This is a genomic window from Actinomycetota bacterium, assembly GCA_035765775.1.
Taxonomy (GTDB): Bacteria; Actinomycetota; CADDZG01; order JAHWKV01; family JAOPZY01; genus DASTWV01.
In genome coordinates this window covers 1-57,671 of sequence record DASTWV010000042.1, presented here as the reverse complement: position 1 = coordinate 57,671, position 57,671 = coordinate 1, and the positions used below count along the sequence as shown (strand labels likewise).

Below are 57,671 nucleotides of genomic sequence, written 5' to 3'. Positions count from 1 at the left end.
CGTTCACCCTGGGCACGATCATCGCCGGTGTGGCGGCGATCGCCAACCAGACCTCGACGGTGCCACCGACGGTGAGCAACGTCAACACCAACCTTGCTCCGGTCCGGGCCAAGGCCGACGCCCTCGCCGGGCGTTCCGGCGGCGGCGGCCGGCCGCGCATGTAGGTGGTGCAGTTCGGGAGTTCCTTGCAGCAGCGCCCAAAAGGTTCCCGCTCCGCGGGACCGTGTAATCAAGGAGGCGTCGGTATGGATGGAGGGAGGTTGAGCGCATGAGTGCGGCGGCAAGTGTGCTAGCAAGCCCGACGCATGCCAATCTCTTCGGGTGGTATGTGGGTTTCGTTGTGACGACGATTGCGATTGTCATCGTCGTGATCGAAGTGCAGGCAATCCTGGTTCTCGCCCGCAACATCGGGGTGCAGGCGCAGGAGGCAATCCGGGGTCTGGAAGCATGTTGGACCAACACCGCCCCGCTGTGGGATCTGCAGACAACCATTGACCATGCATCGACCATCGTCAATGACCTGCTCACCGTTCGTAAGTCATTAGGGGGGTGATCGGGACATGCCAGGAGTTCTCCATGTAGTAGCAAGCGTGGCGGGGTATGCCCCCGAAGAGGTGACCTGGTGGTGGATGGCTGTCGGGCTGGGTCTCGTCGTCGTCCTGGTGGTCATCGGGGTGCTGACCCTGCTCATTCGCCTGGTTCAGGACATTGACCGGGGTGTGGAGGGCGTTGTCGAGACGCTCGGTCAGACCGCACGCAACACCGGGACTTCCTTCCTGATCGCCGACACCGCCACGCAGGTGGACGCGGTGCTCGCCGAGGGTCTGAACCACCACCTGTTCCTCACCAGGGTTCTGTCGGGATCCGGCAAGAAGGCGGTGCCACGCTAATGACCAAGACACTTCTCGTTGCGCTGTCGCTGATCGACGTCATCCTGTTGATCGGCGTCCTGTTGATCTACCTGAACTGGGTCGCCGGCCTGCTGACCAAGATCGACAACGGTCTGGCCACCACGGTCGACCTCGTCGTTCAGATCATCGGCCACGCCGAGCCGATCATCCCCGGGCTGCAACAGATCAACCGGACCCTCGGGATCATCTCCGGGGCACTTCCGCTGCTCTACCGCCTGGCCGAGCGGATCGAAGGCGTCGTCAGTGGCCGCGTCGCAGTTGGTTCCAACACCGCCGGCACCTCCAGCGGCACGGGGCTGTACACCGGCATCTCGGGCATCAAGTAATTCGCTGAGGAGTTCGTTTCTGGCTCTATGGGGGTCGGCGAGAGCTCAACCGGCCTGGTAGGGGGGAGCACCAGCATCAATCGGGGCAGCACCTTGGGGTTGTACCGCAGTGGAGGTACGCAGAACCTGCGGACGGGTCCGTACACGGGAAGGTGAAGGGGGTCATGTTGGAGCGTATGCGAAGGCTTCTCAAGACCGAGGGAGGGCAAGGGGCGATCGGCCTCGTCGTTGTGGTCGTCGCAGTCGTGGTGTCGTTCTACCTGCTGCTGCGTACCGTCGACGTTGCCAACTCGATCAACAACAAGGCCTCGACGATCCAGTCGGGTGCCAACAGCATCAAGGGTGACACCTCAGTTATCTCGCAGCTGACGCACACCAACGCCATCGCCACGTCGATTCTCCACACGGCGGCGGGCACGGCGTCGGACGGCAGCCAGTCCCTGGTCGCCAAGCTGAACACGATCATCGCCACCGCCAAGTCGATCGACGGCTTTGCCGTCTCCGTCAACGGCACGGCGAACGCCATCAACGGCACCGCTCACGCCATCAACGGCACGGCCGGTGCGATTCTCAACACTGCTCAGACCATTCAGGGCGACGCAGCCACCATCAAGGGCGGCCTTGACACGGCTGTTTCGCTGGCAGGCGGCATCCTCGGAGACGCCGGTGACATCCGGGTCGAGGCGTTCAACATCCGCATCTCGACCTGCACCATCGACAGGGCTGTCGGCCTGGGTTGCTCCGGCTAAAAGAGTCGGAACAGGGCCTAAGACGAGTTGAGACTGAAGAAGGAGAACTGACCGATGGCGCAGCGACCAGCAGCATACGCCCCGGATATCGCCGCTCCTATGATGAGCGCGAGCCGGTGGCTGAAGGTGTGGGTCACGATCGGGGTCCTGGTGGTCCTCGTGGTGATCGGCTTCCTGCTCGGCATCATTTCCGCCCTGGACTCCATCAACAAGTCCCTGGCGGTCACCACCGGCAACGTGACCGGCATCAACGGGGATGTCAACCCCCTGCCGCAGCACGTCGCCAACATCAACGGCACGCTGACCTCGATCGACACCGCCCTGAAGCCGATCCCGGCCCAGGCGGACGCGATCATCGGGTCCCTGACGGACATCAACAACCAGCTGACCGTCATTGACCCGTCCCTGAAGGACACCGAGGCCACCCTGGTGGTCACGGAGGGCGGTCTGAACACCATCGAGAGCGTGCTGGCAACAGCCGACTCGACCAGCATCAAGGGCATCATCAGCGACGTGAACCAGATCGACGGCAACTCCACGGTGGGCTTGACCGCCATCAAGGCAGACCTCGACCAGGCCAACACCCTGCTGAACGACTCCACCGGTATTCAGATCCGAGCCCACGACATCTGCAGCGGCATCGTGAAGACCCTCGCCGGCGGCAGCTGCGGCGCATAACGAACCAGGATTTCGACGGAGGTGTTCATGAGAGGCATTCGCAGTGATCGAGGGCAGGCGGGTATCGCCCTGATCATCGTCATTGCCTGGGCACTCTCGGCGGTGCTGGTTCTGACCCGCACGCTAGTTGCTGCTCAGGAGATCAACTCCAAAGTGACGGTCATCACCGGTGACCTGTCGAGTTCCAAGCACGACACGGGCTATGTTGCGCAACTCAACATGACCGAGCAGACGGCCTCGTCCATCCTGGCTGCTGCGCAGCCGCTGACCGGACAGATCGCCGTCATCCAGTCCACGGCCGCACACATCGACCAAGAGGTGGACGGCATCACGCCGCCCGTGCAGAGCATCAACGGGCTGGTGCACACCATCCGGGGCCAGGTCGCCTCGATCCTGGGCGTCGTCAACTCCGGCCCGGGTTCGATTGCCTCGCTCCTCGCCACCATCCGGGGCACGCAGTCCAGCGTGATCCTCACCGACGTGCAGAAGATCAAGAGCGACACGACCTCGATCGTCAACAACGTGGTCGGCATCGAAGGCGACTTCTGTGGTCTGACCGGTGGTTTCAGCACCGCAGCTGGCCTCTCGCTCGGCAGCGTCCTCCTGGCAACGGGTCCGCCCTGCGCCTACCAGCAGACGCCGATCAAGCCGTAGCTTTCGGCCCCGCAGTTCCCAGCACCCCCCGGGTTTCCGGGGGGTGTTTGGTTTTTGGGGATGTCCGGGGCCAGCAGCGGATTGGGCCGCCCGGATGTGTGGGAGGCTGGGGCTGTGATCTCGGGGATCGTGCTGGCCGGCGGGACGTCATCCCGCCTCGGCCGGCCCAAGCAGTTGCTGGTGCTGGGCGGCAAGCCGCTCCTCCAACACACGCTGGATGCCGCGGCGGAGGCCGGGCTGGACGAGATCGTGGTGGTGTTGGGCCACATGGCCCCGGAGGTCGGCTCGGTGCTGGCACTGCCGGCGGGCGCCCGCACGGTGGTGAACCCGGACTACGCCACCGGGCAGGCGAGTTCGCTGCGCACCGGGCTGGCGGCGGCGTCGGCGGAGTCGGACGCCGCGGTGGTGCTCCTCGGCGACCAGCCCGGGATGCCGGCATCGACCATCGCCGCGGTGGCGGGCGGCTTCCGGGCGGGGCACGGCCCCATCGTGCAGGCCAGCTACCGGGGAACGCCCAGCCACCCGGTCCTGTTTGCCCGCTCGGTGTGGCCCGACCTGATGGCAGTGACCGGCGACCAGGGGGCCCGGGAGGTCATCAAGGCGCACCGGGACTGGGTGTACCGGGTCCCGGTGGATGCCGAGATCCCGCCCGACCTCGACACCCTGGAGGACTACCGGCGCCTGGCCGGGGGGTGAGGCCTTAGGTGGCGGCGTACGGCTTCAGCGCTGCCCGGACTTCCTGGTAGGTGGGGTGGCGCTTGGTGGCTTTCTTGGAGTACACGAGGTCGCCGTTGGCCGACACCTCGAACACGCCCCCTCCGGACGGGATCAGTGTGAGGCTCTGGATGTCGCGGGGTATGTCGTTGAGGAGCTGGGTCGCCAGACCGACGGCCTTGTCTGTGTAGTCTCAGACGACACAGAACTCGATGGTGATTTGCATGGCTCCATACTACCCAGGGGTGTACCTTTCGCTACAGCGGGTCCACCTCGTAGCCGGCTTCGTGGAGGCGGGCGGTCAGCTGCTCCACGTGCTCGGGCCCGCGCAGCTCGACCTGGATGGTCACCTCGACATCGCCCAGGACCGAGTGCAGGATGCCCTCCCGCCGGTGCTCGATGCCCACCACGTTGACCCCCACCCCGGCGACGGCGGCAGCCAGGCGCTCCAACTCGCCCGGCCGGTCGTGCAGCTTGGTGCGGAAGGCGAAGTAGCGCCCGGCGGCGGTCATGCCGAAGCGGATCACCCGCAACAGCAGCATCGGGTCGATGTTGCCCCCCGAGGCGACCACCACCGCCGGGAAGGTGAGCGTCGAGCGCTGGGTCATCGCCGCCGCCACGCCGACCGCCGCGGCCGGCTCCAACAACAGCCGCGCCCGCTCGGTCATGAGCAGGAGGGCCTGGGCGATCTCCTCTTCGGTGACCAGCACAACGTCGTCCACCAGGCGGCGCACGTACTCGAAGGTGAGGTCCCCCCCCCGCTTGGCGGCCAGCCCGTCGGCGATCGTGGAGACCTCGGGCAGGGTGACCACCCGGCCCTCGTCCAGGCAGCGGCGCAGGGTGGCGGCGCCCGCCGGCTCGGCGCCCACGATCCGGATGTCCGGGCGCAGGGCCTTGGCCGCGGCGGCGATGCCGGAGATCAGCCCGCCGCCGCCGATCGGTACCACGATCGTGCGGACATCCGGCGTCTGCTCCAGGATCTCGAGGGCGACGGTGGCCTGCCCGGCGATCACGTCGGGGTGGTCGAAGGGATGCACCAGGACCGCGCCGTGCTCCTCGGCGAAGGCGAGGGCTTGCTCATGGGATTCGTCGTAGACCGCCCCGTGCAGCACCACGTCCGCCCCGTACTTCTTCGTGGCCTCCACCTTGGGCAGCGGCGCCCCGGCCGGCATGAACACCGTGGAGCGCACGCCCAGGAGCGCGGCCGCCAGGGCGACGCCCTGGGCGTGGTTCCCGGCGCTGGCGGCCACCACACCCCGGGCGCGCTGCTCGCCGGAAAGCCGGGCGATCCGGTTGTAGGCTCCTCGTATCTTGAAGGACCCGGTTCGCTGGAGATTCTCGCATTTGAGCAGGGTCGAGCCTCCAGCCATCCTCGAGAGGATCCGTGACGGCCAGACCGGCGTCGGTAGGCAGATGTCGGCCAGCCGGGCGGCCGCCTCGTGCACGGCGTCTAGGGAGATGAGTCCGGTCCACTCGTCGGTGCGGGCGTGCGATGGCATCCCGGGATTCTCCCATCCCGGCGCCAAGCCCGGAGGGATACCCGGGCCCGTCACCGGGGCGAAGCCCGCATGAAGCCCCGCCTCCGGTGGGGGCTGGCCCTCCTGGTGTTCGCCGCCACCGCCGCCCCGATCGGGTTCCGCACGCCGGCGGCCGCCCGGAGCGGCGCCAGCGCCGCCGCCCCCCGGGCCGGGGACCAGGCCCCGGTGGGGCCGATCACCTTCACCCCGGCCAGCCCGGGGGCTTCCGATACGGTCGATGCCATCTTCCCCTCGGTGCCCGGCCTCTGCCCCCCCAACCAACCCCAGCCGGTGGTGGCGGCGTTCCCGGGGACCCTCGAGGTGGGCCGGGAGCCCAATGGCAGGCTCTACCTCATCACGCAGCTCAGCTTCGCCGACTACCTCAAGGGCATCGCCGAGGTGCCCACCAGCTGGCCCCTGGCCGCGCTCGAGGCGCAGGTGGTGGCCGCCCGCACCTACGCCATCTCGCACCTCAACGGGTCCACGGTGGATGGCCTGCACTACGACCTGTGCTCCACCGACGCCTGCCAGGTGTACCGGGGCGAGTCGGTCCAGAACGGGCCGTACGGGGACCGCTGGGTGCAGGCGGTCAACGACACCGCCGGCCAGATCCTGGAGTACCAGGGCAAGCCCATCGACGCCCTGTACTTCTCCACCTCCAATGGCCACACCTACTCCAACGCCACTGTGTTCAACGGGCCTCCCCTGCCCTACCTGCAGCCGGTGGTGGAGAACGACGACGGCGCTTCGCCGACCTCGAACTGGACCGTCCGCATGCCGCTGACCGACCTCGCCCAGGCCCTGAATCTGGCCGGGCAGTGGGGCACCGGGGCGATCACCACCGTCAGCCAGCAGGGCACCAACATCGCGATCTCGGGGCCGGGACAGTCCAAGACCCTGCCGGTCTCGACGTTCCGCAACTCGCTGAACAATCAGGCCGACTGCCTCACGCCCAAGCGCTACCCCAGTGCCGCCACCGGGGGCGGGCATCTCCCCCAGACCGTTCCTTCCATCTGGATGACGCTGACCCAGCAGGCCGACGCCGTGGTCATGACCGGGCGGGGCTGGGGCCACGGCGTGGGCATGGTGCAGTGGGGGGCTGAGGGCAAGGCGGCCAAGGGGCAGAGTTACCAGCAGATCCTCGCCTACTACTACGGCGGCCTGCAGCCGGTGACCGTGCCGGAACCGGGCAGCATCCGCATCCTGCTGGCCACCGGGGTGCAGCAGGTGACCGTGGCGCCCGGGGGGTCGGTGCAGGTGAGCGGGGGCCCCTCGGGGGTCTCGGGCGCGGTCACCATCACGGGCGGGTCTTCGCTCACCATCGCCCCGGCGCCCGGGCCGGGCGGCGCCATCCCCCCGACGGTGACCATCTCGGGGGTCTCGGCCAGCGCCACGGCGGCCACGGGAACCCCGGCGACGTTCTCCTTCAACCTCAACCATGCCGCCAACGTCAGCATCGAATACACCGGCCCAGGCGTGACCGGGACCGGCTCCACCACTCCGGCGCCCGTGACGGGAGGAGCGGCGTCGGTGACGTGGGACCCGGCGGGTGCCGGGTTGGCACCGGGGGCCTACCAGGCCGCGGTGGTGGCCGACGACGGTGTGTCCCGGGTGGTGTCGGAGGGCGTCACCGTCACGCTGAAGGCGCCCCCGCCGCCATCGCCCAGCCCGAGCCCGTCGACACCCGGCAGGCGCCCCCCGGCATCGCCGAAGGCGGCCGGGCCGGCGAAGAAGTCGTCCTCCACCAGCACGCCCTGGTTCCTGGCCGGGGCGCTGGTGCTCGCCCTGGCGGTGGGTGCCGGGGCCGCGGTCCTGCTCACCCGGGGCGGCCCCCAGCGGTCCTGAACCGCCCCCGGGCGCGCCACCGCCGGGACCTGGGCCCCGGCGGTGGGAGGTGTACGGGTGTCCGGTGGTCCCCAAGACCTGGGGACCGGCACACCTGAAGGTCTTAGTACTTGATCTTGGTCTCCAGGTAGTTGAGTACGGTCTTCGTCGGGGGACGAACGTTGTGGACGTTGATCAGGTGGTCCACAACACGCCGCATCAACTCTTCCTTGGTCGGAGCCGAAATCGGGACCTTACAGGTCGCCCCAGCATCCGCTCAACAGAGCGACGGCATGTCGATCACCTCCTTTCTTCGATGGTCTCGGTGCAGCTTGTGCCCCACCAGTTTCCCATCGCCCGGCGAGGCACCGCAAGGCGTCGGGCCTGCCCCGATGCCGGTTCCGGATTGGCGGGCATGGCTTTGCCGCGGCTATGCCAACATCGCATGAGCACCCCATGACCATCGCTTCAGTTGCGGTCGAGCCCGGTTCGGCGCCGCTCAGGGGGCGGCGCCGACGGGGGCCTCCTGCCTGCGGAAGGTCAGGGTCCCGTCGGGGCCGAGATCGACCTCCACGGTGTCCCCCTCGGTGTAGCCGCCCTGCAGCAGCGACATCGAGATCTGGTCGGCCAGCTCCTTGGCGATCAGGCGGCGCAGCGGCCGGGCGCCGAAGGCCGGGTCGTACCCCCGGTGCGCCAGGTACGCCCGGGCCGGGGGCGTCACCTCGAGACCGATCCGGCGCTGGGCCATGCGCCGGGCCAGCCAGCCGAGCTGGATGTCGACGATGGCCCCGAGCTGGTCCTCGGAGAGGCGCCGGAACACGACGATCTCGTCCACCCGGTTCAGGAACTCGGGCTTGAAGGTCTCCCGCACGGCTTCCATCACCTTCTCGGACATGTGCTCGTCGTCCCTGCCCTCGTTGGTCAGGCTCAGGATCCAACCCGACCCCACGTTCGAGGTCATGATCAGGATGGTGTTGCGGAAATCCACCGTGCGCCCCTGGCCGTCGGTCATGCGGCCGTCGTCCATGACCTGGAGGAGCACGTTGAAGACGTCGGGGTGGGCCTTCTCGATCTCGTCCAGCAGGACCACGGCGTAGGGCCGGCGGCGCACCGCCTCGGTGAGCTGGCCGCCCTCGTCGTAGCCGACGTAGCCCGGCGGGGCGCCGTAGAGCCGGGACACCGTGTGCTTCTCCATGTACTCGCTCATGTCCAGGCGGATCACCGCCCGCTCGTCATCAAAGAGGAACTCCGCCAGCGCCCGGGCGAGCTCGGTCTTGCCGACGCCCGTCGGGCCGAGGAACAGGAAGGAGCCGATGGGCCGGTTGGGGTCCGCCAGGCCCGCCCGGGACCGCCGGATGGCGTTCGCCACCGCGGACACCGCCTGGTCCTGGCCGATGACCCGGGTGTGCAGGGCGTCCTCCATGCGGACCAGCTTCTGCAGCTCGCCCTCCAGCAGCCGGGACACCGGGATGCCGGTCCAGCGGGCGACCACCTCAGCGATGTCCTCCTCGTCCACCTCCTCCTTCAGCATCTTGTTGCCTGCCTGGAGCTGGTTCAGGGCGGCGTTGGCCTCCTGGAGGTCCTTCTCCAGCTCCACCAGGCGCCCGTAGCGCAACTCGGCGGCCTTGCCGAGGTCGCCCTCCCGCTCGGCCTGCTCGGCGGCCGCCTTGGCGCTGTCCATGTCCGCCTTGATGGTCCGGATGCGGCCGATGGCATCCTTCTCCAGCTGCCAGTGCGCCTTGAGCCCGGAGGACTCCTCGGTCAGGCGGGCCAGCTCCTCCTCCAGCCGGGCGAGCCGCTCCTTCGACGGGGCGTCGGTCTCCTTGCGCAGCGCGGCGCGTTCGATCTCGAGCTGCTTGCGCCGACGCTCCACCACGTCGATCTCCATCGGCATCGAGTCGATCTCGATGCGCAGGCGGCTGGCGGCCTCGTCGATGAGGTCGATGGCCTTGTCGGGCAGGAAGCGCCCGGTGACGTAGCGGTCGGAGAGTATGGCGGCCGCCACCAGGGCGGCGTCCTGGATGCGCACGCCGTGGTGGACCTCGTAGCGTTCCTTCAGGCCGCGCAGGATGGCGATGGTGTCCTCCACCGACGGCGGGTTCACCATCACGGGCTGGAAGCGGCGCTCCAGGGCGGGGTCCTTCTCGATGTGCTTGCGGTACTCATCGAGCGTGGTAGCGCCGATCATGCGCAGCTCGCCCCGGGCCAGCATGGGCTTGATCATGTTGCCGGCGTCCACCGCGCCCTCGGCGCCGCCGGCACCCACGATGGTGTGCAACTCGTCCACGAACGTGATGACCTCGCCGTGGGAGTCGACGATCTCCTTCAGTACCGCCTTCATCCGCTCCTCGAACTCGCCCCGGTACTTGGAGCCGGCCACCATCGAGCCGATGTCCAGGGCCATGATCCGCTTGTCCCGCAACGACTCGGGGATGTCCCCGTCCACGATCCGCCGGGCGATGCCCTCGACGATGGCGGTCTTGCCCACCCCCGGCTCGCCGATGAGCACCGGGTTGTTCTTGGTGCGCCGGGACAGCACCTGCATGACCCGGCGGATCTCGTCGTCCCGGCCGATGACCGGGTCCAGCTTGCCCTTGCGGGCCAGGTCGGTCAGGTCCCGGCCGAAGCGCTCGAGGGCCTGGTAGGTGCTCTCGGGGTCCTGCGAGGTCACGCGCTGGGTGCCCCGGATCTCCACCAGGGCGGCCAGCAGGCGGTCGCGGGTGATGTCGAACTCGGCGAACACCGGGCCGAGCCGGGTGGACCCGGCGGTCTCGACCAGGCCCAGGAGCAGGTGCTCGGTGGAGACGTACTCGTCGGTCAGCTTCTCGGCCTCGGTGAAGGCGCGGTCCAGCACCTTGGACAGCGCCGGGCCGATGCGGGCCTCGCCGCCGCCGCCGTACACCTTGGGGATGCGGGCGAGCAGGGCATCCACCCGCTCCCGGAGCGTGGTGGGCACCGCCCCGAGGCGCTGCACGACGCCGAAGACGACGCCCTCGGGCGAGGAGAGCAGGGCGTGGAGCAGGTGCTCGGGCTCGATGATCTGGTGGTTGCGTTGGGTGGCCAGCGCCTGGGCGGCGGCGAGCGCCTCCTGCGAGCGTCGGGTCAGTTTGTTGAGGTCCATCTCGGCATCAGCCTCCTTGAATACTCCTTGAATACCTTGCGCTTCCGTGGCTTCTCAGCCCCGGGCTCCGGGGCCCGCGCGGGGCGCGGACCGAGGTCCGGCGCGCAGTTCATAGATGTTGCGGACATCGTCGAGCCGGGCGAGGACGCCCCAGTGCGGCCGGGTGGGCCGGCCCGCCGGTGGGCGCTCCTCGGCGGCCTCCGCCACTGCCTGGCGGCGGGCGTCGAGGTTGCGCTGCATCTCATCGAGGCGGCGCTGCATCTCCATGATGATGCGCACCCCGGCGAGGTTGACCCCCTCCTGGGTGAGGCGCTGGATCTGGCGCAGCCGCTCGACGTCCCGCTCGGAGTACCGCCGGCTGTTGCCTGGGGTGCGCTTCGGGGACAGGAGGCCCTTGCGTTCGTAGATGCGCAGGGTCTGGGGGTGCACCCCGGCCAGGTCGGCCGCCACGCTGATCACGTACACCGCCCGCTCGGAGTAGGGCTCGGAGTAGGGCTCGGCGAAGTCGCTGGACAGCCTGCCGTCCGGGTCGTAGCCGCCGGCACCCATTGCCCTCACCTCCCCTCGGGGGTGGGTTGGGCGAGGTGGTCGCGGGGGTTCTCGGGCACCGCCGTGGCGAAGGCCTCGAGGGCCTCCCGGGCTTCCCGGCTGAGCTTCTGCGGCACGACCAGTGTGGCGGTGACCAGCAGGTCGCCCTTCTGGCCCTCGCCCCCGCCCCCCTTGCCCCGGATGCGGAAGGTCCGGCCGTGCTGGGTGCCCGCCGGCACCTTGAGGGTGACCGGGGGGCCGTCGAGCGTCGGCACCGCGACCTCGGCCCCCAGGGCCGCCTCCGGGAAGGTGATCGGCAGGTTCAGCGTCAGGTCCTTGCCTTTGCGGCCGAAGATCGGGTGGGTCACGACGCCGACGGTCACGTACAGGTCGCCGGGCTTGCCGCCGTTGCTGGACGGGCTGCCCTTGCCGGTCACCTTGATCCGGGCGCCATCTTGGACACCGGCGGGGATCCGCACCTTGAGGGTGCGCTGCTTGCCCGTCCCCGGTTCGGTGAGCTTCAGGTTGGCCAGCGTGCCATCGAGGGCTTCCCGGAAGGTGAGGACGATGTCGGTCTCCAGGTCGCGGCCCTTGGTGGCGCCGCCCACCCGGCTGAAGATCGACGAGAAGATGTCGTCGGTGGCCTGCCCGCCCCCACCGCGGCCCCCACCCCCGAAGGTGGTCCCGAAGATGTCGCCCAGGTCACCCAGGTCCTCGACCCGGATGCGCCGGCCTCCGCCGGCCCCGCCCGGACTGCCCCAGCCGCCGCCCGGGAACCCGCCGAAGCCCGAGCTGACCATCTCCCGGAAGTCGTCGTACTCCTTGCGGCTCTTGGTGTCGGTCAGGACGTCGGCGGCGTGGGAGACCTCCTTGAACTTCTCCTCGGCGCCCTTGTCGCCCGGGTTGGCGTCCGGGTGGTACTTCTGGGCCAGCTTGCGGTAGGCCTTCTTGATCTCGGTTTCGCTCGCGGTCTTCGGCACGCCGAGGGTGGCGTAGTAATCCTTCTCTGCCCACTCGCGCTCTGGCATGTCCGTCTCCCCCGGCTCCGTGCGCCGGCCTAGCGTGCCACCTTGACCATCGCCGGGCGCAGCACCCGGCCCTTGAACGTGTAACCCGTGCGCAGCTCCTCGGCGACATACGGTTCGCCCCGGCCGTCGCCGTCCACCTCGAGGGCGGCCTCGTGCAGGTTGGGGTCGAAGGACTTGCCCCGGGCATCGATGCGCTCGAGGCCCTCGGAACCCAGCACCTCCTTCAGCTCGCCGAAGACCATCTCGATGCCCTTCAGCATGCGCTCGAAGTCCCGGGTTCCCTCGGCCGAGGCGACCGCCAGCTCGAAGCTGTCCAGCACCGGCAGGAGCCGGAACGCCAGCCCCGCCGCCGCCCGCTCGACCAGCCCGGTCTGCTCCTTCACGATGCGCTTGCGGTAGTTGTCGAACTCCGCCTTGAGGCGCTGCAGATCCTCCAGGTGGCCCGCCGCCTCCGCCTGGGCGGCGGCCAGCTGCGCGCCGGTGTCCGGCACCGCCGGCTCGGGGGTCGCGCTCTCCGGCTCCGGCGCCCCGCCGCCTGCGCTGGGCGCGGGCGCGGTGCGCACCGCCTCGACCGGGCGGCTGCCTTCGGGGTTGACCCGGCGGCGGTCACGGATGGTGACCTGCCGGGGTGGCCCTTCGGGTGGGGTCCTCTGCTCATCCATGTCGTATCAGTCCTCCTCTTTGGCTCGGGTCGGGGGCGCTGGGGGCGGCTCGGGGGCCTAAGCCCCGGAGCCACCCTCCTCCACGATCTCGGCGTCGACGACGTCGTCGTCCGACCCGCTGGCCGACTGGGCGCCGCCCGCCCCGCCGGAGGCGGTGCCCCCGGCGGCGGACTGGCTGGTCTGGTAGATCTGCTCGGCGAGCTTGTGGCTGGCCGACACCAGGGCATCGGATGCCGAGCGGATACGGGCGACGTCGTCGGTCTTCAGGGCGTCCTTGACCTCGCCGAGGGCCTGCTCGACCGCCCGCCGGTCAGCGTCGGACAGCTTGGAGCCGTGCTCCTTCAGGGTCTTCTCGGTCTGGTAGGCGAGGTTGTCGGCCATGTTGCGGGCCTCCGCCGTTTCGCGGCGCCGCTTGTCCTCCTCGGCGAAGCGCTCGGCCTCCCGCATCATCTTCTCCATCTCGTCCTTGGGGAGCGCCGTGCCACCGGTGATGGTCATGGCCTGCTCCTTGCCGGTGCCGAGGTCCTTGGCCGCCACGTGCACGATGCCGTTGGCGTCGATGTCGAAGGTGACCTCAATCTGCGGCATGCCCCGTGGGGCTGCCGGGATGCCGACCAGCTGGAACCGCCCCAGCGTCCGGGCGCCGGGCGAGTACACCGTCTCGGCCTCGCCCTGCAGCACGTGGACCTCCACCGAAGGCTGGTTGTCCTCGGCGGTCGAGAAGACCTCGGACTTCTTCGTCGGGATGGTGGTGTTGCGCTCGATGAGCTTGGTGAAGATGCCGCCCTTGGTCTCGATGCCGAGCGACAGGGGCGTGACGTCGAGGAGCAGGACGTCTTTGACCTCGCCCTTCAGCACGCCGGCCTGGAGGGCGGCACCGATGGCCACGACCTCGTCCGGGTTGACGCCCTTGTGGGGCTCCTTGCCCCCGGTCAGCGACTTGACCAGCTCGACCACCATCGGCATCCGGGTGGAGCCGCCCACGAGGATGACGTGGTCGATCCCCGACACCGGCTTGTCCCAGTCCTTGACCGCCTGCAGGAACGGGTCCTTGCAGCGGGCAACGAGGTCCTCGGTCAGCTGCTCGAAGGCCGAGCGGGTCAGCTTCATCTCGAAGTGCAGCGGTCCGGCCGCGGTGGCGGTCAGGAAGGGCAGGTTGATGGTGCTCTCCTGGGCCTGGCTGAGCTCGATCTTGGCCTTCTCGGCGGCCTCCTTCAGGCGCTGCAGGGCCATCCGGTCACCGGAGAGGTCCACGCCGTGCTGGTTCTTCACTTCCTTGAGGAGGTGGTCGATGATGCGCTGGTCCCAGTCGTCACCGCCCAGGTGGGTGTCACCGGAGGTGGCCTTGACCTCGAAGACGCCATCACCGATCTCCAGCAGCGAGACGTCGAACGTGCCGCCGCCGAGGTCGAAGACCAGGATGGTCTGGTCCGTGGACTTGTCGAGACCGTAGGCGAGGGATGCCGCCGTGGGCTCGTTGATGATGCGCAGCACCTCGAGCCCGGCGATCTGGCCGGCTTCCTTGGTGGCCTGGCGCTGGGCGTCGTTGAAGTAGGCCGGGACGGTGATGACCGCCTGGACAATCTTGTCGCCCAGGTAGGCCTCGGCGTCCCGCTTCAGCTTCATGAGGATCTGGGCGGAGATCTCCTGGGGGGTCCACCGCTTGCCGTCCACCGAGGTGGACCAGTCGGTGCCCATCTCGCGCTTGATGGAGCGGAAGGTGCGGTCCGGGTTCGTGATCGCCTGGCGCTTGGCCACCTCGCCGACCAGGATCTCGCCCGACTTGGAGAACGCCACCACCGACGGCGTGGTCCGGTGCCCCTCGGCGTTGGGGATGACGACCGGCTCACCGCCCTCGAGGACAGAGACGACGGAGTTGGTCGTCCCGAGATCGATACCGACAGCCTTTGGCATGGGGATAGTCCTTTCGATTGCTGGTCCGTGTCTGGGTTTGGCGCTGCTCGAGCTGCTGGCACTGCTGGAACTGGTCTCCAGAGTAGGACTTGAGTGCCAGGCTGTCAACTTTTCTGATGGTGATCGGTACCAGCGGTGCCGGTCGGGGCGGGAGGGCTGGCGGCCGGGCCGGCTGGGCGGGCTGGCGTGGTATCCCATCGCCCTGACTTAGTAGGCTACGCGAGCAGATATCGGGTAGCCGGAGCCGGGAGGGGGTGGGCATCAACCTTCGCGACGTCGAGACCGAACTTGCTCGGGTCGAGCAGCGCCTGCACACGCTCCAGCAGGCGTCGCGCACCTCGCTCGGGCAGTCGAACATGGGCGCCCAGCAGGTCCGGGACATGAATGCCCGGCTGAAGCAGCTCCAGGATGCCCCGAAGAATGCCTTTGGCCGGACCACCCGGGCGGCGGCCGCCGAGATCGAGTCGCTGAAGCAGGAGATGAAGACCCGCTCTGCAGCGGTGGACGCCACCCTGAAGGAACTGCAGAGCCAGTCGGCCGAGGCCCGGGACCTGGCCAAGCGCCAGCAGGAGCTCTCGACCCTGCGGGCGCAGATCATCAGCCGCGGAGGCTGAGCCTCCGGCGTCTTCCGCAGGCGGCTTCGGGGAAAATCTCCTCCCGCGACGCGGCTGTGAGTGTTTGGGGGTGCTGGAGGGACCTCACCACTCACAGACTTCAAATTTCGACAAATTGACGGCCCGCTGACCGGCAGCTAACCGGCGGCGGCCGCTGAACCGTAGGATCTCGGGGTGGTCACCAAAGTCCTCATGACGCTGGCCATCGCCGCCGGGCTGGGCCTCGCCGGGCGCCGGGCGTGGCAACTCGTCTCCTACCTGCGCCTCGGGCGTCCGGAGCCCCGCCTCGACCACCTGGGGGCCCGCGTCCGCCGGGAGCTGGCGGTGGTCCTCGGACAGGAGAAACTGCTGCAGTGGCCTGCCCCCGGCCTCATGCACGCCTTCATCTTCTGGGGCTTCCTCGTGCTGTTCACCACCATCGTCGAGGCCTTCGGCTCCGCCTATTCGGCCCACTTCGCCTTGCCGGTGATCGGGCACTGGGGGGCGCTGGCCGCTGTGCAGGACACCTTCGTCGCTCTCGTGCTGCTGGGCGTGGTGACCGCCGTGGTCATCCGCAAAGTCGTGCGGCCGGGCCGGTTCCGGGGCTCCCACCTGGGCGAGGCCGACCGGATCCTGCTGGCGATCACCGGGATCATGGTCTCGATCCTCGGCCTGCGGGCCACTGGCATCGCCCGCCACCAGTTCCCGTACCCGGCCCGGGCCGCCTACCTCGGCAATCTCGTCGCCCGGCATGTCTTCAGCGGGCTGACGCCGGCGGCGCTGCACAATTGGAACACCGCCCTGCTGTGGGTCCACTCCCTGCTGGTGCTCGGCTTCCTGGTGTACCTCGGCTACTCGAAGCACCTCCACATCGTCACGGCCCCCTTCAACGTGTTCTTCTCCTCCCGGGCCAGCCGGCCCCGGGGCGCCCTCAAGGTCCCGGACATCGACTTCGAGAACATGGCCGACGACGACGTCATCGGGGCGGCGACGGTCACCGACTTGTCGTGGAAGCAGCTGCTCGACACCGTCACCTGCACGGAATGCGGCCGCTGCCAGGCGGAGTGCCCGGCGTGGAACACCGGCAAGCCGCTGTCGCCCAAGCTCCTGGTGATGGAGCTCCGCGACCACCTGCTGGAGACCGGGCCGGCCCTCGTGGCCGCAGCGCACGGCGGGCCGGCGGTCGAGAAGACGCCGCTCAACCCAGGGGTGATCGACGACGAGGTGGTGTGGGACTGCACGACCTGCGGGGCGTGCGTGTACAACTGCCCGGTCGATATCGAGCACATCGACCACATCATCGATCTGCGGCGCAACCTGGTGATGATGGAGGCCCGGTTCCCCAAGGAGATGGGGGGGGCGCTCCGGAACCTCGAGAACTCGGGCAACCCCTGGGGGCTCCCGGCCCGGGCGCGCCTGGATTGGACGGCCGGCCTCGACGTAGCGGTGGTGGGCAAGGACGTCCAGCCTGGCGAGTTCGATGTCCTGTACTGGGTGGGCTGCGCCGGGGCCTTCGACGACCGCAACAAGCGGGTGGTCCGGGCCTTCGCCCGGCTGATGCAGCGGGCCGGCGTGCGCTTCGCCATCCTCGGCCCGGGGGAAGGGTGCAACGGGGACCCGGCCCGCCGCTTGGGCCACGAGTACCTCTACCAGTCCATGGCCAAGGCCAACATCGAAACGCTGGAGGCCAACCAGGTGACCAGGATCGTCACCGCCTGCCCGCACTGCTTCAACACCTTGAGCCGCGAGTACCCGCAGTTCGGCGGGAACTACCAGGTGCGCCATCACAGCGAGTTCCTCGCCGAGCTGGTGGCGGAGGGGAAGCTGCCCATCGAGCGGGACTACCTGCGCAGCGTGGCCTACCACGACCCGTGCTACGCCGCCCGCCACAACGACATCCTGGCGGCCCCCCGCAGCATCCTCGGCAGCGCCGGCGCGCCCTGCAAGGAGCTCCACCGCCACGGCCGGCACACCTTCTGCTGCGGGGCGGGCGGGGGCCGGATGTGGATGGAGGAGCGGGTGGGCAAGAAGGTCAACCTGGACCGGGTGGACGAGGCGCTGGCCGTGGGCACCGACGTCATCGGGGTCGGCTGCCCGTTCTGCCACATCATGCTGGGCGACGGAGTCACCGAGCGGGGCGCCGACGGCCAGGTGGAGGTCAGGGATCTGGCCGAGATCCTCGAGGAGGTTGTGTCGGCGGCCGAAGGCTAGAATGAGTCCGAACGTGCGGATGTAGTTCAATGGTAGAACGGAAGCTTCCCAAGCTTCAGGCGGGGGTTCGATTCCCCTCATCCGCTCTCATCTGGTCCAAACCCGGTCAAATCGTGGAGTTGACTGCCGCGGTAACTAGCCGGCATCCCCCAAGTTGACTATGAAGAAATGGTCATGACGCGCCATGTTCAAGGGGAGGTTCTGGGCCGAAACTATGTATAGCTCGACGGTCGGTTGGAAGACACGGGCCGGGTCAAGGTCAGGAACTCTGCCCGAACCCCCCCGGGATCCGCTTCCCGGCTCGCCTCACCGGCCGTCTCGCCGCAGTGCCGTCTCCCCCCGGCGGCCATGCGGCCCTGAACGAGCGCTCGCCACCCACCCCCCCGGGGTGGCAGCGCGCCCGGGTGCAAGACGGAACCCGCAACCTAGTTCTAGTCCGGCCCGACCAGGCCCGGCAGGCTACGAGTCGGGCCAGCCCTCGATGGCCGCCCGGACCCCCCGGGCGATCGCCCCCGGGCGCTCGCCGATCCCCCGCACGAAGGCCGGATCCCCCCGCGGGTCGACCTCGATGCACTTGGTGCCGGCGGCAATGGTCACCCCGTCGTGCACCAGCCCCCGCAGGATCCCGGGCAGTGGGGCGACGAGCTCGGCGCCGTCCAGCGTGGCGATGACCTCCCCGGCCTCCACGACCTCGGCGATGTTGTGCCCGGTGCGGAAAACGCCGCCCGCCGGGGCGTAGACGAAGCGGTCCCGGGCGTGCCCGCCGTAGGTGCGCGGCTCCCCGGCCAGGTCCAGCGAGCGCCCGGCGGTGATGACGGTGCCGAGTTGGTCGCCCCAGCTGGTCTCGATGACCAGGTCGGTGGTCTGCCCGGCGACAAAGTTGGGCCCCACACCGATGGTGAGCGGGGCGAGGCCGATCTGGGCCTGCGGGGTTGCCCGCTTGCGCATGCGGGCGTCCACCAGCACTGCAGCCGGGACGGCGGCCAGGACCGCCTCCAGGTCCGCAACGCAGACGGGCACCCAGGCGCGGCCGGCCAGGGCGGCCACCAGACCGGCCGGATCGTCGACCCGGCGGGCCTCGACGCCCTCCAGGGTGGCCGATCCGTCGAAGACGGCGTCGGTGAACGCCATGCCCCGCCGGGGCGCCGAGGGGGATGGGCCGTCGTGGATGACCACGCGGTACCCCGAGCTGAAGAGACGGTGGGCGATGGCGGAGCCCACGTCGCCACTGCCCCGCACGATGACTGCGCCCGGTCCGTCCAGCCTCACCTTCATGGGGCGAGGCTACCGAACCCGCCCGCCAAGCCTGCGCCCGCCCGGCCCGCCGCGGCACCCCCCAGGCGGGCACGCTTGGCCGCCCGGGCCTCGGCGACCCGGTCGATGAGTCCGTAGCCGACCGCCTGCTCCGGGGTCATGATGAAGTCGCGGTCGGTGTCGGCCGAGATCTGCTCCACCGCCTTGCCGGTGTGCTGGGCCAGGATCTCGTCCACCAGGCGGCGCTGGCGCAGGATCTCCCGGGCGTGGATCTCGATGTCCACCGCCTGCCCGCCCACCTGGCCGTGCGGCTGGTGGATCAGGATGCTGGCGTGCGGCAGGGCGAAGCGCTTCCCGGCTGCCCCGCCGGCGAGCACCACTGCCGCCGCCGAGGCGGCGAAGCCGACGCACCACGTCGAGACGTCGCATGCCACCATCTGCATGGTGTCGTAGATCGCCAGCATCGCCGAGACCGACCCCCCGGGCGAGTTGACGTACAGGTTGATGTCCCGGTCGGCGTCCTCCGACTCGAGGTGCAGGAGCTGGGCCGTGACGATGTTGGCCACCCCGTCGTCGATCTGGGTGCCCAGGAACACGATGCGCTCGGAGAGCAGGCGGGAGTAGATGTCGTAGGCCCGCTCCCCCCGCAGCGTAGTTTCGACGACCATCGGGACCAGGTATTCACTCATGCGTGCGGGCCTCCTCGTGCATATACTGCAACTGGTTGGTTGCGAGTGTAGCCCGCCCGTGGCCGAAGACGCAACTGAATGATTGCACAGGGAGGGTCGGAGATGGATGCCAGAGCTAAGGTCGAGCGCCGGGTGGTCTTTACTGCGGGGACCTGGGAGGTGTGGGCCGCACTGACCCGTCCCGAAAAGCTCTCCGAGTGGTTCGGCGAGGAGGTCGTCACCCTCGATCTGCGCCCGGGCGGGCGGCTGGTCTTCCGGGACGCCGCCGGGCACCTCCGGCGGGCGATCATCGAGGTGGTGGACGCCCCCGAGCGCTTCGCCTTCCGCTGGCTCCCCGCGCCGGTGGCGCCCGGGGGCCAGGCACCCGAGCGCATCCCCGGGTCACGGGTGGAGTTCCTGGTCCGGCCCGAGGAGGGCGGGACGTCCCTCACCGTGGTCGAGACCCCGGCGGTGGCCCTGCCCGCCCCGGGGGAGATGCTGCCCGTCCCGGGACCGATCGTCCTGGCCCCGCCGCCGGCCATGGTGGATCCCTACGGGCTGCCCCGCCGGCACTGGGAGCCACCGACGATCACGATGCTGGGCTAGTCCGTGACCGACCCCGATGCCGTCTTCAGCGCGCTCGCCGATCCCACCCGGCGGGAGGTGCTGCGCTGCCTGTCGCAACGCCCGTCGATGACCGCCACCGAGCTCGCCGGCGTGCTGCCGATCTCCCGGCAGGCCATCGCCAAGCATTTGGCCGAGCTGGCCGGGGCGCACCTGGTGGCGGGCGAGCGGGTCGGGCGGGAAAACCGCTTCCGCCTCACCCCGGCCCCCATGGCCGAGGCGGTCACCTGGATGGCCTCGGTGGGGGCGGAGTGGGACGGACGCCTGGCGCGCCTCGGCACCCAGCTCGGCGCCGGGTTAGCTGAGGCGGGGGGGCAACCACCCGCCTAGACCCCCGGCTGGCACCCTTGGCGTCGCAGCCTCTCCTGTGCCTCAATACGGGGCGTGAGCGCAGTGTGGATGGTGACCCAGGCGGAGCTCCGCCGGCGGTGGCGCTCCTGGCTGGCGCTCGCCGTACTGGTGGCCGGTATCGGGGGCCTGGTCCTGGCCACCGCCGCCGCCGGCTGGCGCACCGCCTCGGCATTCCCGCGGTACCTGAGCACCTACGGCTTCGACTCCTTCGTCTACGCCGGCCAGCCTCTGGATCTTGCCTCACTCCCGGAGGTCCGTGCCGTCGTCACCCTGGACGGGCCGGCGAGCGGCGACCCCCGCTGTGCCTGCACTGGCCACTTGACCGGCTCCACGCTCGGGTTGCTGGAGGTGTCCACGGCCGCCCTGCCGCACTTCGCCAAGCTGGTGTCCGGGCGCTTCGCCAACCCGGTGGCGGCGGACGAGGTGGTCGCTTCGTATACGCTGCAGCACGACTTCGGGCTGCACCTGGGCAGCGTCGTCTCCGTGCCTCTCTTCTCGGCCGCTCAGGGTCAGGCGGCCTTCGGCAGCACCGACCAGCCCCCGGCCGGGCCCACGGTGTCGCTGCGGATCGTGGGCTTCGAGGCCTCGGAGCCGGATTTCCCTTCGGTGGGGACACCGAACTACACCCTCCTGCTCACCCCGGCCTTCGGCCGGGCGTTCAATGCCCAGACCTTCCTGTTCCGGGGCTACGCCGTGCACCTGCGCCGGGGCGCCGCCGACCTTCCCCGGCTGGACAGCGACATCCGGGCGGTGGCCGCGGGCACCGGGAGCCAGGAGAGCGCGACATCGGTGACGTCGGCCATCCACCCCCAGGCGGTCGGCTGGTGGGTGCTCGCCGTGTTCATCGGGCTGGCGGGCACAGCGGCCGCCGGCCAGGCCCTCCGGCGCCAGGCGATCAGCGAATCGGTGACCAACCGGACCCTCTGGGCAGTGGGCCTGGGGCCCGGCGAGCTGCGGGGCATCGCCCTGGCCCGCACGCTGGCGATCGGGGTCGCGGGCGCGGTGGGAGCGGTCATCCTCGCCGCGGTCCTATCGCCCCTGGCCCCGCTGGGGGAGGCCCGGGTGGCCGATCCCTCGCCCGGGTTCGCCGTCAACCTGTCCGTGCTCGGCCTCGGGGCGGCCGCGATCGTGGTGTTGGTGGCGCTGGTGGCGCTCCTGGCGTCGGCCTTCACCCGGCAGCCGTGGCGGGCGGTGGCAGCCGAGCAGCCCCGGCCCTCCCGGATCGTCGGGGTCCTGGCCGCCTGGCGGCTGCCTGCCAGCGCGCTGATCGGCATCCGCCGGGCGGTCGAGCGGGGGCACGGGGAACAGGCGGTCCCGGTGGGCAACGCCCTGGTGGGCACCGCGGTGGCGGTGGCGGCGCTGTGCGGTACAGCGGTGTTCGGCGCCAGCCTCGGCCACCTGGTGGCGACGCCGCCCTTGTACGGCCAGGCGTTCTCGATGTGGTTCAACAGCACCGGGACCGGACCGGACGCGGCCGCCCCGATCCTGGCCGGCCTCCACCAGGACCCCACGGTGCGCCGGGTCACGCTCGGTGTGTCGGGGGCGGTGGAGATCAACGGAGTCGCCACCGACGCCATCGCCGGGCAGCCCATCCAGGGCCCGCTGCTGATCTCGTCGGTCCAGGGCCGCGTTCCCGGCCAGGCCGGGGAGGTGGCGCTGGGGAGCAAGACGCTGCACCAGGCGCACGCCCAGCTGGGATCCTCGGTCAAGGTCACCGTCTCGCTCCCGGGCGGCGGGTCCCGGACCTCGATGTTCCGGGTGGTGGGTATCGCCGCCTTCCCACCCGACTTCGGTGTGGTGGGGCTGAACCGGGGTGCCATCTTCGACATCGATGGCCTCGTTGCCGCCGAGTGCGGGTCCGGGCCCGCCGCCCAGGGCTGCGCCGACCAGGTCCGCCAGCAGCTGGACTACGTGGTCCTGGCCGGGTTCGCCCCCACCGCCGCGGGCCGGGCGGCGGTGGCCCGCTACGTGCAGCAGTACCCCCAGATCGCGAGCCTGCCGCAGCCGCCCACCAACCTGGTCAACTTCGGCCAGGCGGTGAACTTCCCGCTCATCGTCGGCCTGGTGGTGGCTCTCTTCAGCGCCACCACCGTCATCCACGTCCTGGTCGTGAGCGTCGCCCGGCGCCGGCGGGAGCTGGGGCTGCTCAAGACCCTGGGCCTCCTGCGCCACCAGGTGGTGGCCGCGGTGTGCTGGCAGGCGTGCACGGTGGCTGCGGTGGGCATCGTGGTGGGGGTCCCGCTGGGGATCGCCGCCGGGCGGGAGGTGTGGCGGGCATTCGCCACCAACCTCGGCGTGGTCGCGGTGCCGGTCGTGCCCGTGGTGACGGTGGTGGGTCTGTGCGCCGCAGTGGTGGTCGGGGCCAACCTTCTGGCGGCCGGCCCGGCGGCGGTGTCGGCCCGGGCCCGGCCCGCCTCGATCCTGCGCAGCGAGTAGCTGCTTCCTACTGGCCCCCGAAGTTCGGCGGCCGGTCCTGCAGGAAGGCCCGGATGGCCTCGTCGACGTCGGGGGAGGAGAACATCTCGGTCTGGTCCTTGCCCTCCCGGCGCAGCACCCCCTCGAAGGGGGTCGAGAACGAGTCATTCAACGCCCGTTTCATGCGGGCCATCGCCTCCTGGGGTCCGGCGGCGAGCTTGGCCGCCAGCTCCCGGGCGGCCTTCGGGAGGTCCCCGGCGGGCACCACCCGGTTGGCGATCCCGATCTCGTAGGCCCGGGCGGCCCCGATGGCCTCGCCCAGCAGGGCCAGCTCCTTCGCCCGGTGCAGGCCGACGGAGCGGGGCAGCGTGAAGGTGCCGCTCATATCCATCACCAGGCCCCGGCGGACGAAGAGCTCGGAGAAGTGGGCGTCGTCGGCCATGACCACCAGATCGCACGCCATGGCCAGGCTCGCCCCGCCCCCTGCGGCGTGGCCCGCCACCGCGGCCACCCCCGGTTTCGGGCAGTAGACCACCGCGGTCACCATGCGTTCGATGCGGGTCATGCGCGCCGCCATTGCCTCCGGGGAGGTGGGCAGCTCGTCGAAGGCGGTGAGATCGAGGCCGGAGCAGAAATGGCCCCCGGCACCGGTCAGGATGAAGGCGCGCACCCGGGGGCTGCCGGCGATGTACTCGAAGGCCGCTTCGAGCTCGTCGAACATCCGGGCGTTGAGGGCGTTGCGCTTGGCCGGCCGGTTGAGGGTGATGGTGGCGACACCGCCGTCCTCGGCCAGAAGCAGGGTCTCGCTGGGCATGGCTCACCAATCCTACGGACCCGGCGGGCGCGGCGCCCCGGGAGCCGGGCGCCGGCTCAGACCAGGCGCACGACGGCGATGATGCCGACCGCCACCACCAGGATGCGCAGGGCCAGGGCGGGGAGGCGTCGCCCGGCTTTGGCGCCGATCTGGCCACCGATGGTCGAGCCGACCGCCAGCAGCAGGGCGGGGCGCCAGGCGATGTGCGCGGCGAAGAGGAACAGGATCGCCGCCACCCCGTTGATGATCGCCGCCAGGATGTTCTTGAGGCCGTTGATCCGCTGCAGGCTGTCGGGCAGGGAGAGGCCCATGATGCCGATCAGCATCACCCCCTGGGCGGCACCGAAGTACCCCCCGTAGACGCCGGTGGCGTAGACGCCGGCAATGAGCGCCAGGCTGCCGTCGGGGTGGGGCGCCCGCCGGGCCGGCCGCCGGGCCATGCGCCGGGCGATGGCCGGCTGGGCTATCACCAGCACGCAGGCGAGGGCGATGAGGGCCGGGACGATGTCCTTGAAGGCCGCCGCCGGGAGCACCAGGAGCAGCAGCCCGCCGGTCAGCCCGCCCAACCCGGCGGCGATGCCCAGCCGCCGCGCCCGCCTGCCCTGCCCCACCAGCTCCGTGCGGTACCCGACCGCCCCGGAGACCGACCCGGGCACCAGGCCGATGGTGTTGGACACGTTGGCCACCACCGGCGGGAAGTGGAAGGCGAGCAGGGTGGGGAAGGTGATCAGGGTGCCCGAGCCCACGATGGTGTTGATGGTCCCGGCGGCGATGCCGGTGCCGAAGACGGCCAGCTCCTCCAGCCCCGTCATCGACCGGTCATCAAAAGGGGGGTGGGGCTAGCGCTTCGGGGCTGGCCGCTTGACCGCGACGACCACTTCGCCGCCCTGCTTCTTGGACTCTTCGTTGGCCCGCCCGAGGAACTGTTTGGTCTTGGGGTCGGGCTCCCCCGTCGTCTCGACGACGATCCGCCAGGGGAGGTGGGCGTAGTCGGGGTAGTTCCGGGCGAGGGTGCCGTAGATGGCGAAGCCCACGTAGGTCTGCCACTTCTCCTGGAGGGCAAGGATCTGCCGGGTGGAGCCCTCCCAGGCCTTGTCGTGCACGATGATCAGCTCGATGGCGTCCTCGTTCGGGGTGAGGCGCACCATGTCGATCATCGTCGGGTCGTCGAGGCCCTTGGGTTGGGGCTGGGGCTGGGTCATGGAGCCACTGTAGCGGGCGTGGTTGCCGGCGCCGCTGCCGGGGAAGAACTAGTCCTTTCGGGCTATATCCCTGGACGACCAAGTGCCCGATGACAAGAGCGTGGCGAGAACTGGCACGGCGGTAGGCGAGAGCTTCCCGACGGTCCTGGCTGCGGCGCGCACCGGCGCCGGATGGGCCTGGACCGCGCTGTACCGCGATCTCTCACCCCTGGTGCTGGGCTACCTGCGCAGCCGGGGGGCCCGGGAACCGGAGGACCTCACCGGCGAGGTCTTCCTGCAGGTCGCCCGGGATCTGCCGAGCTTCTCGGGCGGGGAGGATGAGTTCCGCTCCTGGGTTGTTGTGATCGCCCACCACCGCCTCCTGGACGAGCGCCGCTACTACGCCCGCCGACCCGCCGACCCGCAGCCCGGGGAGGTCCTGGCCGGGTACGGCGATACCGGCGATGTCGAGGATGAGGCGTTGCGCAACCTCGACGTCCTGCGGGTCCGGCGCCTGCTGGCGCAGGTGACCGACGACCAGCGGGAGGTGCTGATGCTGCGCATCGTGGGCGGCTTGACCGTCGAGGAGGTCGCCCGGGCGGTGGGCAAGCGCCCGAACACGGTCAAGGCGCTGCAGCGCCGGGGCCTGGCGGCAGTGAAGCGGGCGATCTCGCTGGAGATGGCAACCCTATGAGCGAGGACGGCGCTGACTTCCCCGAGATGAGAGACCGCCCCAACCTCAGCGACAACCTCAGCGACAAGGATCTCGACCGACTCCTCGCCGGCAAGACGCCGGAGGGAGCGGACCCGCTGGACCGAGAGCTGGGGAACTTCGCCCGCGACGTGCGGGCGGCGTTCTGCGAAGCGCCCGACCCTGAGGTCGAGCGCCAGCACATCGCCGCGGCTGTGGCGGCTTCTCGCCTCACGACCGATCCAGCTCGGGAGCCGGCAGTGGTGCCGGCTGCGGGTCCCTGGTGGCGGAGAGCGCCGGGGGCCTCCGGGCAACCGAAGTGGAGGAGGAGAACCGTGTTCAGTTCCCTGTTTGCATCCCTGACCGCAAAGATCCTGACCGTGGCCCTGGCTGCGGCGGCGGCCACCGGCGGCCTGGCAGCCGCGGGAAGCCTGCCCGGCCCGGCCCAGCAGGCGGTGGCCGACGCAGCATCGACCATCGGCATCACGCTGCCGACCCCGCATCACGACGCCGTGACCGTGACGGCGGAGGGCGACCAGGACGGCCAGGGCGTCTCCGGGACCGTCGGCGTCAGCGGCACCATGAAGGGCGACGACGACCATGAGGTCTCCGGCACCGTCAACGGTGACGATGTCTCGGGTACCGCCACGGCGGCCGTCAACCACGGCAACTGCGTGTCGTTCGCTGCCCACGCCGCTTCTACCCTCGGCCTGAAGGGCAGCCAGAAGGGGCAGTTCGTGTCCTTCGTGGCCCAGGACGCCAGCGCGGTCTCGGCGAAGGTGGCTGAGGGCGGGACGCCGGATGCGGCCTGCCAGGTGGCTCTGGTGGCGGCGAAGGCGGCGGTGGGCGCCACGGCCAACGGCAAGCACCACGATGACGGCGTGACCGGGACTGTGACGCCTGCCAAGGGCGATGACCAGGGTGAGAACGCTGGGGACCAGGGCGAGAACCAGAAGGGCGACAAGGACGACCACGGCGTGACCCCCACGGTGACGTCGACGCCGACGGCCGAGCACGGCTCGGGGCACGAGGGGTCGTAGCGGTTCGGCAGGGCCGCAGGCCCTGGCTCGGGCGCAGCGGAAACTTGTGGAAACGGCCGTCAATATGGCGGCTCAATCCACAAGTTTCCGCCGCCCGGCCTGCCGTTCGCCCGGCGAGGCAGGGCGGTACTTCAGGCGGTGCTCGGGCTAAAGACTTAAATGCCGCTACATCCCCCGGGCCAGGTTGGCGAACTTGGTGTAGTGCTCCAGGAAGGTGAGCTCGACCTTGCCGATCGGGCCGCTGCGGTGCTTGGAGATGTGGAGCTCCGCGATGCCCCGCTGCGGCGAGTCGGGATGGTAGACTTCGTCCCGGTAGATGAACATAACCAAATCGGCATCCTGTTCTATCGAGCCCGACTCCCGTAGATCGGCAAGTAGGGGCCGCTTGTCCGCTCTGTACTCCACGTTCCGGGAGAGCTGCGACAGGGCTACCACCGGGACGTTCAGCTCCCGGGCCAGGATCTTGAGGGACCGGGAGATCTCGGAGACCTCCTGCACCCGGTTGTCGGTCCGTTTCAGGGGTGCCATCAGCTGGAGGTAGTCGATGATCACCAGGCCCAGCCCGGTCTTCGACGCCACCCGCCGGCACTTGGCCCGCATCTCCATGATGGTGACGTTGGGCGTGTCGTCGATGAAGATCGGGGCCTCGGCCAGGCGGCCGAGGGCGAGCGACAACTTCGGCCAGTCCGAGTCCTGCAGCGCCCCCTTGCGCAGCCGGTTGGAGTCCACCCGGGCCTCGGAGCACATGAGGCGCTGGACCAGCTCCATTTTCGACATCTCGAGCGAGAAGATGACCACTGGGACCTGGTCGTTGGTGGCCACGTGCTGGGCGATCGACAGGGCCAGCGCGCTGTTGTGCGTAGGGATCATCGAACGCCCCGCCAGGTAGAGGTGGTTCGGCGAGTCCACCTGGATGCAGCGCACAGGGACGGCTGGCACGGGCTGGATGGCGACGATGCAGCGGTGACCCGGGCGGCCGCCAGCGTGGGCGGCCGGGAAGGCGGCCAGGGCGTCGGCCTTGCGGGGCAGGCGGAACACCGGGTCGAGCGGCTCCCAGCGCATGCCGCCTGCCTGGACCGGCCCCGGCCGGTGCCCCAGCGAGCAGGCGAGCTCCCGGGCATCGCTGAGCAGCCCGCCAGCCCTGAGGCGCAATTCGACGCCCTCGACCCCGTCGGGCCCGGCGGTGTCCCCGGCGGTGTCCCCGGCGGTGTCCATGAGGCCCTGCAGCAGCGCCAGGCGCTGCTTGAAGGAGCTGCGGAGGTAGGCCGCCGGGATCCGGTGCGGGCCCGGCCCGCTCAGGCCCAGTGACGCCAGCTCGGCCGCCAGGAGCCGGCACTCGCCCCCCTGGGCCACCAGGATCCCCGAGGCGCGCATCGGGCTGGTCCCGAGCACGAAGCAGCCATGCAGCGGCGAGTCCAGGCAGTAGCCGGCGGCCTCGAACTCGCCGACGAAGTGCGCCCGGTCGGCGGGCGAACCGGCGTCGCCGGCGGCGTGCCGGTCCCCCAGCCAGCACCCGAGGACGTAGGGGTCCACCGCGAGGGTGGCCTCGGGGAGATCGAGGGGCTCGGCGAGGGGGACGATCCAACGGCTGGCCGGCTGTCCTGCGGCGTCCACCCGGACTCCCTCGGCTGCCAGGTGCTCCGTGCTGGCCACCCGCGGCCCCCTGCCGCCCTCCCAGGCTGCACGGTCCCAGACGAGCCACTGGTGGCCGGCGTCGGCGACGAGGGTGTCCCCGTCGTCGAAAGACACCTCGTAGCACGCGTGGTCGGTGTAGACCTCGGAGACGTGGTCGACGCGGCAGGGACGCCCGGCCTCGTCGAAGACCGTGTCCCCGGCCGCCAGCGTCCCCATCGGCGTCCATCCGCTGGGGGTGGGGATGGGGGTGGTGAGGGCGAGAGCTTTGCCCATGGAGGGGCGGGCGGCGACGATGATGAGGTTGGAGGGCTGGAAGCCGGCCGTAAGTTCGTCCAGGTCGTTGAAGCCGGTGGCCACCCCGGTGATGGCCGAGCCCCGCTCGTACAGCTTCTCGACCAGCTCCATGTTCTCCGTCAGCAGGTCCTTCAGGGCGGCGAGGTCCTCGGAGACCCGCCGGTTGGAGACCTGGTAGACGAGATCCTCGGCCTGGTCCACCGCCTCCTCGACGTCCTCGGGCAGGGCAAAGGCGAGGTCGTTGATCTGCTGCGAGGCGTCGATCAGCCGCCGGAGGGTGGCGTTCTCCTGCACGATGCGGGCGTAGTGGGCCACGGATCCCGGCGTGGGCACCGACGAGACGAGGGTGAAGAGGTAGGGCCTGCCGCCGAACTCGTCGAGATTGCCCTGGCGCTTCAGCTCCTCGCCCAGGGTCACGGCGTCCAGGGGTTCGCCCCGGGCGTAAAGGTCCATCATGAGGCGGAACATCTCGACGTGCGCCGGCTTGTAGAAGTCCTCGGGGCTCAGGGTCTCGATGGCGGTGGCAATGGCCTGCCGGGACAGCAGGCAGGCCCCGAGAACCGATTCCTCGGCCTCGAGGTTGTGCGGCGGGACCCGGTTGGGCGGACCCGACTCCGTCACCCTCAGGCGGGTGGCCATGCCGAGCCTCCCCGTTGGACGTGGCTGGAACATGTGTTCGCAACTGTACCAGCTCGGTGTGACAAAAGGTGTCTGGATCCCGCTGTGCATCCACAGGTTCCAGAGGTCTGTACACAGGCCGCCAACATGTTTCCCCCCATTTTGTCCACAATATGTTGTGGAGTTTTTGCCGAAAGCCACAACATATGGCCCCGACTATAGGGCAGGGGATGCGTGGCCAGTCAAGCCGGGAAGTGTTGGCGCATGCCGAGCGGCTCTGGGACCGGGGGGCGGCAGACGGTTCCCGCGCGGTCGATAAACGGAACCGCCGCCCGAGGAGGGCGGCGGCGACGGCGAAACCCGGACGGCCGTCAGCTGATCGCCACGACCTCCACCGAGCCGGCCACCGTCAGGTCCGGCCGCAGGTGCACGGCGTACTCGTGCACCCCCAGGCTCCGGATGGGGGTGGGCACGGTGATCTTCCGGCGGTCGATGGGCTCGCTGAGCGCGGCGCCGAGGGCCTCGGAGATGTCCGACGTGGTGACCGAGCCGAACAGCTGCCCGTCCTCGCCGGCCCTCGCCGGGATCTTGAGCACCAAGCCGCCGATGGATGCGGCCAGGGCTTCGGCAGTGGCCCGCTCCCGACGCTCCCGCTCCACCCGCGCCCGGCGCATGTCCTGGGCCTGGCGCACGACGCCCTTGCTGGCGGTGAGGGCGAGGTTCTGGGGCAGCAGGTAGTTGCGCGCGTAGCCGGGGGCCACCTCGACGATGTCGCCCTTGTGGCCCAGGCGGCCGATGTCGGCGTTGAGGACGACCTTCATCGGATCATGTACGGCAGCAGCGACACCTCGCGGGCGCTCTTGACCGCCCGGGCGACTTCCCGCTGGTGTTGCGAGCACGTGCCGGTGACCCTCCGGGCGCGGATCTTGCCGCGGTCGGAGACGAACCGGCGCAGCATGACCACGTCCTTGAAGTCAACGTAGGTCACCTTGTCTCGGCAGAAATGACAAACCTTCTTGCGCTGCGGGCGGGCCGACTTCTGCGACTTTGCAGAGCCGGCCCCCCGCGAATCCTTGCGCGTGTCTTTACGGGGCAGCGTGCACCTCCTGGGGATAGGACCCGGACATCGATCCGGCTGACGAATCCGACGCCTGGGGCTCGGTGTGCCACTCGCCGGGACCCCCGCGGTCGGGCTTGACGATGGTGGCGGAGGCCCAGCGCAGTGAGGGGCCGATCTCGTCCGCCTCGATCTCGACGGTGCTGCGCTTGTCGCCGCCCTCGGTCTCCCAGGTGCGGGCCTGCAGGCGCCCGCTGACGATGACCCGGGAGCCGACCTTGAGCGACTCGGCGACGTTCTCGGCGAGCTGGCGCCAGGCATTGACGGTGAAGAAGTCCGTCTGCTCGACCTTTTCGCCGTTACGGTTGGTGTAGGAACGGTTGACCGCGACCCCGAACTTCACGACTGCCGCGCCGTTGGGCGTGTAGCGCAACTCCGGGTCCCGTGTGAGGTTGCCCACGATGGTGACTTGATTCGACATCTCCGACCCCTCCTTCGCCGAGGTTGCCCCCGGCTCCTAGGATATCCGGACGATTTTCGCCCGGACATACTCCTCTCCGATCTTGAAGAGGCGGTCGAGCTCTTCGACCAAGGTCGGGTCGGCCTTGAACTTCGCCACGTGGTACATACCTTCGTTGAGATGCCGGATCTCGTATGCGAGGCGGCGCCTGCCCCACGAGTCGATCTTGGTCATCTCGCCCTTGGTAGCCACGAGCTTGCTGAAGCGCTCGAGAGCCTCTTTGGAGGCCGACTCCTCCAAGCGCGGGTCGAGAACGATGACGGCTTCGTAGTCACGCATGTGCGTTTGCCTCCCTGGAACCTGCCGAGAGCTTCCGGGTCGCCGGAAGGTCCGGGCACGGAGGACCACTCGTGAATGAGCAAGTGGAGCAGCCGTGCATCTTACCCTCGCTTGTGCTTGTGCGTCCATCCACGAGTCACTATAGGGAGGGGGTATGACAGTGGCGGCCCGGTTTCTCGAAGTTCGGGAAGAAATTTTGAAGAGTTTAGGGGAGCGCAGGCTCGCCCTCTTGCACCGGCGGCACGACCGGCTCGCCCCGATCCGGGAGGTCCGCCGCCAGCTCCCCGACCGGACCGGCCACATCCACCGCAGGATCACCGACCGGCTCCTCCGGCGGCGCGGGGGCCGGCAGGCCGGGCCGGAGCCGGGTCGCCCGCCCGGCGGCCCTGAGGACGAAGAACAGCAGGGCCAGCGCCCGGGCAAATACCGCCAGGGTGAACAGGTGCTGCCACCCCGAAGGGCCGGGGAAGTCCGGGACCGTGAACCAGTAAAAGCCCGAGACGAACAGCAGCAGGTCGGTGGCCAGGTAGAAGCCGATCTGCCACCACGGGACGTCGAGCAGCACCAGCAGGGGCGCGATCCACAGGGCGTACTGGGGCGAGTTCACCTTGGACAGCACCAGGAACAGGGCCAGGATGCCGAGTGTCACCGCGGCCACCGGGTAGCCGCCGGGCTCCTGGCGCCGCCGCCACCCGATCCACAGCAGCATGAGGCTCCCGAGCCCGAAGCCGACCATTCCCGCCTCCCCGATGAAGCCCCCCCAGCCCCCGGGGGACTCCCAGAACGGGGAGCTGGAGTATTGCGCGGCCACCCGGGCCACCCAGTACCAGATGGTGCCGAAGTCCGGGTAGCGGCCGGCCTGGAACTTCCAGATGCCCATCCAGCCGGAGAAGGTGGCTACCATCCACGGGAGGTTGGCCGCCGCCACGGTGCCCACGAACCCGGCCACGAGCCTGCGTGCCCCCCGGCGGTCGCCGACGGCGATCACCGCCAGGAAGACCGCTGGGAGAGCAAAGCCGGGGAAGAGCTTGGCGCTGGCTCCCAGGCCGAGCGCGATGCCGGCCCATCCCCACCGTTTGCGCTCCACCTCCACCAGGCCCCAGATCAGGCACACCACCGCCAGGAGGTCCCAGTTCAGGAAGGAGTACAGGATGGTCGGCGTGCCGATGGCCCACAACAGCAGGCGGGCCCGGGTGACCCGGGGGCGGAGCAGCATCGTGATGGCCACCGAGCAGGGCGCCAGGAGGACGGCGGTCAGCTGGAAGTACTGCGGGTCGCTGTAGGTGCCGGCGACGTTGAGCTTCACCAGCAGGGCGAGCAGCCGCCCGACCCCGTACATGAAGGACCCGATCAGCACCGGGTACTCGACGGTCACGTCTTTGTAGGGGACCGCCCCCGTGCTGACCTTGCGACCGTAGAACAGCGGCTGGATGTCGTTGTAGCAGAGGTGGCGGTACTGGAAGAAGTTCGCCCAGCCATGGCTCAGGCAGGGCTGCTTCATGGCATAGGCGATGAAGAGCCCGACCGCCGCCGCCAGGAGCGCGAACCCCACCGAAGCGGCCGGCGCCACCCGGCCCCTCGCCCCGCCCCCCACCCTGCCCCCAACGCGGCGCCCACCCGGCCCTCCCCGCACCGGCACCTCAGCGGACATCGGCAGGGCTCCCCCGGGCCGTGCCCGCCGGGGCCAGCGCCTTGGGCGCGGGCGTCACGGTGGTGGTGGGCGACGGGATGATGATGTTCGGCGGCAGGACCTCGGAGGGCGTGGGGCAGGGGGTGGCGGTCCCCGAGGGCGCCGCCGGTGCGGCGGTGCTGGTGGGCGAGGCCACCGGGCACGGGGCGCCAGGCGCCAGGCACTGCCAGTCCGCCGTGGGGCCCTGGCCGGCCGGGCACGGGGCGCCAGTGGGGCCGATGATCTTGCCCGTGATGGTGGGGGCCACGAAGTTGGCCGAGGGCGTGCCGGCCAGGGCAGCCTTCATGAACCGCTGCCAGATCGTTGCCGGCAGCGTCCCGCCGGTCACCTGGATGCCGTGCACGTTGGTCATGGCCGGAGTCTGATGCGTGGTGGGGTTGGTGGGATAGCCCATCCACACGGCGGTGGAGAGGCTGGGGGTGTAGCCCACGAACCAGGCGTCCACCAGGTTCTCGGTGGTCCCGGTCTTGCCCGCCGCCGGCCGGCCGATGCCCTTCCCGGAGGCGGTCCCGTTGATGAGGGTTTGGGTGAGCACCTGGGTGACGGTGTTGGCCACGTTGGGATCCAGCACCTGGGTCGAGTGGGCGGCGTTGTTCACCAGCACCTGGCCCGTGGGGGTCACCACCTTGAGGACGGCGAGGGGGTCCGGGCGCTGCCCCTGGGTGGCGAAGGGGACGTAGGCGTCCGCCATCTGCAAGGGGGTTGCCGGCGAGGTCCCCAGGGTGATCGAGCACACCGGGGCGAGGTCGGTGAACCCACCGATCTGCCGCGCCATCGCCGTGACCGTCTTCGGCCCCAGCAGGTTGACCATCTGGGCGTAGACCGTGTTCACCGAGTTCGACGTCGCCTGGGTGACGTTCACGTCGGGAAAGTTCTCGTTGTTGTAGTTGGTGACGCTCCAGTTCGACCCGTCCAGGTTCTGGCACTGCTTCGAGGTCACCTCGATGCTGGTCGGGGCCTGGAAGACCGACTGGATGGAGTACCCCGCCCCGATGAACGTGGCCAGCGTGAACGGTTTGAAGGAGGAACCCGCCTGACGGCCGGCCCCGCTGGCCTGCTGGACGGCGTAGTTGAAGCCCTGGGCGGCCTGGACGTTGGTGACATCCCGGCTACCGACCAGCGCCCGGATGCTCCCGTCGGTGCTCATCGCCACCATGGCGGCCTGCGGGTCGTCCGCCGCCGTCAGGGTCGAAGAGACGGAGTTCTCCGCCGCCGCCTGCATCTTCGGGTCCAGCGTGGTGTAGATCTTGAGGCCACCGGTGAGCACCTGGCTGTCGCTCAACTTGTACTGGCTCTCCAGCAGCCGGCGCACGTACTCGACGAAGTAGGCCCCCCGGGCTGCGTTGCTGGCCCCGGCGCCCACGAAGGGGAGCCCCTGTGCCTTGGCCGCGGTGGCCTGGGCCTGGGTGAGGTACTTGATGTCCACCATGTTGGCCAGCACGGTGTCCCGGATGCGGGTGGCCCCGGACGGGTTCGAGTCCGGCTGGTAGTACTCGGGGCTGCGCAGGATGCCGGCGAGGTAGGCGGCCTCCGAGACCGTGAGGTTGGCTGCCGAGGTGTTGAAGTAGGCCTCGGCCGCCGCCTGCGCCCCGTAGGCGCCCCGGCCGAAGTACACGGTGTTCAGGTAGTCGCTCAGGATCTCCTGCTTGGTGTACTTGCGGGCGAACTTGATGGCCAGGATGGCTTCTTTGATCTTGCGGGCGACGGTCCGCTTGTTGCCGATCTGGGCGTAGACCCCCCGGACGTACTCCTGGGTGATGGTCGAGCCGCCCTGGGTGATCGACCCTCCCCGGATGTCCACCCAGAGAGCCCGCAGGGTGCCCCGCAGGCTGAACCCGGAGTCAGTGAAGAAGGTGCGGTCCTCGGCGGCCACCACGGACTGCTGGAGGTTGGTCGAGATCTGGTTCAGGGGCACGATGATGCGGTCCTCGGTGCCGTGGAAGAGCGCGAGGGTGCTCCCGTCGTCGGCGTAGACCGTGGAGGACTGGGCCGCGGTGGGGATGGCGGCGGGGAGCGGGACGTTGCCGATGAACTGGGCCGCCACCCAGACCACCAGCCCGGCCAGGAGTGCCGCGGCGATCAGCCACCAGCGGCGCAGGATCGTCCGGCCCACGAGGAGTGCCGCCGGTGGCCCCGTACGGCCCCGGCTCGGTGGGCGCCGGGCCCCGCCACCCCCGGGCGGGCGGGCGCCACCAGGCCGGGCGGGCGGGTTCGACCGGCCGGGCGCGCCCCCGCGGGCGTCAGGGCGCGGTGCCGGCATCGCGGGTACGTGCTCCCCGGGTCGGGTGCCGGACCTGGGGCACGGCGCCGGGCCAGTTCCGGTTCAGCGACTTATCCGGCGAAGCTCCGCCCCAGCAGGTAGCACGCGGCGAGGTGGTTCCAGGAGCATTCGATGCACACCTCCACCACGTAGCAGCGGAACTCGTCGTAGGCGTCGACCAACTCCTTGACCCAGTTGTCCGGGTACACCACCCTGCCCGACAGGTCCTTCAACTGGTCGCCGAAGACGTAGCGTACTTCCCGCAGCGTCGTCCCAGCACAGACGGGGCACGTCCCTTTGAGGGGGCGCCCGATGTTCTTGGCGGCGCGCAGCAACTCGGGGTGGGCGTCGCAGATGTCGAGGCGGGTGAGACCCCCCCGGCGGAACTCGGCGATGACCGCCCGCTTGGCGAGCGTGTAGTCAGTGATCCCTCGCACAGCCCGGTCATTGTAGTGCCGCCCGGCCAGCGCCTCCCAGCCCGGCTCCCGGCCATCTCCCGGCCCTTCTCCCGGGTCATCTCTCGGGTCACCTGGCGGACATTGGGGCGAGCTGGGGAAAAGCTTGACGAGGCGGCCATACTCGCGGTTAGATATATCGGGTCGATATATCGAGGAGATAGATCAGGTGTTGGAAATGGCTGTGCTGGGCCTGCTCAAGGACCGGAGCATGCACGGCTACGAACTGAAGAAGGAGCTCACCGCCACATTGGGCCAGTTCTGGCATGTCTCCTACGGGAGCCTCTACCCCACCATCAGCCGCCTGGAGGCCGAGGGTGCCGTGGAGCGGATCTTCCCGAAGGGCGACATCCAGCGCCGCAAGAACATCTACCGGATCACCGCCTTGGGCGAGGAGACCTTCTCCGAGGCGCTCCGGGAGCAGACCGCAGTGTCGGACGATGCCCGGTTCGGGTTCAAGCTGGCCTTCTTCCGCTACCTGGGCCCGGATGCCCGGGTGGAGGTCCTGGAGCGCCGGCGGGCCTACCTCACCGAGAAGCTGGCCGAGCTCCGGAGCCAGCTCCGGGCCTACCGGGAGCGCATCGATGCCTACACCTACCGGTTGATGGAGCACGGCTACGACAACACCTCTCGGGACATCGAGTGGGTCGACCGGCTCATCGCAGAAGAAAAGGCGGCCGGTGCCGGACCGGCCCCTACCACGCCGTAGCGCACCAGCGCACCAACGCAGAGAAGGAGAGCAGGTCATGACGGAAAGGATCCGCGTAGGCATCGTCGGCGCGGGGAACTGTGCCTCAGCACTGGTCCAGGGCGTCGAGTACTACCGGGACGCCACCGACGGCTCCGACGTGCCAGGGCTGATGCATGTGCGGCTGGGCGGGTACCACGTCGCCGACCTCGAGGTCTCCTGCGCGTTTGACGTCGATGCCGACAAGGTGGGCGTCGATCTGTCCAAGGCCCTGGTATCCGGGCACAACAACACGATCCAGTTCGCCGACGTCCCCGAGACCGGGGTGACGGTGTCCCGGGGCCCCACCCTCGACGGGCTCGGCCACTACTACCGCCAGGAGATCCTGGAGTCGCCCGCCCCGCCGGTGGACGTCGCCAAGGTCCTGCGTGACACCCGGACCCAGGTGCTGGTCAACTACCTGCCGGTGGGTTCGGAGCGGGCCGCCAAGTTCTACGCCGAGCAGGCGCTCGAGGCGGGGGTCGGCTTCGTCAACTGCATGCCGGTGTTCATCGCCTCCCACCCGGCGTGGGCGGCCCGGTTTGCCGAGCGGGGCGTGCCGATCATCGGCGACGACATCAAGAGCCAGGTGGGCTCGACGATCATCCACCGGGTGCTGGCCAAGCTCTTCGAGGACCGGGGCGTGCACCTGGACCACACCTACCAGCTCAACTTCGGCGGGAACATGGACTTCATGAACATGCTGGAGCGGGAGCGCCTGGTCTCGAAGAAGATCTCCAAAACCCAGTCGGTCACCTCGCAGCTGCGCCGGGGCATCGGCGCCGAGAACATCCACATCGGGCCCTCGGACCACGTGCCCTGGCTGGAGGACCGCAAGTGGGCGCACATCCGGATGGAGGGCCGCGAGTTCGGCAACGTGCCGATCACCGTGGACCTGAAGCTGGAGGTGTGGGACTCGCCGAACTCCGCCGGCGTGGTCATCGACGCCATCCGCTGCATCCGCCTGGCCATGGATTCGGGCGTGGGCGGGGCCCTGCTGGGGCCGTCGTCCTACTTCATGAAGTCCCCGCCGGTGCAGTACTCGGACGACGTCGCCCGCCAGATGGTGGAGGAGTACATCCGTTCCGTGGGCCTGGGCGATCTCTCCGAGTCCACCGAGGGCCTCACTCTGGCGCTCGACGAGCTCTAGCCTCCCACAGGAACTGGTGGCGGGCCGACCCTGCGGGGTCGGCCCGTCCGCGTGTGACACTGGCCCAATGGCCCGAGATGTGGGGTACTTCGGCCCGGCCAGCGTCAGCTGGCGGATCCACCGGGACGCCGCGGCGATCCTGGGAGCGGGGCGGGCGCTGCTCACCCAGGCGCTCGATCCCCACGTCATGGACGTGTTCATGGCGAACTCGGACTACCGGGACGACCCCTGGGGGCGCCTGCGCCGCACCGGTGACTACTTCCGGGATGTGGTCTACGGCGACACCGCCACCGCCGAACGGGCGGGCCGCCGGGTGCGGGCCCTGCACGCCCGGCTGGCGGGGGTGGCGGATGGTGGGCGGGTCTACCGGGCAGACGATCCCGACCTCCTGCTCTGGGTGCACGCCACCGCGGTCGATGCCTTCCTGTCCGCCTTCCGCCGCTACGGCGGCCTGCTGCCCGACCGGGAGGCGGACCGGTACGTCACCGAGCAGGTGGTTGCTGCCGAACTGGTGGGCATCGCGCCCGGGGCGGCCCCGACGTCCCTGGGTGACCTGCGGGACTACCTCGCCGGCGTCACGGGGCTGCGCCTCACCCCGGGCGCCCGGGAGGGTATGCAGATGATCCTGTTCGACCCGCCCATCCCGGACTGGCTGCTGCCCGGATGGATGGGGCTGTCGGCGGGCATCGTGTCGATCCTGCCCCCCGAGATCCGCGCCCTCTACCGGCTGCGCTGGTTCCCGCCAGCGGACCCGCCGCTGCGGGCGGCGATCTTCGCCGCCACCCGGGCGTTCAACGCCTGGAACGCCGGTCGCCGGGTCCTGGCCGCGGTCCAGGAGCCAGCGTGATCGACCGCCGGGCCTGGATCCTGCTGGCGTTGGTCACCGCGCTGGTCCTGGCAGCCATGGCCGCGGCGGGGGCGTTCTGGGGGCTGGCGGGCGTGTTCCTCGTGGGGGCCGTGTGCACCGCGGCGGCGGGCCTGGTGCGACGGCGCCGGCGGGGGCGGCTACCCCGGGATTGAGATGCTCCTAAGATAGTCAAGCCGCAGCGGCGGCCCGGACTGATGTCGACAGATCTCAAACAGGGCACAGGCCAGGACATTTGCGGGTCAGACGCCAACCCGGGGCCGCCGCAGACATCATCGCGGGGACATTTGTCCCACTGCACGCGACAAATGTCCCCGACCTCAGCGGCCCGTCAACCGGTTCCGGCCGGGCCGTTGCGCGGGATGCGAGCGACGCTACTGCGGGGTGCTGAAGACCGTGCCCACAACGCCCAGGTCGTGCCAGCCAGCGCCCACGAGGCGGCTGTGCTCGCCGGCATCGGTGGTGTAGACCGCGCCGTACTGCGGGGTGGATGCGCCGTAGATCGGCAGGCCGCCGGTCGGGGGCACGTACCCGAGGACCTGCGGGACGCCGGCGCCCTGGGCCTCCAGGCTGCTCACGGCCTGGCTGGTGGTGGCGAGGAACTGGCGGCCTTCACTGTCGGTCAACCGGTACAGGGGCACCAGGCCGCTGTCCTGCTGCATCGCCACGTAGCCGTCGGCGGGCTCGTTGACGTCGCCCATGCCCGCCAGCGTGCTCCACTCCACGGGACTGCTGGTGTACAGGCGGAACCCGGTCCGGGGATCGCACAGGCGGTAGACCGGTTCGCTGGTCACCGTGCCGGACACCGGGCTGGGCTCGGGCGGAGCCTGCGCCTGGATGCAGGCCGCCTGTGCCGGACCGGTGGGGCTGGGGGACGGGCTGGTGGCGTGCGTGGGCGTGATCACGGGGGCGCGGGTGGGGGCGGGCACCGTCGGCGAGGTGTCCGGGGTGACCGCCATGCCGAAGCTGGACGACACGCCGGCGTCGGTTGCGGTCAACTTGGTGATGCCGGGGGCTGCGCCCTGGGCGGTCGAGCCGCTGACCACGACGATCCCGGTCGGTGCCTCGGACCAGATCACGCCCTGCAGGATGGTGGCGGAGGCCGGTGAGCCGTCGCTCATCGTGCCCGTGACGGTCAGGTGGGCGGTTCCACCGACTTTGATGGCGGTGGGCGATGCCGAGGCGTACAGGCTGGCCAGCTTGGGGCTGGCCGACGTGGCCGAGGGCCTTTGGAAGCCGGTCTCGGCGGCGCGCTGGTCGGCGGCGAGGGCGGCGAGCTGGCTGGCGGCCGAACCGGCGGCGGTCACCTGGGCGGTGTAGCTCACGGTGACCGAGCCCCCCGGCGCCAGGCTGGGGAAGGCGTACTCCACGACCGGGTCCTGCTGCACCACGGTGGCCGGGGCAGGCTGGAAGGTGACGGCACCGGCGCTGGCGGCGACGGACTTCGGGATGACCTCGTCGTAGGTCACCCCGGCCGCGCTGGACGCGTTGGTGATCACCACCTGGCCGGAGAGCACGCCCGAAGCGGAAAGCGACCAGGTGCGCTGGACGGAAACCGGTCCGGGGTAGGAGGCCGCCGGGAAGTGGTATGTCGATCCACCGGCGTTGGTGGACAGGGTGGTGGAGCGGTGGTTGGCCACGATGGCAGCGATCACGACGGCGATGATCACGCCGGCGACCAGTGCCAGCACCGGAAGGCGGCTCCGCAGCCCGGCTGGGCCGCCGGTCCGTTCAGGCTTGGTCCGGGAGCTGCGCTCGGCGGGCGCCTGGAAGGGCGGCGAGGTCGCAGCCTTCGCCGGGCGCTTGACCGGGGCGACCAGGGGCGGGGCGGCGGCAATCACCGCTTCGATGTCGGGGAATGCTGCCTCCGGTTCTGGCTGGGGGGCCGCCGGCTTCTTCGGAGCAGCAGGCTTGTCGCCCAGCCCCGGGAAGAGATCGGCGTACCCCGGACCACCAGGCGCCTCGCCGGCGGGGGCCGGGGGGGCCTTCTCCGCCTTGGGTCCGGGCAGGGGCAGGGGCGTCGGCGGTGCCTGCCGGGGGATCGGAGCCTTCGGTGGGCGGGCCATGGGGGCGCGGTGCGAGGGCAGCGGGTTCATGGCTGCCCGCGGCCCAGCTGGCTCGGGCGATGGCGGGCCGCCAGGCAGCGCAGCCGAGCCCGGCACCGCCGGGAGCTGCCCCGGGAGCGGCGTGAGGGGGGCGGCGGCTCTCTGCGCCGGAGGCGGCGAGAGCGCTGCGGGACCCTGCCCCGGGAGCGGCGTGAGGGGCGCCAGGCGGCGGTCGCGGCGGTCGCCCGCCCTTGTCACCCGTTCGATGCGGTCGCCCTCCCGCCCAGCGCGCTCTGCGTCCGGCGTGATGGCCTCGTCGGCCGGTTGCTGTGCGGGGGGTGCGGCCGGAGCCTCGCTGCCAGCCAGCGGGATCGCCGCCGCTTGGGCAGCTGGGGCAGCTCCGACGGGGGCACCGGGCGTGGCCGGGTAGGCGGGCAGGGGCTGAGGAACGATGGCGTCGGGTACCGCAGGGGAGGCCAGGGGCGCCGGGGCAGGGGCGGATGGGGCTGGGGGCGCCACCGGCACAGGGGCCGGGAACGCCTGCACGGGCGGCTGAACGGGGGCCTGGACCGGGGCCTGAACGGGGGCCTGGACTGGGGCGGGCAGGGAAACGGCTACCGGCGGCGGAACGGCTACGGCAGCGGGCTCGGGTGCCACGGGTTCGGGTGCCACGGCCGGCTGCACAGCCCGCATCTCGGCGGCCTGCTGGGCGCGGGCCAGGAGCTCCTCCAGCGGCACCGGCAGCGGGAGCGGTCCCCGGGCAGGCGGCCGCGGGTCGGCGACCGGGCTGGGGGCAGGTGGTGGGCTCGGCGCCGGGCGGACCATGGCAGGGGTGGCTCCGGTGGCGAGGGCGGTCAGCCGCTCGGCCAGCTGGGCGGCCGTCGGCCGGGAGCCGGGCCACTTCGCCAGAAGACTCCGGATGACCTCCCACACGTCGTTGTGCAGGTGGGGCGGCCGGGGAACAGGCTCCTCGACGTGGCTGCGCAACATCTCGCTGATGTCGCCACCCGTGTCGAAGGGCAGGACGCCGGTGACCGCCTCGTACATGACGACCCCGCAGGCGTACAGGTCGGTGGCGGCGATGGCCCCGCCGCCGCTGGCCAGCTCGGGGGCCATGTACTCCGGGGTACCGGTGGGCCCGCGCCCGGTTGTCCCGGCCAGGGCGGCAAGCCCGAAGTCGGTGACCCGGGCCCGGGGGGGCGAGAAGCGCTCGTCCACCAGGATGTTGGCGGGCTTGACGTCGCTGTGGACGATGCCGGCGGCGTGCACCGTGGCCAGGGCGCTGGCGACGCCGGCGAGGAGGCCGCACGCCTCCCGCGGGTCCAGGATGCCGCGCCGCTGGATCAGGTAGTGCAGGTCGCCACCTTCCACCAGGTCCATCACGATGGCCAGGTTCCCGCCCTCGGCTACCAGGTCCCGGACGCTGACCAGGTTGGGGTGGCGGACGTCCACGAGCATCGAGCGCTCCATGAGGAAGCGGGAGACCAGCTGGGGGTCGCGGGCCAACTCGGGCCGCAGGATCTTGATGGCGACGGCCCCCCCGGAGGCGCGCTCGGAGCCCCGCCACACCTCGCCCCAGGCACCGCTGCCCAGGGGCTCGTGCAGGATGTAGGCGCTGCCGAGTGGCTTACCCTCGTCCGGCACCGGACCTCCCATGGGGGGGGAAGCTTTGCGCGTGGGGGCAGGGGCCGGGCGGGCGATCACGCCAGACCCTCGGCGGTCGGCGACCCCCCTGCGCGATGGTTGCAGCTGCGTGTCCGAACATCAGACCGCCTGAGCGTAGCGGAGCAGGAGAGGGCGGGCAACCTTGCAGTCTTCATCGTTGTGTGATATCGGCACGAGAGACCGGATTCTCAAGTCCCGGGCTAGCACTGCGTGCTCAGGGGCCCGGCGGATAGGGGATCCACAGAGAGGAGCAGAGCGATGCCACTGCACCGCCACGTATCGGGTCAGCGGGGCCAGGCCCCGCTCGACGTCCGGCCCCAATTCGTCCTCCCCGGGGAGATCGGTGAGGTGCCGCGGTTCCGGATGCCCCCCCGGGGCCTGGGCCCGGAGACCGCCTACCAGGTCATCCACGACGAGCTGATGCTGGACGGCAATGCCCGCCTGAACCTCGCCACGTTCGTCACCACCTGGATGGACCGCCGGGCGGGCGAGCTGATGGTGGAGTGCGCCGACAAGAACATGATCGACAAGGACGAGTACCCCCAGACGGCTGAGCTGGAACGGCGCTGCGTCAGCATGCTCGCCGACCTGTGGCACGCCTCGTCCGCCGAGGAGGCCACCGGATGCTCCACCACCGGCTCCAGCGAGGCCTGCATGCTGGGCGGCCTGGCGCTCAAGTGGCGCTGGCGGAAGGCCCGGGCGGCGGCGGACCAGCCCATCGACCAGCCGAACCTGGTGATGGGTGCCAATGTCCAGGTGTGCTGGGAGAAGTTCTGCCGCTACTGGGACGTGGAGGCCCGTCTGGTCCCGGTCGGGGGGCCGTCGGGCGCCACCCACCTGACCGCGGAGGCCGCCGTGGCCCACTGCGACGAGAACACCATCGGCGTCGTCGCCGTCCTTGGCTCCACCTACGACGGCGCCTACGAGCCGGTCCTCGACATCGCCACCGCACTCGACGCCGTGCAGGCCCAACACGGCTGGGACATCCCGGTGCACGTGGACGGGGCCTCGGGGGCCTTCGTCGCCCCGTTTGCCGATCCCGACCTCCGGTGGGACTTCGCCATCCCCCGGGTGGCGTCGATCAACACCTCGGGCCACAAGTACGGGCTGGTGTATCCCGGGGTCGGGTGGGTGGTGTGGCGGGATGCGGCCGCCCTCCCCGAGGAGTTGGTCTTCAAGGTGGACTACCTGGGCGGCGAGATGCCCACCTTCGCCCTCAACTTCTCCCGGCCGGGGGCCCAGGTGGCGGCCCAGTACTACAACTTCCTGCATCTGGGGTTCGACGGGTACCGGCGGGTGATGCTGTCGTGCCGGGAGAACGCCCGCTGGCTGGCCGAGCAGATCGCCGCCGCCGGCCCCTTCGAGCTGGTGTCCCAGGGCGAGGGCATCCCGGCATTCGCCTTCCGCCTGCGGGAGGGGGTTCCCTACTCCGTTTTCGACATTTCCGAGCTCATCCGGGTTGCCGGCTGGCTGGTGCCCGCCTACCACATGCCGCCCGACCTGGAGGAGGTGGCGGTGCTGCGCATCGTGGTGCGGGACGACTTCAGCCGGGATCTGGGCGGCGCCCTCCTGGCGGACCTCAAGCGGGTGACCGACCGGCTGGGCAAGCGGGTCGATACCCCCAACGACCAGACCAGGACCGGTTTCCACCACTAACCTGAGCAAACTATAACCCCGCTATAACCCGAATGGTCTATAGGCCGACCATCGCCTGAGTTCGATACTCACGCTGGAGAGCGGTGCCGGCCGGCACCGCCCGGGGGTGTCGAGAAGGGGAGTGGCGATGGCGCGGTACGGGCAGCCTCCCCGGAGGTAGCGCACCAGGCACATCGTTGGTGCTCAACGGCCTTTGACCGCCCAGCCGCTCACGGGACGTAGTAGACGATGCCGAGGTCCTTCCACCCCGCGGCGAGGAGCTGGCTGCGTTCGCCCGGTTCCCGGGTGTAGATCGACCCGTACATGGTGCTGCCCAGCTCGTAGAGCGGCACGGTCGAACTGCCCGGGGCCCCGGTGCTGGGCGCTGCGTAACCGAGGGTCCCCACCACCTGCGCCCCCACCTGGGCAGCCAGTTGCGAGATGCGCTGTGCGCTCGTCGCGATGTACTGGCGCCCCTGGGCGTCCTGCAGTTCGTAGAGCGGGACCGCGGTCGGGGTGGCGACGCTGGCGAGCACGGCGAGGATCCCCTCGGGCGCGTCGCCGGCGGCCAGGTACTGATCGATCTTGGTCGCGCTGGTGGTGTAGAGGCGGAACCCGGTCTTGGGGTTGCACAGCCGGAACAGGTACACGGCGTTGACCGTGGCCGTGACCAGGCCCGGTTGGGGGCTGGGCGGCTTGGCGCACGCCGGGAAGGCCTGGTCGGGCGAGGGCGGCGGGCTGGGTTTCGTCGAAGGCGGGCTCGGTTTCGGGGTTGGGCCGGGCCTGGTCGGGGGCGGGTCCGGTTTCGGGGTGGGGCTGGCGGCCGTCACGATCAGGTCGAAACCGGCGCGTACACTCCCTACCGTCGCCGTGAAGTGGGCCCGGCCCGGGCCAGTGGCCCGCACCACGGTGCCCGTCGCGTCCCCGATACCGGCGGCGGACGCGGTCCAGGTGACGCCCTGAAGCAGTCCGGCTGCTGCCGGAGACCCGTCGCTCATGGTGCCGGAGACCGCAAGAGTGGCCGACTTGCCCACCTGCATGGTGACCGACGGCGGGACGACGCTCAGCGAGGCGAGCGTGGCCACGGGCGGCGCTCCCGATGCCCGGTACGCCGACTCGGCGGCCCGCTGGTCGCCGGCGAGGCTGGCGAGGCGCCGCTCGGGAGTCCCGGGCCGGGCGACGTGGACCGTGAAGGCAACCTCCCGGGAGTCGCCGGGGGCGAGGCCACCGAACGTGTAGCGCACGACCGGATCGGCCCGCACCACCGTCTGGGGCTGCGGGCTGAAGGTGACCGATCGAGCCGTGGCGGCCAGGGATTTGGGGATGACCTCGTCGTAGCTGGCCCCGGTGGTGGTGGTGGTGCCGGCATTCGTGATCTGCAGCTGCTCGGTCAGCGTGCCGGACGGGGCCAGGGCCCACGTGCGCTGCACGCTGACCCCTCCCGAGGTCTCGGCCGGGAAGTGGTAGGTGGCCGGCCTCGCCGACCCGCCCCGGCCGAGGAGCACGGCGGCGGCCACAACTGCCGCCAGGATGGCGCCGGCACCCAGCGTCGGCGGGAGGAGGCGGCGCCCCCGGGCCCCGGGGCGCTCGGGAGCGGGTGGCGGGCCGACCGCGGGGGCCGGGGCCGGCGGGCCGACCGCGGGGGCCGGGGCAGCTTCAGGCGACGCCACGGGCAGGGAGGGTGCCAGCCCTCCGGCCAGGGACGTCAGATGGAGTGCGGCCTCCTCGGCTCCCGGGCGGCTGCCCGGCCACTTGGCGAGGAGGCTGGCAATGGCCTCCCACATATCGTCGGCCAGACCCTCCGGCCGGGTGGCGGCCTGTTCGACGTGGCGCTGGCGGGTCTGGTCAGGGTCCGCGCCCCGAAAGGGCGGCTGTCCGGTGACGGCCTCGTACAGGACCACCCCGCAGGCGTACAGATCGGCCGCCGGTGTCGGCCGGGCGCCACTCACCAGCTCGGGCGCTGTGTACTCCGACGTGCCCGGTCCGGTGCCCGGCCCGGCATGGGCGATGGTGGCCATGCCCACGTCGGTGAGCAGGGCCACCGGGGGCGTGCTCTGGAGGTTCACCAGAACGTTGGTGGGCTTGACGTCGCCGTGGACCAGGCCGGCGGCGTGGACGGTGGCGAGTGCCCGGGCCACCCCGCTCAGCAGCCCGCAGGCCGCCCGTGGGTCCAGCGGGCCGGTGCGCCGGAGGAGCGCGTGGAGGTCCTCCCCCGGGACGAGGTCCATGACGATCGCCAGGGTCCCGCCCTCGGCCACCAGGTCGCGCACCCGCACCAGGTTGGGGTGGCGCAGCCCCAGCACGAGGGAGCGCTCGGCAAGGAAGCGGCTGACCAGCTCGGGATCCCCGGCCAAATCGGCGGACAGCACCTTGATGGCCGCCGGGAGGCCCGGGGCCCGTCCGGCGGCCTTCCAGACCTCCCCGTTGGGTCCCCGGCCGATCACCTCCTCCAGCACATAGGAGGTGCCCAGGGGTGAACCCGGCTGCCTCACCGGTGACACTCGCTGGTGGGTCTCGGTTGTTATGGCCGGCGGGCGATCAGCAGCAACTCGGGATCGTCGAAGGTGGGTGGGTCCCGGTGGTAGTTGCCCGGCGAGACGCCGAACACCGCCTCGGGGTCCAGCCCGGCGCCATTGGCGATCCACTCCAGCTCCCGCGGCGTGTAGCACGAGTTCCAGATGTCGAAGGTGCCCTGCGCCCCGCCTTCGCCCACGATGCCCTCCACCCGCGCCCGGTACAGCATCTTCACCGCGTCGAAATCGCCCGCTGCCGGCTCGGTCCCCACCGGAGGCGGGGACAGCGGCGCCCCGAGCAGCGGCGTGTGGGTCAGCACGTAGAAGACGTTGGCCGCTCCCAGGGCCATCCGGCCGCCCGGCTTCAGCGCTTTGCGCATGCCCCGGAGGATCTGCAGGTCCGCCAGGCCGAGGCCGAATGCCCCTTGGCACAACGAGATCGCCACGTCGAACTCGCTGTCGAAGGGCATCTCACGGGCGTCCATCTCGAAGAAGGACGGCGCCACGCCGGAGGCCGCCGCCTGCTTATGGGCCATGGCGATGAAGGTGGGGGCGATATCCACGCCGACCACCTTCAGCCCCCGCTTCTCGAACTCGATGGCATGCCGGCCCGGCCCGCACCCGACGTCGAGCAGGCGCTCGCCCGGCTTCGTGTCGAGGGTCTGGGCCAGGAAGGACACCTCCTGGGCGGTGCCGTTGGTGAACTCGTAGCCGAGGTAGGCGTCGCCCAAGTGGCGGGCGAGCGCCACGTACCAGTCGCCCGGGGGCGACGGAACCGTGGTCATGCGGTCTCCTTCCGGTCCTGTTCCGCCCACCAGCCGTCGAGGCGCTGGTAGGCCTCCTCCTCGCCAATCTCACCCTCGTCCAGCCGGATCTCCATCAGGAAGGCCAGTGCCTGGCCCACCCGCGGACCAGGCCGGATGCCGAGATGCTCCATCACCTGCACTCCGTCGAGCGCCGGCCGGAGTGCCATGAGCTCCTCCCGGGCGGCCAGCTCCCGGATGCGCTCCTCCAGCTGGTCCATCCGGGCGGAGAGCTGGGCGGCCTTGCGCTCATTGCGGGTCGTGCAGTCCGAGCGCACCAGGGTGTTGAGCTTGCCCAGCAGCGCCCCGGCGTCGCGCACGTAGCGGCGCACCGCCTTGTCCGTCCAGCCCAGGCGGTAGGTGTGCAGGCGCAGGTGCAGGTAGACCAGCTGGCGCACCTCTGCGATGACCGAGCCGGGGAAGCGCAGCTCGCGCATGCGGACTTCGGTCATCTCCGCCCCCACCACCTCGTGGTGGTGGAAGGTGACCCCCTCCTCGGTGATCGCCCGGGTCTTGGGCTTGCCGACGTCGTGAAACAGGGCGGCCAGGCGCAGCACCAGGTCGGGGCCCTCGGACTCCAGGGCGATGGCGTTGTCCAGGACGGCCAGCGTGTGGGCGAACACGTCCTTGTGGCGGTGGATCGGGTCCTGCTCCAGGCGCAGGCGGGAGAGCTCGGGCATGAACTCGTCGGCCAGGCCCACCTCGGTGGCGAGGCGCAGCGCCGCCGACGGGCTGTGGCCCAGCATCAGCTTGGAGAACTCGTCCCGCACCCGTTCCCGGGAGACGATCGCCAGCCGCCCCCGCATCGTCCCGATGGCGGCCAGCACGTCGGCGTCGACCTCGAAGTCGAGGCTGGAGGCGAATCGGAGCGCGCGCAGCATGCGCAGGGGGTCGTCCCCGAAGGCCACCTCGGGCGACAGCGGGGTGCGGATCCGGCGCTGGGCGAGGTCGTCGAGGCCCCGGAAGGGGTCCACCAGCTCGATGCCGGGGAGCGCGATCGCCATGGCGTTGATGGTGAAGTCGCGCCGGGAGAGGTCGGTCTCCAGCTCGGTGGCGAAGGCCACCGTGGGGTTCCGGGAGCCAGGCTCGTAGCGCTCGGTGCGGAAGGTGGTGACCTCCACCCGGTCGCCCCGCTTCTGGGCGGCCACCGTGCCGAACTCGATGCCCGTGGTCCACACCGTGCCCTTCGTCCAGGAGCCCAAGATCTCCCGGGTGACCTCGGGCGGGGCGGGCGTGGCGAAGTCGAGGTCGGGCGACGCCTTGCCCAGCAGCGAGTCGCGCACCCATCCCCCCACCAGGTACAGGGGGATGCCCCGGGCGGCGAAAGCCGCGGCGAGGTCGAGCGCGGGGGCGGGCACCGCGCCGCGGGCGATCTGGGACACGCCACTCACCATGGTGCTCCGGTCCCCCTTCGGCTCCTCGTCGATTGCTTGGCTATTTCGGCTATGTCGCAGCGGGAGCCCGGTGAAATGCCTCGGCCCGCTCCAGCGCCGCCACCGACTCCGGTGGGCCGTCGAGGGGACCGTCGTCCTCGCCGGCGTGGCCGGCGTGGCCTGTGGGGTCGCCCATCGCCTGCAGCGTCGCCACCAACGACGAGCCCAGCGCCTTCAGATCGTACCCCCCCTCCAGGGTCATCAGGATGCGCCCGGCGCACAGCCGGTCGGCGGCGGCCATCAGCAGCGAGGTCATTGTGCCGAAGCCCGCCGAGGTCATGCGCATCGACGCCAGCGGGTCCCGGTGGTGGGCGTCATAGCCCGCGCTCACGGCGATGAGATCGGGTTTCCAGCGGTCCAGGGCGGGCAGCACGATGCGCCGGAAGGCCGCGAGGTAGACGGCGTCGGGCGTGCCCGCCGGCAGCGGGATGTTGAGCGTCGCCCCCGCCCCCGCCCCGCCCCCGATCTCCTCCAGCAGCCCGGTGCCGGGATACCAGGGGAACTGGTGCAGGGAGAGGTAGGCGACGTCGGAGCGGTCCCAGAAGATGTCCTGGGTGCCGTTGCCGTGGTGGACGTCGAAGTCCACGATCGCCACCCGTCGGGCCCCGCTCGCGATGGCGTGCGCGGCGCCGACGGCGACGTGGTTCAGGAGGCAGAACCCCATCCCCCGGGCCTGCGTGGCGTGGTGGCCCGGCGGGCGCACGAGGCAGAACGTTGCCCCCTCGTCGTTGAGCGCCCGGTCCACGGCGGCACAGGCCGCCCCAGACGCCCGCCGGGCGATGGCGAACGAGGCCTCGGTGACATAGGTGTCGGGGTCCATCCGCCCCCCGCCCCGCTCGCAGAAGCGCTGCAGCCGGGCGACGTACATGGGGTCGTGGACCCGGGCGAGCTGCTCGTCGGTGGCGGCGGGCAGGGATTCCTCGACGGCGAAGCCCGCCGAGGCGCAGGCGTCCAGGCAGGCCCGCAGCCGCTCAGGCCGCTCGGGGTGGTCGGCGCCGCCGTCGTGGGCCTGGCTGGTGGGGTCGGCATAGATCAGGGGCTGGGTCAAGGGCTCCTCCTTTGTAGCCGCTCCGCTGCTGGCCGCTCCGCCGCCGGCTCCGCTTTCGCCCGGCCTCCGGCCTACCTCACGGGCGGATCATGGCATTTCACTCAAGGAGTCTGCCCAGTGGGAGCCCACGGGTGGCCGCTCTCATCGATCTGTTGGAGGTCGCACAGATGTCGACCTCGACTCCTTGCCCCATCCTCTGTTCCCAACCACGGCAGTCGCCTCTTCCCAACCTATGCGATACGTTCGTTCTTTGTCATTCCCTGGTAAACGACGTACGTTCAGTGCAGACACCCGGAGATATCGGGTTGCAGGCCGTCTCGCCGTGGGCTCGGCCTGGCTTCAGCGGGGCCATATGGAACGCCCGCTACTCTGTCCCCCGCAACCTATGGACGCCTCCCTCTACCGCTGGTTCAACTCGCTCGCCGACCGGACGCAGTGGCTGCATCCGATGGGCGTGGCCTACGCCAAGTTCGGCGTCGGGCTGCTGGTCCTCCTCCTCCTCCTGGGCGCCTGGCTGATCGTCCGCCGGGAGGAGACCGAGGAGCAGGGCTTCGCCCGCATGGCGGGCGTGGCGTGGGCCGGACTCTCGGCGGTCGTGGCGCTGGGCCTGAACCAGGTGATCGGCAAGCTGGTCGGCCGGGCCCGCCCGTACACGGCGATGCCGGCTGCCCACGTGCTCATCGCCCGCACCCACGACTTCTCGTTCCCCAGCGACCACGCCTGCGTCATGGGAGCGGTGGCCGCCGGCCTCTGGCTGGTGGACCGGCGCCTGGGGATCGCCGCCGGAGTCGCCGCCCTGGCGATGGCGGTGGCCAGGGTGTACGTCGGGGTCCACTATCCCGGCGATGTCCTGGCCGGGCTCGTGGTGGGCGGGGCGGTGGCGGCCATCGGGTGGATCCCGGCCCGCTGGTTCCTGGTGCCAGCGGTGCGCTGGATCGCCCGGACTCCCGCTGGGGTGTTGGTGTACTCGGGAAGGAGCTGACCATAGCCTCTCCTGCCTGGCGACTGATCATCTCCCGCCTCCCCATGCAGCTCTCACGGCACCCGGTCGCCGTCTGGCGGGAGTTGCGGCGGGCCGGGGCCGTGCCCCTCCAGCCCACCCGGGCGATCCCCGCCGGCTAGGGCCTTGACGGGGCGGTGGAGCCGGCTACCGGGTTGGTGGAGCGGGGGGCGGCGAGCCACCGCATCCCAGCTCGCTGCCACCACGGCGACGTCGGTTGCTCAACGAAGGCCGGGGTTGTCGCCCCGGCGATCCTCCGGTCTCGGTGACCATCACCGAGACGCTGACCATCACCGCTCAACGAAGGCCGGGGTTGTCGCCCCGGCGATCCCGGCCAGCTTGTCGGCGTAGTCGGCGGTCCAGTTGTCGATCGCTCAACGAAGGCCGGGGTTGTCGCCCCGGCCATCCGCCGGCCCAGAGGGCGTCGAGGGACTCGCACGCAACGTCCGCTCAAGGAGGCCGGGGTTGTCGCCCCGGCGATCCCCGGCATGTCCACTTCCCGGCGCAGCCGGGATGTCAACGACGGCCGAAAACTGCGCGCCAGGCGCCGGTCGAAATCTGCGCGCGTCAGTGGGCCTTGGGCGGCCCCGTCACCTCCTCTCCCTTGCCCTTGAGCCGGTAGCTGTCGCCTCGTAGGACGATCACCTCGGCGTGGTGGACGAGTCGGTCGGCCATGGCGGCGACGGCGACGGGATCCCCGAAGATCTCCGCCCAGGCCGAGAAGTTCTTGTTGGAGCTCACGATCATGGAGGCCCGCTCGTAGCGGGAGCTGATCAAAGCGAAGAACAACGAGGCCGCCTCGGGGTCGAAGGGGATGTAGCCCACCTCGTCGCAGATCACAAGGGGCACCCGGCGCAGCCGCTCGAGCTCCTCGTCCAGCCGGCCCGCCCGCTTGGCGGCCCCGAGGCGGTTCACCCACTCATGGGCGGTGGCGAAGGCCACCCGGTAGCCCCGCCGGGCAGCCTGGACCCCGAGAGCAATCGACAGATGGGTTTTGCCCGTGCCGGGTGGGCCCAGGAACACGACGTTGCTGCGCTCGGCGATGAAGTCCAGCTGGGCCAGGTGGGCGATGGTGGCCTTCTTGACCGAGCGCTGGAAGGAGAAGTCGAAGTCGTCGACGGTCTTCACCTGAGGGAACCGGGCGGCCTTCACTCGGTTCTGGCCGCCGTGGGTGTCCCGGGAGGCGACCTCCTCGGAGAGCACCGCTGCCAGGTAGGCCTCGTAGTCCCAGGACTCCTCCCGGGCTCGGCGGGCCAGGCTGGCGGCGGCGTCGGGGATCCGGGGCGCCTTCATGGCCCGGGCCAGGTAGGCCACCTCGGAGGCCGCAGTCACGGCGTCACCACGGTGTCGTAGACGCTGAGGTCCACCGTGGGCATCTCGACGTCGCTTCTCTCCAGGCGGGCCTTGGCTTCCCTGGCCAAGCGGAGCGCTCGGGCATGGGCGGGATCGATCACCACGTCGGCCGGCACGTAGCTGCGGCGGTGGGCGGCGATGCGCTGGTGGTCGCAGAACACCACCACCTCCCAGAGCGACAGCCGCACCGAGACCCGCCGCCCGGCGTAGCCCGGAGGAACCGAGTAGTCGGCCCCGGCCACCCGCACGAAGCTGTCCTTGGAGACCCGCACCTCCAGGCGGGCGTAGAGGTCGGGGGCTTCGGCTGGGAGGGCGTGCAGGAAGCTCCGCTCGACGGCCAGGGCCTCCCCCACGGTTGCCCCCAGGCGTCGCAGATGGCGGCGCTGGGCGACCTCGAGGTTCCAGGCATCGGACTGTGCCTGGAGGTCGGTCAGGTCATCGAAGCTGCGCAAGGGGATGAACGAGGTCTGCAGGTAGGAGATGAGCCGCTCCACCTGACCCTTGGATTCCGGGGTGCGGGGCCGGAGCACCACTGCCTGGATGCCGAAGTGGCCGAGGAGGGCATCCACCTCAGAGTGCAGCCGCACCTTCCCCCCGGTGCGGGAGGCCACGATCGAGGTGTCGTTGTCGAACACCGCCTTGTCCGGTGTCCCGCCCAGCCTGGACAGACACCCGGCGAAGCCGGTGCAGAAGTCGGCCGTGGTGCGGGAGAACGTGTAGACCACGGCGTGACCCGCCGAGTGCGGCAGGGAGCCCACCAGCCCCATGGCCTCCCGGCACCGACCTTTGCCCACCGGCACCGCCAGGCCGGTGTGCCACCAGTCGAACTGTCCGATCTCCCCCGGCAGGTAGGTCGTGCGCTGGTAGTGCTTGGCCGCCAGGAACTGCGGGCGCACCGTGGCGAGGTAGCCCTTCAGGATCGTGATGCCGCCGCGGTAGCCGTCGCGGCGGAGATGCTCGATGATCGCGGTGGCGGGTGCCTCCGCATCGTCGTCGAGCAGCGCCGCGATCGTGTCCTTGTGGGGATCCAACAGGGACCCCGGCGACGGTCGCTCGTAGGCCGGGGGGCTGCTCAGGGCCCTGAGCCGAGTCACCGTGTTGCGACTCATGCCCAGGGCTTCGGCGATGTCGGTGGTGGTCTTGCCCGCCACTGCGAGGCGGTGGACCTCTGCCCAGTCGTGCACTCCGTACACTCCTCCCTCCCTCCGTCGGCGTCACCGACGCGAGGGTCTGTCGAAACCTGGGGATCACCTCGGATCCGCGCAGATTTCGACCGGCGAGAAGTGCTCAGTTTTCAACCGGCGTCGACACCGGGAGAACGGCGCTCAACGAAGGCCGGGGTTGTCGCCCCGGCGATCCCCGGACGGGGCGGCGTGAGGCGGCGGTAGTACGAGCCAAGCGCTCAACGAGGCCGGGGTTGTCGCCCCGGCGATCCCCGACATTGGGCAGACCGGGAATCCACGGGCGCAGCACACCCGCTCAACGAAGGCCGGGGTTGTCGCCCCGGCGATCCTGGCCCCTTACTTAGGCGCAAGGCTACAGGACCGGTGGACCGCTCAACGAGGCCGGGGGTTGTCGCCCCGGCGATCCGCCTAGTCCTAGTTCAGCATCACGCGGGCGTCGACCAGGCCCTTCGCTCAACGAAGGCCGGGGTTGTCGCCCCGGCGATCGACGAAGAGTATCGGAACCGATATCGGGGAAACACCCGCTCAACGAAGGCCGGGGTTGTCGCCCCGGCGATCCCCGGTGGCGGGGATCCTTCCGGGGAAACACCCGCTCAACGAAGGCCGGGGTTGTCGCCCCGGCGATCCGAGGTGATCCTCCAGCGGTCTTCTCTGTCGCCATGAACGCTCAACGAAGGCCGGGGTTGTCGCCCCGGCGATCCGGAATACGAGACTGGGTTACTCCTGTTGACTGCCAGCGCTCAACGAAGGCCGGGGTTGTCGCCCCGGCGATCCTGAGCGCCCGTGAGGATGGCGCCCGTGAGGATGGCCGCTCAACGAAGGCCGGGGTTGTCGCCCCGGCGATCCAGCGTGCCGCTGGGGGTCTCGGTCCCGGTCGCCTTGTACCACGCTCAACGAAGGCCGGGGTTGTCGCCCCGGCGATCCCTCGAAGCTTGGCGATCCCTCCGCCGCGTTTTAGCGCTCAACGAAGGCCGGGGTTGTCGCCCCGGCGATCCCCGGAGCGACGCTGCGGCACGAGGAGCACGGCGCCATCGCCCGCTCAACGAAGGCCGGGGTTGTCGCCCCGGCGATCCATGGGCTGCCCCATCTTCGCCATCACGCTTGTGGCCGCTCAACGAAGGCCGGGGTTGTCGCCCCGGCGATCCCCTGCGCGCCTGGGAGCCGCCGCCGCCCGGTAGCTCGCTCAACGAAGGCCGGGGTTGTCGCCCCGGCGATCCCCAGGCGGGCCGGCGGTATCGACTTCTCGGGCAGCCGCGCTCAACGAAGGCCAGGGTTGTCGCCCCGGCGATCCACGGCCAGGAGATTACAGTGGCGAACTCGGCAGAGCTCGCTCAACGAAGGCCGGGGTTGTCGCCCCGGCGATCCGCGATGCGCCCAGTTTGCGCTCGAGGGCGTGGTCCGCTCAACGAAGGCCGGGGTTGTCGCCCCGGCGATCCGCGCCCAGCCGGCGGCCTGGCGGACGCCGAGGCACACGAGCGCTCAACGAAGGCCGGGGTTGTCGCCCCGGCGATCCCCCGGACGGAGCGATCGAATTCGGATACGCGAATCCCGCTCAACGAAGGCCGGGGTTGTCGCCCCGGCGATCCCAGACCTCGGCCCCGGTGACGCTGGCCGAGTGCTTCGCGCTCAACGAAGGCCGGGGTTGTCGCCCCGGCGATCCAGGACCCGCAGGGCTTCTCAAGAAGTGCCGTCACCAAGTCGCTCAACGAAGGCCGGGGTTGTCGCCCCGGCGATCCCGGCTGTCGTGGACGTTCCGGCCGTGGGCCGGGCGGCCGCTCAACGAAGGCCGGGGTTGTCGCCCCGGCGATCCGCCAGGATGCGGACTGGTCCGAGCCCCGCCCACTCCGCTCAACGAAGGCCGGGGTTGTCGCCCCGGCGATCCCTGCAAGGCGGGTTCTTTGTTTTGCAGGCACGAGCCGCTCAACGAAGGCCGGGGTTGTCGCCCCGGCGATCCCTACTCCACTTCTTCTCCTCAACTTGCAAGCGATCGCTCAACGAAGGCCGGGGTTGTCGCCCCGGCGATCCTTTAGCGTTAGCTCAGATAGGGGAGTTACCTTCACGACGCTCAACGAAGGCCGGGGTTGTCGCCCCGGCGATCCACGGGTACTGAGGCCGCATCCCCCGCTTGCGGCAGCAGACGCTCAACGAAGGCCGGGGTTGTCGCCCCGGCGATCCACATTCCTGGAGTCGAAGATCGGCGGCAGGTCCGGAACGCTCAACCTAGGCCGGGGTTGTCGCCCCGGCGATCCCCTGGGCGGAGCCGTAGGCCCTGACCTGGGCGGAGTCCGCTCAACGAAGGCCGGGGTTGTCGCCCCGGCGATCCAGGGTCAGCGCTCGTGCTGGCGGTCCCCTTGCCCCGCGCTCAACGAAGGCCGGGGTTGTCGCCCCGGCGATCCGCCGCTTTCAGCTCCACGAAGAGGACCCATCCGGCCCGCGCTCAACGAAGGCCGGGGTTGTCGCCCCGGCGATCCGCGGGGGCATGCCGTCGAATTCACGTTCGGGGTGCGGCGCTCAACGAAGGCCGGGGTTGTCGCCCCGGCGATCCCAAGCGCGGAGGGAATTCCTGTCGCTGAATAGGAGCGCTCAACGAAGGCCGGGGTTGTCGCCCCGGCGATCCGGTGGCGGGGAAGGGCAAATGTGGTATCCGTAAACCGCTCAACGAAGGCCGGGGTTGTCGCCCCGGCGATCCCCTGCACATGCCTGACGGGGGCAGCCTGTCGGGACGAACGCTCAACGAAGGCCGGGGTTGTCGCCCCGGCGATCCCGTTTTCGCTGCAGCGTCGGCTTGGGACTGAGACCGCTCAACGAAGGCCGGGGTTGTCGCCCCGGCGATCCCCAGGGTAGTAGGTATTCACATGAAGTTGATTAGTTACGCTCAACGAAGGCCGGGGTTGTCGCCCCGGCGATCCAGCAGGGCGAGTGGGTCGCCTTCGGACCGGCCGACCGGCGCTCAACGAAGGCCGGGGTTGTCGCCCCGGCGATCCCCCCGCAGCTTGGCCGGGAAGATGCGCAGCCGGGAGCGCTCAACGAAGGCCGGGGTTGTCGCCCCGGCGATCCTCCGGGGCCGCACGCCCTCCCACGAGGCAAGGCCGTTCGCTCAACGAAGGCCGGGGTTGTCGCCCCGGCGATCCCTGGGCGAACTGGAGCGTGTCGGTCTCCCTGATCCCCGCTCAACGAAGGCCGGGGTTGTCGCCCCGGCGATCCCACAATCCTCGTGCTGAGGCACAGGCGGACGAGGCGCTCAACGAAGGCCGGGGTTGTCGCCCCGGCGATCCCCGATCAGGTGCATGCAGTCCGTGGCGTTGCGGGCGAACGCTCAACGAAGGCCGGGGTTGTCGCCCCGGCGATCCCTCGATCAGCTGGCGAAGGAGGGGTCATCGGTGAGCAGCGCTCAACGAAGGCCGGGGTTGTCGCCCCGGCGATCCGCGACGTCCCGGAACCCCAGGCGCCGGCCGTCTTTGGGCCCGCTCAACGAAGGCCGGGGTTGTCGCCCCGGCGATCCTCCAGGGAGACCATGATCGTGTGGGGGCCGATGCGCGCTCAACGAAGGCCGGGGTTGTCGCCCCGGCGATCCTTGCGCTAAGCACGTTCGGCACGCATCCAGCGAGGCAAAGCGCTCAACGAAGGCCGGGGTTGTCGCCCCGGCGATCCCTCGGCGTATCGCACCGCCACCGGGCCAGGCGGGCCGCTCAACGAAGGCCGGGGTTGTCGCCCCGGCGATCCGTCCACCTCCAAAAGAGAAAGGATTGTCAAGGCCTGACTCGCTCAACGAAGGCCGGGGTTGTCGCCCCGGCGATCCCACGATACCTGGCGGTTCTCGATCGCCGAGGCGGAGGACGCTCAACGAAGGCCGGGGTTGTCGCCCCGGCGATCCCGGGCTCCCACACTGTGCGCGTGGCCGCGCTTCCCCCGCTCAACGAAGGCCGGGGTTGTCGCCCCGGCGATCCCCACGCACGTCGTCAAGAATCGTTGGTTCCTCTAGCGCTCAACGAAGGCCGGGGTTGTCGCCCCGGCGATCCGCATCCGCTGATGGAATTCCACATCGGGTCACCAGGCGCTCAACGAAGGCCGGGGTTGTCGCCCCGGCGATCCCGTGAAACCGGAAGTGAAAAGGACCCAACACCGTTCGCTCAACGAAGGCCGGGGTTGTCGCCCCGGCCATCCCTCCCCGACCGAGACCAAGATCGTTGAGATGGTGCTGAACGCTCAACGAAGGCCGGGGTTGTCGCCCCGGCGATCCCATAGGTTCTCTGGGTGACAGCATCACTGGGGCCACGCTCAACGAAGGCCGGGGTCGTCGCCCCGGCGATCCCGAGCTGCTCGTTGTCCCGGGGGAACTTGCGGACCGCTCAACGAAGGCCGGGGTTGTCGCCCCGGCGATCCCCCCGAAGGTCGTTGAGTCCTACTGCACGCTATGTGCGCTCAACGAAGGCCGGGGTTGTCGCCCCGGCGATCCCCCTTGGGGGCATCTGAGGGTAGGAGCGTTGAACCCGCTCAACGAAGGCCGGGGTTGTCGCCCCGGCGATCCCCTACGGTTCCATACGCTACCCGCTCACGGGATCTGGATGCGCTCAACGAAGGCCGGGGTTGTCGCCCCGGCGATCCGAAAGGAGGCGTCAGAACGGGAGTGCAGAGGATTGCCGCTCAACGAAGGCCGGGGTTGTCGCCCCGGCGATCCCCTTAGTGTTCCAAACCTTGCTTCTGGTTGTGGCCGCTCAACGAAGGCCGGGGTTGTCGCCCCGGCGATCCCTCGTCGGCTACCTCTGGGACGCCAGCACGGGAACCGCTCAACGAAGGCCGGGGTTGTCGCCCCGGCGATCCCCTCTTCGCCACTTGTTAGCGGCCATGAAAAACTGCCCGTAGACGGCCACGAACCTGCCCGCTGGCGGCCACGAAAACTGCCCAGCGGTGGCCAGCAGATCTGCCCAACCGTCTGAGGTCCGTCCGAAATCCACCTTGAGGTCCCCTCCCGGG

The 57,671-nt window shown here is 70.3% G+C and carries 47 protein-coding genes, 1 tRNA gene, 3 pseudogenes and 1 CRISPR repeat array (1 of these 52 running past the window's edge); of the genes and pseudogenes, 23 read left to right on the top strand and 28 right to left on the bottom strand.

What is annotated here, in order from left to right; translation table 11 throughout:
- The 8 genes from VFW71_09295 to VFW71_09260 all read left to right on the top strand — a co-directional run.
- Positions 1-164 carry the 3' portion of a hypothetical protein gene (locus tag VFW71_09295; GenBank protein HEU5002958.1) on the top strand. Its footprint begins 100 nt before the window's first position, so 164 of the gene's 264 nt are visible here — the last part of the coding sequence; its start codon lies beyond the left edge, outside the window; it ends in the stop codon at positions 162-164.
- A gap of 104 nt (positions 165-268) precedes the next feature.
- Positions 269-553 carry a hypothetical protein gene (locus VFW71_09290; protein ID HEU5002957.1) on the top strand — a complete coding sequence of 95 codons (285 nt, stop codon included), beginning with the start codon at positions 269-271 and terminating at the stop codon, positions 551-553.
- 37 nt (positions 554-590) lie between these two features.
- On the top strand, positions 591-890 hold the full coding sequence (locus VFW71_09285; GenBank protein ID HEU5002956.1) for a hypothetical protein: 300 nt from the start codon (positions 591-593) through the stop codon (positions 888-890).
- Positions 890-1,237: a hypothetical protein gene (locus tag VFW71_09280; GenBank protein HEU5002955.1), complete on the top strand. Its 348-nt coding sequence runs from the start codon at positions 890-892 to the stop codon at positions 1,235-1,237. The genes VFW71_09285 and VFW71_09280 overlap by 1 nt, the downstream gene beginning before the upstream one ends.
- Positions 1,238-1,389: 152 nt before the next feature.
- The gene (locus VFW71_09275) at positions 1,390-1,986 is read left to right on the top strand and encodes a hypothetical protein (GenBank protein HEU5002954.1); all 597 of its coding nucleotides are present in this window, start codon (positions 1,390-1,392) and stop codon (positions 1,984-1,986) included.
- Positions 1,987-2,040: 54 nt separating this feature from the next.
- Positions 2,041-2,664, top strand: a complete 624-nt coding sequence (locus VFW71_09270) for a hypothetical protein (protein ID HEU5002953.1) — start codon at positions 2,041-2,043, stop codon at positions 2,662-2,664.
- 27 nt (positions 2,665-2,691) lie between these two features.
- The gene (locus VFW71_09265) at positions 2,692-3,318 is read left to right on the top strand and encodes a hypothetical protein (protein HEU5002952.1); all 627 of its coding nucleotides are present in this window, start codon (positions 2,692-2,694) and stop codon (positions 3,316-3,318) included.
- 114 nt (positions 3,319-3,432) lie between these two features.
- Entirely contained in the window at positions 3,433-4,014 is a 582-nt protein-coding gene (locus tag VFW71_09260; protein ID HEU5002951.1) for a nucleotidyltransferase family protein, read from the top strand.
- Between the two features lie 4 nt (positions 4,015-4,018).
- Here the strand turns inward: VFW71_09260 and VFW71_09255 are convergent.
- Together VFW71_09255 and ilvA are read right to left on the bottom strand one after the other, a co-directional pair.
- Positions 4,019-4,210, bottom strand: a pseudogene (locus VFW71_09255) (Rdx family protein).
- A 79-nt stretch (positions 4,211-4,289) separates the two neighbouring features.
- Positions 4,290-5,531: a threonine ammonia-lyase gene (gene ilvA, locus VFW71_09250; GenBank protein ID HEU5002950.1), complete on the bottom strand. Its 1,242-nt coding sequence runs from the start codon at positions 5,529-5,531 to the stop codon at positions 4,290-4,292.
- 69 nt (positions 5,532-5,600) lie between these two features.
- Between ilvA and VFW71_09245 the strand changes: the two genes are divergently transcribed.
- On the top strand, positions 5,601-7,394 hold the full coding sequence (locus VFW71_09245; protein ID HEU5002949.1) for a SpoIID/LytB domain-containing protein: 1,794 nt from the start codon (positions 5,601-5,603) through the stop codon (positions 7,392-7,394).
- A gap of 103 nt (positions 7,395-7,497) precedes the next feature.
- Here VFW71_09245 and VFW71_09240 read toward each other — a convergent pair.
- The 6 genes and pseudogenes from VFW71_09240 to dnaK form a co-directional block, all read right to left on the bottom strand.
- Positions 7,498-7,638: pseudogene (locus tag VFW71_09240) on the bottom strand (DUF1059 domain-containing protein).
- A gap of 234 nt (positions 7,639-7,872) precedes the next feature.
- Positions 7,873-10,494 (bottom strand): ATP-dependent chaperone ClpB, encoded by a 2,622-nt coding sequence (gene clpB, locus VFW71_09235; protein HEU5002948.1) that lies wholly within the window; start codon positions 10,492-10,494, stop codon positions 7,873-7,875.
- Positions 10,495-10,548: 54 nt separating this feature from the next.
- A complete protein-coding gene (locus tag VFW71_09230) occupies positions 10,549-11,043 on the bottom strand; it encodes a helix-turn-helix transcriptional regulator (GenBank protein HEU5002947.1) in 495 nt (164 codons plus the stop codon).
- A gap of 5 nt (positions 11,044-11,048) precedes the next feature.
- Positions 11,049-12,050, bottom strand: a complete 1,002-nt coding sequence (locus VFW71_09225; GenBank protein ID HEU5002946.1) for a DnaJ C-terminal domain-containing protein — start codon at positions 12,048-12,050, stop codon at positions 11,049-11,051.
- A 29-nt stretch (positions 12,051-12,079) separates the two neighbouring features.
- Positions 12,080-12,712, bottom strand: a complete 633-nt coding sequence (locus VFW71_09220; protein HEU5002945.1) for a nucleotide exchange factor GrpE — start codon at positions 12,710-12,712, stop codon at positions 12,080-12,082.
- Between the two features lie 57 nt (positions 12,713-12,769).
- Positions 12,770-14,626, bottom strand: a complete 1,857-nt coding sequence (gene dnaK, locus VFW71_09215) for a molecular chaperone DnaK (GenBank protein ID HEU5002944.1) — start codon at positions 14,624-14,626, stop codon at positions 12,770-12,772.
- A gap of 254 nt (positions 14,627-14,880) precedes the next feature.
- Here dnaK and VFW71_09210 point away from each other — a divergent pair, with 254 nt between their 5' ends.
- The 3 genes from VFW71_09210 to VFW71_09200 all read left to right on the top strand — a co-directional run bounded on the left by VFW71_09210 (position 14,881) and on the right by VFW71_09200 (position 17,516).
- Positions 14,881-15,240: a hypothetical protein gene (locus tag VFW71_09210; GenBank protein HEU5002943.1), complete on the top strand. Its 360-nt coding sequence runs from the start codon at positions 14,881-14,883 to the stop codon at positions 15,238-15,240.
- Positions 15,241-15,414: 174 nt separating this feature from the next.
- A complete protein-coding gene (locus VFW71_09205; protein ID HEU5002942.1) occupies positions 15,415-17,430 on the top strand; it encodes a (Fe-S)-binding protein in 2,016 nt (671 codons plus the stop codon).
- A 15-nt stretch (positions 17,431-17,445) separates the two neighbouring features.
- Positions 17,446-17,516, top strand: a tRNA-Gly gene (locus VFW71_09200).
- A 373-nt stretch (positions 17,517-17,889) separates the two neighbouring features.
- Here the strand turns inward: VFW71_09200 and VFW71_09195 are convergent.
- Both VFW71_09195 and VFW71_09190 read right to left on the bottom strand, forming a co-directional pair.
- Positions 17,890-18,705, bottom strand: coding sequence for a xanthine dehydrogenase (locus tag VFW71_09195; GenBank protein HEU5002941.1), 816 nt, complete (start codon positions 18,703-18,705; stop codon positions 17,890-17,892).
- Entirely contained in the window at positions 18,702-19,373 is a 672-nt protein-coding gene (locus tag VFW71_09190; protein ID HEU5002940.1) for an ATP-dependent Clp protease proteolytic subunit, read from the bottom strand. Before VFW71_09190 ends, VFW71_09195 begins: the two co-directional genes overlap by 4 nt.
- A gap of 102 nt (positions 19,374-19,475) precedes the next feature.
- Here VFW71_09190 and VFW71_09185 point away from each other — a divergent pair, with 102 nt between their 5' ends.
- The 3 genes from VFW71_09185 to VFW71_09175 are packed head-to-tail and all read left to right on the top strand — an operon-like array spanning position 19,476 to position 22,763.
- Positions 19,476-19,958: an SRPBCC domain-containing protein gene (locus VFW71_09185; GenBank protein ID HEU5002939.1), complete on the top strand. Its 483-nt coding sequence runs from the start codon at positions 19,476-19,478 to the stop codon at positions 19,956-19,958.
- Positions 19,959-19,961: 3 nt separating this feature from the next.
- On the top strand, positions 19,962-20,306 hold the full coding sequence (locus VFW71_09180; GenBank protein HEU5002938.1) for a metalloregulator ArsR/SmtB family transcription factor: 345 nt from the start codon (positions 19,962-19,964) through the stop codon (positions 20,304-20,306).
- Positions 20,307-20,360: 54 nt separating this feature from the next.
- Positions 20,361-22,763, top strand: coding sequence for an FtsX-like permease family protein (locus VFW71_09175; protein ID HEU5002937.1), 2,403 nt, complete (start codon positions 20,361-20,363; stop codon positions 22,761-22,763).
- Positions 22,764-22,770: 7 nt separating this feature from the next.
- On the opposite strand, the gene VFW71_09170 is transcribed toward VFW71_09175, so the two are convergent.
- From VFW71_09170 to VFW71_09160, 3 genes are read right to left on the bottom strand one after another with little or no spacing between them, the layout of a single operon-like run.
- On the bottom strand, positions 22,771-23,556 hold the full coding sequence (locus VFW71_09170) for an enoyl-CoA hydratase-related protein (GenBank protein HEU5002936.1): 786 nt from the start codon (positions 23,554-23,556) through the stop codon (positions 22,771-22,773).
- A gap of 56 nt (positions 23,557-23,612) precedes the next feature.
- Positions 23,613-24,368, bottom strand: a complete 756-nt coding sequence (locus VFW71_09165; GenBank protein ID HEU5002935.1) for a sulfite exporter TauE/SafE family protein — start codon at positions 24,366-24,368, stop codon at positions 23,613-23,615.
- 27 nt (positions 24,369-24,395) lie between these two features.
- Complete coding sequence (locus VFW71_09160) at positions 24,396-24,758, bottom strand: DUF6572 domain-containing protein (GenBank protein ID HEU5002934.1); 363 nt, start codon at positions 24,756-24,758, stop codon at positions 24,396-24,398.
- 82 nt (positions 24,759-24,840) lie between these two features.
- Here VFW71_09160 and VFW71_09155 point away from each other — a divergent pair, with 82 nt between their 5' ends.
- Together VFW71_09155 and VFW71_09150 are read left to right on the top strand one after the other, a co-directional pair.
- Positions 24,841-25,431 (top strand): sigma-70 family RNA polymerase sigma factor, encoded by a 591-nt coding sequence (locus VFW71_09155; protein ID HEU5002933.1) that lies wholly within the window; start codon positions 24,841-24,843, stop codon positions 25,429-25,431.
- On the top strand, positions 25,428-26,468 hold the full coding sequence (locus VFW71_09150) for a hypothetical protein (GenBank protein HEU5002932.1): 1,041 nt from the start codon (positions 25,428-25,430) through the stop codon (positions 26,466-26,468). Before VFW71_09155 ends, VFW71_09150 begins: the two co-directional genes overlap by 4 nt.
- Positions 26,469-26,633: 165 nt before the next feature.
- Here VFW71_09150 and dnaB read toward each other — a convergent pair whose 3' ends face one another.
- From dnaB to VFW71_09110, 8 genes and pseudogenes are all read right to left on the bottom strand, one after another.
- Positions 26,634-29,036, bottom strand: coding sequence for a replicative DNA helicase (gene dnaB / locus VFW71_09145; GenBank protein HEU5002931.1), 2,403 nt, complete (start codon positions 29,034-29,036; stop codon positions 26,634-26,636).
- A gap of 350 nt (positions 29,037-29,386) precedes the next feature.
- Entirely contained in the window at positions 29,387-29,836 is a 450-nt protein-coding gene (gene rplI, locus VFW71_09140; GenBank protein HEU5002930.1) for a 50S ribosomal protein L9, read from the bottom strand.
- Positions 29,833-30,036, bottom strand: a pseudogene (gene rpsR / locus VFW71_09135) (30S ribosomal protein S18). The gene rplI and the pseudogene rpsR overlap by 4 nt, the downstream one beginning before the upstream one ends.
- 64 nt (positions 30,037-30,100) lie before the next feature.
- A complete protein-coding gene (gene ssb, locus VFW71_09130; protein ID HEU5002929.1) occupies positions 30,101-30,553 on the bottom strand; it encodes a single-stranded DNA-binding protein in 453 nt (150 codons plus the stop codon).
- Positions 30,554-30,589: 36 nt separating this feature from the next.
- Positions 30,590-30,871 carry a 30S ribosomal protein S6 gene (gene rpsF, locus VFW71_09125; protein ID HEU5002928.1) on the bottom strand — a complete coding sequence of 94 codons (282 nt, stop codon included), beginning with the start codon at positions 30,869-30,871 and terminating at the stop codon, positions 30,590-30,592.
- Positions 30,872-31,076: 205 nt separating this feature from the next.
- On the bottom strand, positions 31,077-32,522 hold the full coding sequence (locus VFW71_09120) for a glycosyltransferase 87 family protein (GenBank protein HEU5002927.1): 1,446 nt from the start codon (positions 32,520-32,522) through the stop codon (positions 31,077-31,079).
- Positions 32,512-34,674, bottom strand: coding sequence for a transglycosylase domain-containing protein (locus tag VFW71_09115; GenBank protein HEU5002926.1), 2,163 nt, complete (start codon positions 34,672-34,674; stop codon positions 32,512-32,514). Before VFW71_09115 ends, VFW71_09120 begins: the two co-directional genes overlap by 11 nt.
- 218 nt (positions 34,675-34,892) lie before the next feature.
- On the bottom strand, positions 34,893-35,258 hold the full coding sequence (locus tag VFW71_09110; protein HEU5002925.1) for a DUF5318 family protein: 366 nt from the start codon (positions 35,256-35,258) through the stop codon (positions 34,893-34,895).
- A 196-nt stretch (positions 35,259-35,454) separates the two neighbouring features.
- On the opposite strand from VFW71_09110, the gene VFW71_09105 reads away from it, so the two are divergent.
- From VFW71_09105 to VFW71_09090, 4 genes are all read left to right on the top strand, one after another.
- Entirely contained in the window at positions 35,455-35,985 is a 531-nt protein-coding gene (locus tag VFW71_09105; protein HEU5002924.1) for a PadR family transcriptional regulator, read from the top strand.
- A gap of 37 nt (positions 35,986-36,022) precedes the next feature.
- Complete coding sequence (locus VFW71_09100) at positions 36,023-37,153, top strand: inositol-3-phosphate synthase (protein ID HEU5002923.1); 1,131 nt, start codon at positions 36,023-36,025, stop codon at positions 37,151-37,153.
- A gap of 67 nt (positions 37,154-37,220) precedes the next feature.
- The gene (locus tag VFW71_09095) at positions 37,221-38,000 is read left to right on the top strand and encodes an oxygenase MpaB family protein (GenBank protein HEU5002922.1); all 780 of its coding nucleotides are present in this window, start codon (positions 37,221-37,223) and stop codon (positions 37,998-38,000) included.
- Positions 37,997-38,173, top strand: a complete 177-nt coding sequence (locus tag VFW71_09090; protein HEU5002921.1) for a hypothetical protein — start codon at positions 37,997-37,999, stop codon at positions 38,171-38,173. Before VFW71_09095 ends, VFW71_09090 begins: the two co-directional genes overlap by 4 nt.
- A gap of 219 nt (positions 38,174-38,392) precedes the next feature.
- On the opposite strand, the gene VFW71_09085 is transcribed toward VFW71_09090, so the two are convergent.
- Positions 38,393-41,707, bottom strand: a complete 3,315-nt coding sequence (locus VFW71_09085) for a protein kinase (GenBank protein ID HEU5002920.1) — start codon at positions 41,705-41,707, stop codon at positions 38,393-38,395.
- A 279-nt stretch (positions 41,708-41,986) separates the two neighbouring features.
- Between VFW71_09085 and VFW71_09080 the strand changes: the two genes are divergently transcribed.
- Positions 41,987-43,384 carry a glutamate decarboxylase gene (locus VFW71_09080; GenBank protein HEU5002919.1) on the top strand — a complete coding sequence of 466 codons (1,398 nt, stop codon included), beginning with the start codon at positions 41,987-41,989 and terminating at the stop codon, positions 43,382-43,384.
- A 209-nt stretch (positions 43,385-43,593) separates the two neighbouring features.
- Here the strand turns inward: VFW71_09080 and VFW71_09075 are convergent, their stop codons facing one another.
- The 4 genes from VFW71_09075 to VFW71_09060 all read right to left on the bottom strand — a co-directional run bounded on the left by VFW71_09075 (position 43,594) and on the right by VFW71_09060 (position 49,160).
- On the bottom strand, positions 43,594-45,855 hold the full coding sequence (locus VFW71_09075; GenBank protein HEU5002918.1) for a protein kinase: 2,262 nt from the start codon (positions 45,853-45,855) through the stop codon (positions 43,594-43,596).
- Between the two features lie 29 nt (positions 45,856-45,884).
- Positions 45,885-46,661, bottom strand: a complete 777-nt coding sequence (locus tag VFW71_09070; protein HEU5002917.1) for a methyltransferase domain-containing protein — start codon at positions 46,659-46,661, stop codon at positions 45,885-45,887.
- A complete protein-coding gene (locus tag VFW71_09065) occupies positions 46,658-48,061 on the bottom strand; it encodes a CCA tRNA nucleotidyltransferase (GenBank protein ID HEU5002916.1) in 1,404 nt (467 codons plus the stop codon). The genes VFW71_09070 and VFW71_09065 overlap by 4 nt, the downstream gene beginning before the upstream one ends.
- A gap of 61 nt (positions 48,062-48,122) precedes the next feature.
- The gene (locus VFW71_09060) at positions 48,123-49,160 is read right to left on the bottom strand and encodes a histone deacetylase (protein ID HEU5002915.1); all 1,038 of its coding nucleotides are present in this window, start codon (positions 49,158-49,160) and stop codon (positions 48,123-48,125) included.
- A 385-nt stretch (positions 49,161-49,545) separates the two neighbouring features.
- Between VFW71_09060 and VFW71_09055 the strand changes: the two genes are divergently transcribed.
- Positions 49,546-50,142 carry a phosphatase PAP2 family protein gene (locus tag VFW71_09055; GenBank protein HEU5002914.1) on the top strand — a complete coding sequence of 199 codons (597 nt, stop codon included), beginning with the start codon at positions 49,546-49,548 and terminating at the stop codon, positions 50,140-50,142.
- A gap of 585 nt (positions 50,143-50,727) precedes the next feature.
- On the opposite strand, the gene istB is transcribed toward VFW71_09055, so the two are convergent.
- Both istB and istA read right to left on the bottom strand, forming a co-directional pair.
- Positions 50,728-51,492: an IS21-like element helper ATPase IstB gene (gene istB / locus VFW71_09050; GenBank protein HEU5002913.1), complete on the bottom strand. Its 765-nt coding sequence runs from the start codon at positions 51,490-51,492 to the stop codon at positions 50,728-50,730.
- The gene (gene istA, locus VFW71_09045) at positions 51,489-52,697 is read right to left on the bottom strand and encodes an IS21 family transposase (GenBank protein HEU5002912.1); all 1,209 of its coding nucleotides are present in this window, start codon (positions 52,695-52,697) and stop codon (positions 51,489-51,491) included. The genes istB and istA overlap by 4 nt, the downstream gene beginning before the upstream one ends.
- A gap of 138 nt (positions 52,698-52,835) precedes the next feature.
- Positions 52,836-57,518: a CRISPR direct-repeat array (repeat unit 37 nt; unit sequence CGCTCAACGAAGGCCGGGGTTGTCGCCCCGGCGATCC).
- Positions 57,519-57,671: the final 153 nt, after the last annotated feature.

Excerpts from the sequence above, each read along its gene's own strand:
- VFW71_09290 (HEU5002957.1), top strand. The coding sequence starts at position 269 with ATGAGTGCGGCGGCAAGTGTGCTAGCAAGCCCGACGCATGCCAATCTC.
- VFW71_09280 (HEU5002955.1), top strand. The coding sequence starts at position 890 with ATGACCAAGACACTTCTCGTTGCGCTGTCGCTGATCGACGTCATCCTG.
- VFW71_09270 (HEU5002953.1), top strand. The coding sequence starts at position 2,041 with ATGGCGCAGCGACCAGCAGCATACGCCCCGGATATCGCCGCTCCTATG.
- VFW71_09265 (HEU5002952.1), top strand. The coding sequence starts at position 2,692 with ATGAGAGGCATTCGCAGTGATCGAGGGCAGGCGGGTATCGCCCTGATC.
- ilvA (HEU5002950.1), bottom strand. The coding sequence starts at position 5,531 with ATGCCATCGCACGCCCGCACCGACGAGTGGACCGGACTCATCTCCCTA.
- VFW71_09245 (HEU5002949.1), top strand. The coding sequence starts at position 5,601 with ATGAAGCCCCGCCTCCGGTGGGGGCTGGCCCTCCTGGTGTTCGCCGCC.
- clpB (HEU5002948.1), bottom strand. The coding sequence starts at position 10,494 with ATGGACCTCAACAAACTGACCCGACGCTCGCAGGAGGCGCTCGCCGCC.
- VFW71_09230 (HEU5002947.1), bottom strand. The coding sequence starts at position 11,043 with ATGGGTGCCGGCGGCTACGACCCGGACGGCAGGCTGTCCAGCGACTTC.
- VFW71_09225 (HEU5002946.1), bottom strand. The coding sequence starts at position 12,050 with ATGCCAGAGCGCGAGTGGGCAGAGAAGGATTACTACGCCACCCTCGGC.
- VFW71_09220 (HEU5002945.1), bottom strand. The coding sequence starts at position 12,712 with ATGGATGAGCAGAGGACCCCACCCGAAGGGCCACCCCGGCAGGTCACC.
- dnaK (HEU5002944.1), bottom strand. The coding sequence starts at position 14,626 with ATGCCAAAGGCTGTCGGTATCGATCTCGGGACGACCAACTCCGTCGTC.
- VFW71_09195 (HEU5002941.1), bottom strand. The coding sequence starts at position 18,705 with ATGAAGGTGAGGCTGGACGGACCGGGCGCAGTCATCGTGCGGGGCAGT.
- VFW71_09190 (HEU5002940.1), bottom strand. The coding sequence starts at position 19,373 with ATGAGTGAATACCTGGTCCCGATGGTCGTCGAAACTACGCTGCGGGGG.
- VFW71_09185 (HEU5002939.1), top strand. The coding sequence starts at position 19,476 with ATGGATGCCAGAGCTAAGGTCGAGCGCCGGGTGGTCTTTACTGCGGGG.
- VFW71_09170 (HEU5002936.1), bottom strand. The coding sequence starts at position 23,556 with ATGCCCAGCGAGACCCTGCTTCTGGCCGAGGACGGCGGTGTCGCCACC.
- VFW71_09165 (HEU5002935.1), bottom strand. The coding sequence starts at position 24,368 with ATGACGGGGCTGGAGGAGCTGGCCGTCTTCGGCACCGGCATCGCCGCC.
- VFW71_09160 (HEU5002934.1), bottom strand. The coding sequence starts at position 24,758 with ATGACCCAGCCCCAGCCCCAACCCAAGGGCCTCGACGACCCGACGATG.
- VFW71_09150 (HEU5002932.1), top strand. The coding sequence starts at position 25,428 with ATGAGCGAGGACGGCGCTGACTTCCCCGAGATGAGAGACCGCCCCAAC.
- dnaB (HEU5002931.1), bottom strand. The coding sequence starts at position 29,036 with ATGGCCACCCGCCTGAGGGTGACGGAGTCGGGTCCGCCCAACCGGGTC.
- rplI (HEU5002930.1), bottom strand. The coding sequence starts at position 29,836 with ATGAAGGTCGTCCTCAACGCCGACATCGGCCGCCTGGGCCACAAGGGC.
- ssb (HEU5002929.1), bottom strand. The coding sequence starts at position 30,553 with ATGTCGAATCAAGTCACCATCGTGGGCAACCTCACACGGGACCCGGAG.
- rpsF (HEU5002928.1), bottom strand. The coding sequence starts at position 30,871 with ATGCGTGACTACGAAGCCGTCATCGTTCTCGACCCGCGCTTGGAGGAG.
- VFW71_09120 (HEU5002927.1), bottom strand. The coding sequence starts at position 32,522 with ATGTCCGCTGAGGTGCCGGTGCGGGGAGGGCCGGGTGGGCGCCGCGTT.
- VFW71_09105 (HEU5002924.1), top strand. The coding sequence starts at position 35,455 with ATGGCTGTGCTGGGCCTGCTCAAGGACCGGAGCATGCACGGCTACGAA.
- VFW71_09100 (HEU5002923.1), top strand. The coding sequence starts at position 36,023 with ATGACGGAAAGGATCCGCGTAGGCATCGTCGGCGCGGGGAACTGTGCC.
- VFW71_09095 (HEU5002922.1), top strand. The coding sequence starts at position 37,221 with ATGGCCCGAGATGTGGGGTACTTCGGCCCGGCCAGCGTCAGCTGGCGG.
- VFW71_09080 (HEU5002919.1), top strand. The coding sequence starts at position 41,987 with ATGCCACTGCACCGCCACGTATCGGGTCAGCGGGGCCAGGCCCCGCTC.
- VFW71_09070 (HEU5002917.1), bottom strand. The coding sequence starts at position 46,661 with ATGACCACGGTTCCGTCGCCCCCGGGCGACTGGTACGTGGCGCTCGCC.
- VFW71_09055 (HEU5002914.1), top strand. The coding sequence starts at position 49,546 with ATGGACGCCTCCCTCTACCGCTGGTTCAACTCGCTCGCCGACCGGACG.